Annotated in this window: 46 protein-coding genes, 1 tRNA gene, 1 pseudogene and 1 CRISPR repeat array (2 of these 49 cut by a window edge); of the genes and pseudogenes, 30 read left to right on the top strand and 18 right to left on the bottom strand. The window is 31.9% G+C overall.

Annotation, left to right across the window (positions count from 1 at the left end; translation table 11 throughout):
* The 7 genes in view from QI155_RS08260 to tadA are tightly spaced (at most 37 nt apart) and all read left to right on the top strand, a layout consistent with a single transcriptional unit that may run on beyond the window.
* Positions 1 to 226: the final stretch of an inositol-3-phosphate synthase gene (locus QI155_RS08260; RefSeq protein ID WP_068859336.1), read on the top strand. Its footprint begins 872 nt before the window's first position; only the last 226 of its 1,098 coding nucleotides appear in the window; the start codon falls outside the window, past its left edge; it ends in the stop codon at positions 224 to 226.
* Position 227: 1 nt separating this feature from the next.
* Positions 228 to 803, top strand: coding sequence for a CDP-alcohol phosphatidyltransferase family protein (locus tag QI155_RS08255; protein WP_068859334.1), 576 nt, complete (start codon positions 228 to 230; stop codon positions 801 to 803).
* Between the two features lie 37 nt (positions 804 to 840).
* Complete coding sequence (locus tag QI155_RS08250) at positions 841 to 1,248, top strand: DUF948 domain-containing protein (RefSeq protein WP_068859332.1); 408 nt, start codon at positions 841 to 843, stop codon at positions 1,246 to 1,248.
* 2 nt (positions 1,249 to 1,250) lie between these two features.
* Complete coding sequence (locus tag QI155_RS08245) at positions 1,251 to 1,568, top strand: YtxH domain-containing protein (protein WP_068859330.1); 318 nt, start codon at positions 1,251 to 1,253, stop codon at positions 1,566 to 1,568.
* Entirely contained in the window at positions 1,568 to 1,915 is a 348-nt protein-coding gene (gene hypA / locus QI155_RS08240) for a hydrogenase maturation nickel metallochaperone HypA (RefSeq protein WP_068859328.1), read from the top strand. The genes QI155_RS08245 and hypA overlap by 1 nt, the downstream gene beginning before the upstream one ends.
* Positions 1,915 to 2,559 (top strand): hydrogenase nickel incorporation protein HypB, encoded by a 645-nt coding sequence (hypB, locus tag QI155_RS08235; protein ID WP_068859323.1) that lies wholly within the window; start codon positions 1,915 to 1,917, stop codon positions 2,557 to 2,559. Before hypA ends, hypB begins: the two co-directional genes overlap by 1 nt.
* Positions 2,526 to 2,990, top strand: coding sequence for a tRNA adenosine(34) deaminase TadA (gene tadA / locus QI155_RS08230; RefSeq protein ID WP_083200035.1), 465 nt, complete (start codon positions 2,526 to 2,528; stop codon positions 2,988 to 2,990). The genes hypB and tadA overlap by 34 nt, the downstream gene beginning before the upstream one ends.
* Here tadA and glyA read toward each other — a convergent pair.
* Together glyA and rpiB are read right to left on the bottom strand one after the other, a co-directional pair.
* Positions 2,984 to 4,216 carry a serine hydroxymethyltransferase gene (gene glyA / locus QI155_RS08225; RefSeq protein WP_068859421.1) on the bottom strand — a complete coding sequence of 411 codons (1,233 nt, stop codon included), beginning with the start codon at positions 4,214 to 4,216 and terminating at the stop codon, positions 2,984 to 2,986. The two genes, tadA and glyA, sit on opposite strands and share 7 nt — an antisense overlap.
* A gap of 2 nt (positions 4,217 to 4,218) precedes the next feature.
* Positions 4,219 to 4,671 carry a ribose 5-phosphate isomerase B gene (rpiB, locus tag QI155_RS08220; RefSeq protein WP_068859317.1) on the bottom strand — a complete coding sequence of 151 codons (453 nt, stop codon included), beginning with the start codon at positions 4,669 to 4,671 and terminating at the stop codon, positions 4,219 to 4,221.
* 315 nt (positions 4,672 to 4,986) lie between these two features.
* Between rpiB and QI155_RS08215 the strand changes: the two genes are divergently transcribed.
* The 8 genes from QI155_RS08215 (at position 4,987) to QI155_RS08180 (ending at position 15,085) form a co-directional block, all read left to right on the top strand.
* Positions 4,987 to 5,547: a sigma-70 family RNA polymerase sigma factor gene (locus QI155_RS08215; RefSeq protein ID WP_068859313.1), complete on the top strand. Its 561-nt coding sequence runs from the start codon at positions 4,987 to 4,989 to the stop codon at positions 5,545 to 5,547.
* The gene (locus tag QI155_RS08210; RefSeq protein WP_068859311.1) at positions 5,534 to 6,142 is read left to right on the top strand and encodes a hypothetical protein; all 609 of its coding nucleotides are present in this window, start codon (positions 5,534 to 5,536) and stop codon (positions 6,140 to 6,142) included. Before QI155_RS08215 ends, QI155_RS08210 begins: the two co-directional genes overlap by 14 nt.
* Before the next feature lie 89 nt (positions 6,143 to 6,231).
* Positions 6,232 to 7,809, top strand: coding sequence for a hypothetical protein (locus tag QI155_RS08205; protein WP_281321420.1), 1,578 nt, complete (start codon positions 6,232 to 6,234; stop codon positions 7,807 to 7,809).
* 98 nt (positions 7,810 to 7,907) lie between these two features.
* Complete coding sequence (locus tag QI155_RS08200) at positions 7,908 to 9,833, top strand: hypothetical protein (protein ID WP_281321419.1); 1,926 nt, start codon at positions 7,908 to 7,910, stop codon at positions 9,831 to 9,833.
* A 13-nt stretch (positions 9,834 to 9,846) separates the two neighbouring features.
* The gene (locus tag QI155_RS08195) at positions 9,847 to 11,964 is read left to right on the top strand and encodes a S8 family serine peptidase (RefSeq protein ID WP_068861713.1); all 2,118 of its coding nucleotides are present in this window, start codon (positions 9,847 to 9,849) and stop codon (positions 11,962 to 11,964) included.
* Between the two features lie 60 nt (positions 11,965 to 12,024).
* On the top strand, positions 12,025 to 13,095 hold the full coding sequence (locus QI155_RS08190; protein ID WP_068861712.1) for a hypothetical protein: 1,071 nt from the start codon (positions 12,025 to 12,027) through the stop codon (positions 13,093 to 13,095).
* Between the two features lie 37 nt (positions 13,096 to 13,132).
* Positions 13,133 to 13,972, top strand: a complete 840-nt coding sequence (locus tag QI155_RS08185; RefSeq protein WP_068861711.1) for a CARDB domain-containing protein — start codon at positions 13,133 to 13,135, stop codon at positions 13,970 to 13,972.
* Positions 13,973 to 13,978: 6 nt separating this feature from the next.
* Complete coding sequence (locus QI155_RS08180; RefSeq protein ID WP_143600892.1) at positions 13,979 to 15,085, top strand: hypothetical protein; 1,107 nt, start codon at positions 13,979 to 13,981, stop codon at positions 15,083 to 15,085.
* A 115-nt stretch (positions 15,086 to 15,200) separates the two neighbouring features.
* Here the strand turns inward: QI155_RS08180 and QI155_RS08175 are convergent, their stop codons facing one another.
* The 3 genes from QI155_RS08175 to sbcD form a co-directional block, all read right to left on the bottom strand.
* Positions 15,201 to 15,545, bottom strand: coding sequence for a four helix bundle protein (locus QI155_RS08175; protein WP_068861709.1), 345 nt, complete (start codon positions 15,543 to 15,545; stop codon positions 15,201 to 15,203).
* A 57-nt stretch (positions 15,546 to 15,602) separates the two neighbouring features.
* Positions 15,603 to 18,953: direct repeats of the CRISPR family, unit length 36 nt; unit sequence GTCGCAATCCCTTTTAAATGAGGTCAAGTTTCCTAC.
* Between the two features lie 457 nt (positions 18,954 to 19,410).
* Positions 19,411 to 22,521, bottom strand: coding sequence for an AAA family ATPase (locus tag QI155_RS08170; RefSeq protein ID WP_281321418.1), 3,111 nt, complete (start codon positions 22,519 to 22,521; stop codon positions 19,411 to 19,413).
* Positions 22,508 to 23,668, bottom strand: coding sequence for an exonuclease subunit SbcD (gene sbcD / locus QI155_RS08165; RefSeq protein WP_281321417.1), 1,161 nt, complete (start codon positions 23,666 to 23,668; stop codon positions 22,508 to 22,510). The genes QI155_RS08170 and sbcD overlap by 14 nt, the downstream gene beginning before the upstream one ends.
* An 805-nt stretch (positions 23,669 to 24,473) precedes the next feature.
* Between sbcD and QI155_RS08160 the strand changes: the two genes are divergently transcribed.
* The 3 genes from QI155_RS08160 to yedF all read left to right on the top strand — a co-directional run bounded on the left by QI155_RS08160 (position 24,474) and on the right by yedF (position 26,974).
* Positions 24,474 to 25,454: an ABC transporter permease gene (locus QI155_RS08160; RefSeq protein ID WP_068861347.1), complete on the top strand. Its 981-nt coding sequence runs from the start codon at positions 24,474 to 24,476 to the stop codon at positions 25,452 to 25,454.
* A complete protein-coding gene (gene opp4C, locus QI155_RS08155) occupies positions 25,447 to 26,286 on the top strand; it encodes an oligopeptide ABC transporter permease (RefSeq protein WP_068861346.1) in 840 nt (279 codons plus the stop codon). The genes QI155_RS08160 and opp4C overlap by 8 nt, the downstream gene beginning before the upstream one ends.
* Positions 26,287 to 26,389: 103 nt before the next feature.
* A complete protein-coding gene (yedF, locus tag QI155_RS08150; RefSeq protein ID WP_068861345.1) occupies positions 26,390 to 26,974 on the top strand; it encodes a sulfurtransferase-like selenium metabolism protein YedF in 585 nt (194 codons plus the stop codon).
* Between the two features lie 3 nt (positions 26,975 to 26,977).
* Here yedF and QI155_RS08145 read toward each other — a convergent pair whose 3' ends face one another.
* The 4 genes from QI155_RS08145 to QI155_RS08130 all read right to left on the bottom strand — a co-directional run bounded on the left by QI155_RS08145 (position 26,978) and on the right by QI155_RS08130 (position 31,647).
* Complete coding sequence (locus QI155_RS08145; protein ID WP_173894062.1) at positions 26,978 to 27,538, bottom strand: ComF family protein; 561 nt, start codon at positions 27,536 to 27,538, stop codon at positions 26,978 to 26,980.
* A 67-nt stretch (positions 27,539 to 27,605) separates the two neighbouring features.
* Entirely contained in the window at positions 27,606 to 28,883 is a 1,278-nt protein-coding gene (locus QI155_RS08140) for an adenylosuccinate synthase (protein WP_281321416.1), read from the bottom strand.
* Positions 28,884 to 28,903: 20 nt separating this feature from the next.
* On the bottom strand, positions 28,904 to 30,493 hold the full coding sequence (gene serA, locus QI155_RS08135) for a phosphoglycerate dehydrogenase (RefSeq protein ID WP_068861343.1): 1,590 nt from the start codon (positions 30,491 to 30,493) through the stop codon (positions 28,904 to 28,906).
* Positions 30,490 to 31,647, bottom strand: a complete 1,158-nt coding sequence (locus QI155_RS08130) for an alanine--glyoxylate aminotransferase family protein (RefSeq protein WP_068861342.1) — start codon at positions 31,645 to 31,647, stop codon at positions 30,490 to 30,492. The genes serA and QI155_RS08130 overlap by 4 nt, the downstream gene beginning before the upstream one ends.
* A 116-nt stretch (positions 31,648 to 31,763) precedes the next feature.
* On the opposite strand from QI155_RS08130, the gene miaB reads away from it, so the two are divergent.
* The 7 genes from miaB to QI155_RS08095 all read left to right on the top strand — a co-directional run bounded on the left by miaB (position 31,764) and on the right by QI155_RS08095 (position 38,872).
* On the top strand, positions 31,764 to 33,059 hold the full coding sequence (gene miaB, locus QI155_RS08125; protein WP_068861341.1) for a tRNA (N6-isopentenyl adenosine(37)-C2)-methylthiotransferase MiaB: 1,296 nt from the start codon (positions 31,764 to 31,766) through the stop codon (positions 33,057 to 33,059).
* Positions 33,059 to 34,279, top strand: a complete 1,221-nt coding sequence (gene mtaB, locus QI155_RS08120) for a tRNA (N(6)-L-threonylcarbamoyladenosine(37)-C(2))-methylthiotransferase MtaB (RefSeq protein WP_281321415.1) — start codon at positions 33,059 to 33,061, stop codon at positions 34,277 to 34,279. The genes miaB and mtaB overlap by 1 nt, the downstream gene beginning before the upstream one ends.
* Before the next feature lie 252 nt (positions 34,280 to 34,531).
* Positions 34,532 to 36,244 (top strand): proline--tRNA ligase, encoded by a 1,713-nt coding sequence (locus QI155_RS08115; RefSeq protein ID WP_281321414.1) that lies wholly within the window; start codon positions 34,532 to 34,534, stop codon positions 36,242 to 36,244.
* Complete coding sequence (locus QI155_RS08110; protein WP_068861473.1) at positions 36,222 to 37,163, top strand: hypothetical protein; 942 nt, start codon at positions 36,222 to 36,224, stop codon at positions 37,161 to 37,163. The genes QI155_RS08115 and QI155_RS08110 overlap by 23 nt, the downstream gene beginning before the upstream one ends.
* Positions 37,160 to 37,906, top strand: a complete 747-nt coding sequence (locus tag QI155_RS08105) for a thiamine pyrophosphate-dependent enzyme (protein ID WP_068861474.1) — start codon at positions 37,160 to 37,162, stop codon at positions 37,904 to 37,906. Before QI155_RS08110 ends, QI155_RS08105 begins: the two co-directional genes overlap by 4 nt.
* Complete coding sequence (locus QI155_RS08100) at positions 37,891 to 38,424, top strand: 2-oxoacid:acceptor oxidoreductase family protein (protein ID WP_281321413.1); 534 nt, start codon at positions 37,891 to 37,893, stop codon at positions 38,422 to 38,424. Before QI155_RS08105 ends, QI155_RS08100 begins: the two co-directional genes overlap by 16 nt.
* Positions 38,414 to 38,872 carry an N-acetyltransferase gene (locus QI155_RS08095; RefSeq protein WP_068861476.1) on the top strand — a complete coding sequence of 153 codons (459 nt, stop codon included), beginning with the start codon at positions 38,414 to 38,416 and terminating at the stop codon, positions 38,870 to 38,872. The genes QI155_RS08100 and QI155_RS08095 overlap by 11 nt, the downstream gene beginning before the upstream one ends.
* On the opposite strand, the gene QI155_RS08090 is transcribed toward QI155_RS08095, so the two are convergent.
* The 5 genes from QI155_RS08090 to QI155_RS08070 form a co-directional block, all read right to left on the bottom strand.
* The gene (locus tag QI155_RS08090; RefSeq protein WP_281321412.1) at positions 38,862 to 39,347 is read right to left on the bottom strand and encodes a hypothetical protein; all 486 of its coding nucleotides are present in this window, start codon (positions 39,345 to 39,347) and stop codon (positions 38,862 to 38,864) included. The genes QI155_RS08095 and QI155_RS08090 overlap by 11 nt on opposite strands.
* Positions 39,313 to 41,955, bottom strand: coding sequence for a BamA/TamA family outer membrane protein (locus QI155_RS08085; RefSeq protein WP_281321411.1), 2,643 nt, complete (start codon positions 41,953 to 41,955; stop codon positions 39,313 to 39,315). The genes QI155_RS08090 and QI155_RS08085 overlap by 35 nt, the downstream gene beginning before the upstream one ends.
* Positions 41,924 to 45,742 carry a translocation/assembly module TamB domain-containing protein gene (locus QI155_RS08080; RefSeq protein WP_281321410.1) on the bottom strand — a complete coding sequence of 1,273 codons (3,819 nt, stop codon included), beginning with the start codon at positions 45,740 to 45,742 and terminating at the stop codon, positions 41,924 to 41,926. The genes QI155_RS08085 and QI155_RS08080 overlap by 32 nt, the downstream gene beginning before the upstream one ends.
* Before the next feature lie 203 nt (positions 45,743 to 45,945).
* Positions 45,946 to 49,023, bottom strand: a complete 3,078-nt coding sequence (locus QI155_RS08075; protein ID WP_068861202.1) for an efflux RND transporter permease subunit — start codon at positions 49,021 to 49,023, stop codon at positions 45,946 to 45,948.
* Positions 49,024 to 50,112 carry an efflux RND transporter periplasmic adaptor subunit gene (locus QI155_RS08070; protein WP_068861201.1) on the bottom strand — a complete coding sequence of 363 codons (1,089 nt, stop codon included), beginning with the start codon at positions 50,110 to 50,112 and terminating at the stop codon, positions 49,024 to 49,026.
* Positions 50,113 to 50,225: 113 nt separating this feature from the next.
* On the opposite strand from QI155_RS08070, the gene QI155_RS08065 reads away from it, so the two are divergent.
* Genes QI155_RS08065 through QI155_RS08055 form a run of 3 tightly spaced genes read left to right on the top strand, consistent with a single transcriptional unit; the run spans position 50,226 to position 52,918 of the window.
* Positions 50,226 to 51,257 carry a zinc-dependent dehydrogenase gene (locus tag QI155_RS08065; RefSeq protein ID WP_068861200.1) on the top strand — a complete coding sequence of 344 codons (1,032 nt, stop codon included), beginning with the start codon at positions 50,226 to 50,228 and terminating at the stop codon, positions 51,255 to 51,257.
* A gap of 18 nt (positions 51,258 to 51,275) precedes the next feature.
* Positions 51,276 to 52,085: a metal-dependent hydrolase gene (locus tag QI155_RS08060; protein WP_281321409.1), complete on the top strand. Its 810-nt coding sequence runs from the start codon at positions 51,276 to 51,278 to the stop codon at positions 52,083 to 52,085.
* Between the two features lie 23 nt (positions 52,086 to 52,108).
* The gene (locus QI155_RS08055) at positions 52,109 to 52,918 is read left to right on the top strand and encodes a DUF169 domain-containing protein (protein ID WP_281321408.1); all 810 of its coding nucleotides are present in this window, start codon (positions 52,109 to 52,111) and stop codon (positions 52,916 to 52,918) included.
* Between the two features lie 32 nt (positions 52,919 to 52,950).
* Here QI155_RS08055 and QI155_RS08050 read toward each other — a convergent pair.
* Both QI155_RS08050 and QI155_RS08045 read right to left on the bottom strand, forming a co-directional pair.
* A tRNA-Val gene (locus QI155_RS08050) sits at positions 52,951 to 53,022 on the bottom strand.
* A 187-nt stretch (positions 53,023 to 53,209) separates the two neighbouring features.
* Positions 53,210 to 53,473 carry an integrase core domain-containing protein gene (locus QI155_RS08045; RefSeq protein ID WP_281321407.1) on the bottom strand — a complete coding sequence of 88 codons (264 nt, stop codon included), beginning with the start codon at positions 53,471 to 53,473 and terminating at the stop codon, positions 53,210 to 53,212.
* Between the two features lie 125 nt (positions 53,474 to 53,598).
* Here QI155_RS08045 and QI155_RS08040 point away from each other — a divergent pair.
* Positions 53,599 to 54,777, top strand: a pseudogene (locus QI155_RS08040) (IS256 family transposase).
* Positions 54,778 to 54,947: 170 nt separating this feature from the next.
* On the opposite strand, the gene QI155_RS08035 reads toward QI155_RS08040, so the two are convergent.
* Positions 54,948 to 55,172 (bottom strand): hypothetical protein, encoded by a 225-nt coding sequence (locus QI155_RS08035; protein ID WP_281321406.1) that lies wholly within the window; start codon positions 55,170 to 55,172, stop codon positions 54,948 to 54,950.
* A 336-nt stretch (positions 55,173 to 55,508) separates the two neighbouring features.
* Here QI155_RS08035 and QI155_RS08030 point away from each other — a divergent pair, with 336 nt between their 5' ends.
* Positions 55,509 to 57,443 (top strand): hypothetical protein, encoded by a 1,935-nt coding sequence (locus QI155_RS08030; protein WP_068861197.1) that lies wholly within the window; start codon positions 55,509 to 55,511, stop codon positions 57,441 to 57,443.
* Positions 57,444 to 57,490: 47 nt separating this feature from the next.
* Here the strand turns inward: QI155_RS08030 and QI155_RS08025 are convergent, their stop codons facing one another.
* Positions 57,491 to 57,671, bottom strand: the 3' end of a protein-coding gene (locus tag QI155_RS08025; RefSeq protein WP_281321405.1) for a hypothetical protein. The gene runs 2,183 nt beyond the window's last position; 181 of the gene's 2,364 nt are visible here — the last part of the coding sequence; its start codon lies off the right edge, out of view; its stop codon occupies positions 57,491 to 57,493.

The following is a 57,671-nucleotide window of genomic DNA, read 5'->3' as shown; positions in this document are numbered from 1 at the left end:
TGTTCCAATTAACTTAGAATTAAGATTATCAGTAGAGGATTCCCCTAATAGTGCTGGTGTTGTAATTGATGCAATAAGATGTTGTAAATTAGCATTGGACAGAGGAATTGGAGGATTACTTATATCACCATCTGCTTATTTTATGAAACATCCTAGATTTCAATATCCCGATGAAGTGGCAAAAAATATGGTGGAGGAGTTTATAGAAGGTAAGAGGGAAAGATAACTTGCTCAGTGAGAAATTTAGTCACTTTTTAGATAAACCACTAACACCATTAGCAAAAGCCCTTCCAGTTAATCCAAATATTATAACTTTTATTGGAATGATTATCACATCATTATCAGGATTTATAATTCCTTTTAATCTTTTTTGGGGTGGTATTTTTATACTTGCTGGAGGAACCTTTGATCTTATTGATGGAGTAGTTGCCAGAGTTAATGGTAGAGTAACTAAATTCGGAGCACTTTTTGATTCAACTATGGACAGAATTGCCGATGGATTTATATTTCTTGGAATATCATGGTATTTTTTCAGAGTTAGTAGTGAAACAGGTTTGATTATAAATCTTTTATGCATGATAGCTTCCTTTTTAATTTCCTATGTAAGAGCAAGGGCAGAAGGAATTGGAGTATCATGCAATGTAGGTATAATAGAAAGACCTGAAAGACTTATTATTCTTGCCTTTGGATGTTTAACCAGTCTTATTAATCCTGTTTTGCTTATTCTTACTGTTCTCAGCTGGATAACAGTAATTCAAAGAATTATTTATGTCCGAAAACAGATTAAAAGTTTGCCTCAATGAGGTTTAAAATGTTATCCTTTTTTTAAAGGAGGCGAAAATGAGTGAGACATGGATAATTATCTTAAGTATTGGATATTTTCTTGCAACACTGAGTTTAATAGCTGCGTTAATATTTCTTATTGTAGTAGCCATTGAATTAAGAAGAGGAATTAATGCTTTCAAAGAATTTCTTAATGCAACAAAACTTAGATTAGACCCTGCCCTATTGGAGGCTGAAAAGGTTATTCAAGGTGTAAAATCCTCTGTCGATGATGTAAATGAAGTAACTGAAAGAGTTCGAGAGCTTTCTAAAACAGTAGAAAAATTAATCATTATAATTTCTGAACTTATTAATACGGTTGATAAAGTTAAAAATTCTATAACTCTGAGAAGTAGTGCATTAAAAACTGCAGTAACTGTAGCAGCTAATGTTTTTTTAGAAAACCTAAAGAAAGGAGGTAAATAAAAATGGATGAAGAGAGAGGATTTAGCGCAAAGTCAGTGTTTCTATCCTTTTTGCTTGGTGGAATTGTAGGAGCTGGATTAGCTTTATTGTTAGCTCCTCAGGCTGGTAGGGAAACAAGGGCTAAGATTAAAGAAACAGCAGAAGAGGTAAAAGAGAAAGCCGAAACTTATATCAAAGAAGCAAAGGAAAAAATAGCAACAACACTTGATAAAGCAAAGGAAACATTAGAAGAGAAAAAATCAGCCTTAACAAAGGCAGTTGAAGCAGGCAAGGAAGCCTATGAAAAAGAGGTTTCTAAGGAAAAGGAGCAGGAAGGCTAATGCATGAAGCCTCCATTGCCTATGAATTACTTAATATTGCAGTAAATGAGTGTTCTAAAAATGGATACAGCAAAATAGAGACAATAAAAGTTGTAATTGGCAGGGCAACGGGTGTTGTTCCCCAAGCCCTGCTTTTTGCTTTTAATGTTTTAAAAGAAGATACTATCGCAAAAAATGCGAATTTAATAATTGAAGAGGCTCCTGTTAAAGGTTTTTGTAAAGATTGCAAAAATGAATTTGAAAACGATGAAAATTATATTCTTTTTGAGTGTCCAAATTGTGGAAGTTTTTCAATTAATTTGATTTCTGGTAAAGAACTTAATATAAAAGAAATGGAGGTTAGCTAATGAAAGTGATGTTAACAACAAAGATTCTTGATGCAAATGAAAGAATAGCAGAAGAAAACAAAAAAATGTTTAAAGAATCAGGGGTTTATGTAGTAAATCTTATGAGTTCCCCTGGTGCTGGAAAAACATCTTTACTTGAAAAAACAATTGAAGCAATTAAGGATAAAGTAAGAGTTGGGGTTATTGAGGGAGATATCACAGGAACTAATGATGCTGAAAGAATAGATCGTCTTGGTGTTCCTGTTATTCAGATTAATACAGAGGGTGCTTGTCATCTTGATGCAAATATGATTGCTAATGCAGCTAAAGAACTTCCACTTAAAGATTTGGACCTTTTATTTATTGAAAATGTTGGGAATTTAGTATGCCCTGCTGAATTTAAAGTTGGTGAAGATGTTAAAGTAATGATTTTGAGTCTTACAGAAGGAGATGATAAACCTCTTAAATATCCGCTAATGTTTCAGGAATCCTCTGTTTTGATAATCAACAAGATTGATTTGAAAGATTATCTTGATGTCAGTATTGATAAAATCAAAAAAGATGCTCAGTTTTTAAATCCAAAGATAAAAATATTTGAAGTATCATGTAAAACAGGGCAGGGTATTGATGAGTGGACGAACTGGCTTCTGACATCTATTTCATGAAAGAAGCATTAAAAGAAGCTAAAAAGGCATACAAAAAAGGTGAAGTTCCTGTTGGTGCTGTCGTAGTTGTAGATGGCAAGATTATTTCAAAGGCTTATAACAAAAAAGAATCTATCAATGATCCGACAGCCCATGCTGAAATACTGGCAATAAGAAAAGCCTGCAAGGCTCTTGATAATTGGAGACTTACAGAAGCAACATTATACATAACAAAAGAACCTTGTATTATGTGTTGTGGTGCTATAATTAATGCAAGACTGAAGAGAGTTGTTTATGGATGTGATGATCCTAAGGGTGGTGGTGCTGTGAGTCTATATAGTATTCTTCAAGATGCACGATTAAATCATCAAGTTGAGATAAAAAACGGCATTCTTGAAAAAGAATGCCGTGAAATTTTACAGAAATTTTTTAAGGAATTAAGAAATCAATAAATTGGAAATCTTTTACAAAGTGATTGCACTTTCTTTTTCATATCTTTTATTACCGATTCATTTGATATATTTTTTATTACTCTTTCAATAATTTCAGCAATTTCCTCCATCTCTTGCTCACCCATGCCTCTTGTTGTGACAGAAGGAGTACCTATTCTTATTCCAGATGTAACTGTTGGTGGTTTTGTATCAAAGGGAATAGTGTTTTTATTTACGGTAATTCCTGCTTTATCAAGTGCTTCTTCAGCTTCTTTACCGGTTATATTAAAGTTTGTAAGGTCAACAAGCATAAGATGATTATCAGTACCATCAGAGACAAGTTTAAAGCCTTTTTTCTTTAATGCCTCTGCAAGGGTTTTTGCATTTTTTATTACTCTCTGTTGATATTCCTTAAAATCTTCTGATAGAGCTTCTTGAAAAGCAACAGCTTTAGCTGCGATTACATGAACAAGAGGTCCACCCTGAATTCCTGGAAAAACAGCTTTATCAATAGCTTTTGCGTAATTAGCCTTGCACATGACAATTCCGCCTCTTGGTCCCCTGAGAGTTTTATGGGTTGTAGTGGTTATAAAATCAGAATAAGGAACAGGAGAAGGGTGCAGTCCTGTCGCAATTAATCCAGCAATATGGGCAATGTCTGCCATTAAATAGGCACCTACTTCCTTTGCTATTTCAGCGAAGGCTTTAAAATCAATAATTCTTGGATAGGCACTTGCTCCCGTAATGATAATTTTAGGTTTATGTTCATGGGCAAGCCTTCTTACTTCTTCCATATCAATGTAACCTGTTTCTTTATTTACCCCATAAAATACTGTTTTATAAAGTTTACCTGTAAAATTAACAGGTGAGCCATGAGATAAGTGTCCTCCATGGGGAAGGCTCATCCCCATTATAGTATCTCCTGGCTGAAGCATAGCAAAGTAAACTGCCATATTTGCCTGTGTTCCTGAGTGAGGCTGAACATTTACATGTTCCACATTAAATAACTTTTTTGCTCTTTCTTGGGCAAGTCTTTCAACTTCATCAGCATATTCACATCCACCATAGTATCTTCTGCCCGGATATCCTTCAGCATATTTATTTGTAAATAAAGAGCCTTGAGCTTCCATAATTGCTTTACTTGCATAGTTTTCTGAAGCGATCATAAGAATTTTACTTGTTTCTCTCTTTTTTTCTTGAAGAATTAGTTCGTAGATATCAGGATCAACTTCTTTTAGGGATTTCATTTTCATGAATTAATAACCTTCCTTTCTATAAGATTTATCTTTTCAAGTCTTTTTTCATGCCTTCCGCCTTCAAAGGGTGTAGAAAACCAAATATACACAATTTCTTTTGCCAAGTCCTTTCCAATAATTCTTCCACCAAGACAAAGAATATTAGCATCATTGTGAAGTCTTGACATCTTTGCGGTAAAAAGGTCATTACAGAGTGCTGCTCTTACATTTTTGAATTTATTTGCAACAATTGACATTCCAATTCCTGTTCCACATATTAATATTCCTCTTTCAACTTTTCCTTTCGAAACAGCATCTGCAACAGCTTCTGCATAATCTGGATAATCAACTGAACAAGATGAACCTGTTCCCATATCAATAACTTCATTTCCCATCTCTTTAACTATATGGGAAATCATTTCTTTTAATTCAAATCCTGCATGATCAGAACCAATAGCCACCTTCATGTTGAGTATTATATATAATTTTATAGAATTAAGTGAAGCTCCCCGACCAAAGGTCGGAGCTTCACTTTCTCAAAGGGGCTTTAGACCATTTGAAACCCCAAAAGATATTTTTCCTCTTTGGGAGTTTGAGGGGGCTAAAGCTCCCTCAAAGTTTACGAAAAATGCCATCTTTCCATTCATCCCCTGCCAAAGGTTGTGGCATTCTGGCATTTTTCGTAAAATCGATTGCTATAAAAAATAATTGTTTGACTTTTTTGCAATCGTTTTTCAAAAATATTTCAATCAATGAACATTTTTAAATGGAAATAATACTTAATGAATAATGAAGAGATATTAATTAAAAAAATTGCAAAGCAAGATGAAGAGGCATTCAGAGTATTGTATGAAAATACATCGAATAAAGTTTTTAAATACATATATGGATTAGTTAATAATAAAGAAACAGCTGAGGATATAATGGTAGAGACATATATACAGGTCTGGAGGTCAGCAAAGAATTTTAAAGGAATGTCAAAAGTTATGACATGGATATTTGGAATAGCAAGAAATATCTCAATGAGTGAAATAAAAAAACAGAATTATTATAATTTTGATGATAATGAAAATTTAAATAATAAATTTACGGTAACACCTCAACAGTTTCAATTAACTGCTCAAGTGGAAATTGATGAGATTATGCAGATTGCATTAAATAAACTCTCTGTTAAACATAGAGAGGTTCTTGATTTAATATTTATTCATGAAATGAGTTACGAAGATATTGCAGAAATACTCTGTATTCCCATTAATACGGTAAAAACAAGAATTTTTTATGCGAAAGAAAAATTAAGAGAAATTTTAAATGAGATGGGAGTAAGTAAAGATGCGTTCTTCTAAGAATTTTGATGAATTACGTTCTTTGCTTCCATTATATTTAAAGGGTTCTCTTCCAGAAAAAAAATCTAAGAGTTTGGAAAAAGCTTTATCAGAAAATGAAGAATTAAAAGAGGATTTAAAGTTTTGGGAAGCTGTTAAAAAGGGATATCAAAAAATAGAAAGCCAACTACCAGAACATGATTATCGAATATATCATAGAATATCAAATAATATAAAAACTCAAAATAGCAGGAATGCTAAAATATGGAAATTTTTCAGTCTTCATCCCAAATTTTCCTTTGCGATAATAATAATTCAAACTTTAATTATAATATCTTCAGTTTTGTATTTTTTGAGTATCGAAAAGGAATTCAAAACTCTTTCAGTTTCCAACATTCAAGCAGAAGATGGAGTAAAAATAAATGTAGTTTTCCATGAAGATGCAAAGGAAAAAGAAATTAGAAAGCTTATTAATGAGATTAATGGAAGAATAATTGACGGTCCTAATAAAAAAGGACTGTATGTTGTTAGCATAAAAGATAAAGAGAAAATTAATTACACATTAGATATTTTAAGAAAAAATAAAATTGTTGTCTTTGCCGAGCTTGCCTATTAATTAACATCATATTTCTAATTTTTAAAAAATTTTTTGAACAAAATTTCTTCAATTATTAACTATTAAATAAAAAAATGTGGAGGCATAAAATGAGAGAAAAATTGTTATTTTTAACATTATTTGTTTTTTTGACGATAATTTTTTTTTCAAAAGCTTCATTTTGTGAAATTAAACCTTCGATTCCACCATCAAAAGTAACTCCAGCACCTAAGCAGCTAGATGAAAAATCCAAACAACAACAACCTTCACCTTCTCCATCACAAATGGTTCCATCTTCACCTCATTTTTTATCTATACAAAGTTTTACCGCTTCTTCATCTGTAATCAATTACGGAGATGATTTAAACCTAAGATGGGTGATCAAAGGGAAAAATTTAGGAAATTTAAGATTAGAGATAAAACCTGATATTGGACAAATTCCCTTAACAAGGACTGATTATTTTAATGAATCATTTACAATAGAAGGATCTAAAACTATAAAACCATTACAAGATACCAAATATACTCTTGAAATATCTGCTCCCGATCCTTTTCGGTTAGATATTGATCCAAGAACTGGAAGAGTATTACAGCGTTCTTTAATTGCAAGTAAAGAATTATTTATAACTGTAAAGAAACCTAAAATCGAAAATGTTAAACCGTCAGTTGATCAGAAAACCATGAAGATTAAATTTTTTGCAAAAAATACAGGGAATGGTGATTTTTTATCAAGTCCAATTGAAGTTAAATACTCTATAATTACAAGTCTAACAGGTCCTTCTTTGGCAGAAGGTAGTTTTACCACTTCTAATTTAACTATCAGAGTTAGTGAGCAAGTCGAATTAGGGAATATTACATTACCAGACAGAACCAAAGCATTAAATGCAGATAGTTTATTGATTAATGTGATTTTAAATCCAAAATATAGAGCACATCTTCCACAAGATGTTGATTATTATGAACATGCGTGGGAAAGAAATAGATTGATAATTAATAATCAATTGATATCTATATTTGGAAGTTTACTTACAGGGTCTATAAGATTAAATAATTTTGATGGCTCTACTGGTATTTTAAGCCATAATCCCTATAAAGCAAATGACTCTCATATTGAAATAATGGGAAATCGTACAACTTTTTCAATTCCGAGATTTGATTATTCTAAAGGAGAGATATATGATTACAGAGGCTTTGTTAATGATATAAATGCCTCATTTTCAGGACAAAGCGCCTTTGCTATAGAAGATGGAAAAATCAAGCTAAAAATAAATTTTGAAACTTCTGGCACAGAAATTAGAGGTTATGAATATACATGGGGAGTATGGCATGACGTTTCAGCCCCTGATTATAATTTTACACAAATGGATATTACCGTTTATTTCATTCCTGCATTTAAGAATGGAAAAATTACATACAAAGATATTCAGGTAATTCCTTACATTAGAGGCACTTTTGTTGAAGCTTGGGATGCTTTTCTTTCAGAAAGACTGGAAAGAGATATAGATAATAAGATTAAAAATGTTATAGCTTCTAAATTAAAAGAGATTTTAATGTCTGAATCAGTTAGAGTGAGAATAGAAAATAAAATTGAAGAAGCAATTACTAAAAATCCATTATTTAATATTTTTCGTATTACTAATGTTATAGGCGAGGGTGAAAACATTATTATTGAATATATCTCTAAATAAATGTATAATTTAAAAATTTATCATTTCGGGTTGCTTAATCTGCACAAGTTTAAACAATCCTGACATGATAAATAATAAAATTCAAGCTGGAGGATAATATGATACTACTTGGCATTATCGGTGTGAATTTCGTATTTTTATTTTTTTATTGTTTTTCCTATGCAGAGACTACAAATTCTTCTGTTAAAATTCTATCACCGTTAGATAATTCAACAGTCATTGATAAAAAACCTGAAGTGAAAGTTGAATTTGATGAAACAGTGATGCGAGATACAATTGTTGTAATTTTTGATGGACAAGACATAACTCAATTAATTACTTTCACAGATAAGGGTTTTGAGTTTAAACCTTTCATGGTTGTACCGCCTGGAACTCATAATCTATCAATCACAGCTAAGAATAAAGAGGGAATGCAAATAGAAAAATCAGTTACCTTTACAACAAAACATTCGGAAATCTTTGATGAAGCTTGGTCAAACAATAATGCAACAATAATATATCAAGGAATTTTAAAAAAACCAGAATCTTTCGGAAGCCAGCCAAATTCAAAAATTGAAGGGAACCTAACATCCGAGACAAAACTTAAAAATCAAACATGGGAGTTTAAATTCAATACAAATCTTAGATATTTTGACCAGAATGAACCCCTTATGCCACCCCAAAAAAAAGGATTTGATATAGTCAACTGGATATTGACTGGAGAATATACTAAAGATTTATTTAAAACAAAAGTAAGCATTGGAGATATACAAATTACAGAAACCCCTTATACATTATCAGGACTCAGCAGAAAAGGAGGTTTGATTAATATTGAATATGATATTTTTCAATTTAATGTCTTTACAGTAAAGAGTGAAGCTATTTATGGAGGAAGAGGCGGAACAGGTATTGAAACATCTTCAGAAGACCATATAATGGGAGTTTCTGCTGGATTAAAACTTTTTGATAAAAAAATGGAAATTAAAACTATTTATGTAACAGGAGGTGAACCATCTTCAGGATTTGGCATATCAGGTACAGATGGAATTAAAAAAGGAGATGTCCTTGGTTTTCTTGTAACATCTAATTTTTTTGAAAATAAATTAAACACTGATTTTGAAATTGATTTTTCAAAATATGATCCCGACACCTCAGATGAATTCGGTAAAAGCAGTGATAAAGCTTACAGGGCAAAAATTTATGGAAATATTGATAAATATAATTATGAGGCAATGTATGAGTATATTGGAAGAGACTATCAAGTGGTAGGTAACCATATTCAAAAAGACCGTCAGGGTTTAAGTTTAAGAGGAGGAGCTAACTGGGGAGAACATGTATTGAATCTGAATTTCTCAAGATACAATGACAATGTAAGAGGTGATGAACTTTTTCCAAGAGTTATTAACTATCAGAGTATGGTTGATTATTCCTTCAATAAATTTCAAAATTTTCCAATAGGACTGACATATCAAAAATCAATTCAAAAAAGTACAAAGGAACCCGAAGGTACACCTAAAATCCATATGGATAACGATATTTTATCAGGAAGAATTAATTTCATACAAGATAAATTAAATATAGGATTTATGACAACTTATTCGGTGATGAATGATAAATCCGAACATAATAATGATACAAAATCAATTACATATACACTCACTCCAGCATACAATGATGAGAAATATTCTTTAAGTACAAGTTTCTCTCTTAATCAATCTAAAGTTAAACTAACTGATGTAAGAACAGACACATATACTATAAATACTGATTTCAGAACAAAATTTTTTGATCAAAAAGCGTCTTTTGATGTAGCAGGTACTTATACAATAACAAAAACAAATGATGGCTCAGTCAACACAAGAAATCTTAATGGAACTGTTCAGCTTGCCTATGATCTTGCAAAAATAGTTAAAGATTATATGAAGCCAGTTATAGCACTTAAAGCAACCTATTCAAAAATAACTGATAAGATTAATCCATCTTATAATAATGATGAGTTTGTGCTTTATCTTGTATTCACAACAAATATACCATTTTCATTTTAAGGAGGAGAGAAAAATGAAAAGATTGATTTTATTATTTATATTGATTGCTGTGTTTTTCATCCATAACATAGCTTATTCTGCAATAACAGTAACTGCTTCTAAAAGCAATATTCCCAGAGGACAGGCTTCTGTAGTTATTCTTACATATCAGTTTTTTGGAGGAGCTATAAATGTTAATAATTGTTATATAGAATCTTCTAGTGGTTCCTTTAATGCTGGAAATAATATATTAGAAATTAATTCAAAACCTTTAAGAATCAATGTGTTAAATAATAGTGGAACTGCAATTGAGACTTTAAATATACCTATCAGAGTTTTGGAAAGAGCCATAAATAAAGGATATAATAGTTTTACTTATCAAAGAAGTTTTATGAATGGTAATTGTGGGATTTCTACCACAGATACTTATGCTACTTTTTACATAACCACTGAAGCTGCAGCTGATTTTGATATAAAAAGAATAGAGCTTTACTTTGAAAACAGAAGGGCAGAGATTACAGTACCAAAATACTATGAAGGACTCAAGGCTTTTGCAGATATAAAATTTTCAGGCTCTGGATTATTGCAAGGATACTGGGAAGTTGATGGAAGAATTATTTCCTATGTTAATCAGCACATTACCTATGGAAACACAGTTACTTTTCAGACTCCTCAAATTCCTTCTTTGCCAACCTTTGAACCAGGAGTTCATGTTATAAGATTTGTAATTACAAAACCATCTATTCAGATACCTATTCCATCAGCCTTATACTTTGTAACAACAGAAGAAGTTAAAAAAATTATTAAAATAAAATTACAGAACCCTGAAAACAATGCTAAACTCGAATATGCTCCTATAAAATTTGAATGGGAAAAGCTTGAAACGCCTTATGTTTATTTGATTCAATTTTTTGAAAAAGAAGATTCTGTCCCTATTTTTTCAGCCTATACAAAAAATGAATATTACATGCTCTCTGATGTAATACTCAATAAAATATTCCAGCCTAACAAAAAGTATTTCTGGAAAGTAATAGGATTTGATATGAACAATAGCAGAATTGCAGAAAGTGATATAAGAAACTTTTCTTTCTTTGAAAAATCCTTTGTTCCTGGACAGATTATTATATCAATTACAAAAGCTGATTATAATGATAACTTTTTAAATGAATTATCAAAAAAATATAAACTTCAAATGATAGAAAATTACTACTTGAAAAATCTTGAAAGCTTTATTGTTTTATTTCAATATGATGGAGATGTTTTGGGATTAATCGAGGAATTAAAAAAAGACAACAGAATTACAATAGCTCAACCAAACTTTATATTTCATACTTTTTCTGACCCTCTATGTAAAATGATTTATGCTTTTGATTTAATGAAAATAGATAAAATCCATCGTTACTATAAAGGAAACGGCATTAAGATTGCCTTGATTGATACAGGAGTTGACTATGAACATAAAGATTTAAAAAATCAGATAAAAGAAATTAAAAATTTTATTAAAAATGAAGAATATAAAAAAGAAATACACGGAACAGCAGTTGCTGGAGTAATTTCAGCAAAAGAAGATGCTTTTGGAATAAAAGGAGTTGCTCCTCTCTCAGAAATATATTCTTACAGAGCCTGTAGCCAAATTGGAAATAATCCAGAAGGCAGATGCATTTCTTCAAACATTGCAAAAGCCCTTGATGAAGCAATATCAAAAGGTATGAATGTTGTCAACATGAGTTTTGGAAGCATTCATTATGATAATTTAATTGCTTCTTTGATTAAAAAGGGCTATTCATCTGGTATATTATTTGTAGCTCCTTTAGGCAATTTAAAAAATCCATCACAACAAACATTCCCAGCCTCTTTATCAGAAGTTATTTCAGTAGGAGGTCTTGACGAAAATAATACACCATATCCAAACGAAGCTATAGCTAATAAGGCAAAAGTATTAGCACCTGCTGTTAATATTTTTACCACTTTTCCAAATAATAAATATAATTTTCTATCTGGTACATCTCTTTCCTCAGCTTACATAAGTGGGCTTATGGCTCTTTTCTCTGAAAAAAATAAATCCAGCCATAATAAGAATTTACCTGCCTATCAAGGCAATATCTGCAAATGGGAAGAAGAATTATTCAAAATAGAACTTTGTGAAAATTAATTTTGAACTTTTTTATTATTTAGTAATACTAATTATTTAAAACTTAAATAGGAGGAGAAAGTGAGAAGTTTAATATCCATCAAAGGTGTTGTAACATTTATTATTTTTGGTTTTGTTATTTTTTTAAATGTTTTAAATTTAAAGGCTGAGCAAACAAGAATTCAACCAATGATATCAGCGAATTTAATTAAAGTGAATCCAGAAATCTATGAAGGAGCTTGTCCAAAATTTATACACTTTGAAGGAGAAATTAATGTTGCTAATATACAAAATACACCTTTGCAGGTTCGCTATACTTTTGTGCGTAGCGATGGTAAATATACACCTGTTAAAACCCTTACATTCGTTAAAGATGGAAAACAAAAAGTTGAATATTTATGGGAAGTAGATAAGACTCAAGATAGCTTGGTTTCGCTTAAAATTTTAGAACCTCGAATTATTGAATCAAATAAACTGAATTTCAGGGCAAAATGTCATATTCCAGATTTATATGTTAGTACTATTGAATTATCAAAAGGATATTGTTATCTACGTGTTAGTATTTATAGTTTTTCAGAATTTAGCGTTCCTATACCTGAAAAAGCATATAGTTCTAATGAAGGGATTAGAATTAAAATTTTCAAAAATGGGCAATTATGGTATAACAAACATTTAGCCGAATTTGATCCTCAAAAACAGTTAATGCAGGCCAATCTTCGTAATGTTGCTGCGTGGAACAATGTTGAACCATTGGAAGATGGACAGTATACGATAAAAGTGGTAATTGATAATCCTAATATTTTGGAGTTAAATAAGGCTAATAATGAAAAAACAGTGACCCTAAAATGTGAAAGACATGCAGAAATAAAGAGCATTAATTCTTTAGATATTTGTGCTAAAAAGGGTGGAAAAATACATATAATTGGAAACAGATTTGGGACTCAGGAAGGGAAAAAAGTTATTATGTACTGGAATGAGCCAAAATTTGAATTACCAATAGTTTCATGGAGCGATACACATATAGTAGCAAGAATACCCAATGATGACCCGAGAATAAAAGATGATATGAACTATAACATAAAAATAGTAAGAGTTATAGATAATCAAAACATTAGCAATATGAAGAGTATTACAACCTGTAGAAAACAATAAATTAAAGAAAAAATGGAATGTGAAGGAGGAAATTAGGATGAAAAGGTTTTATTTACTCATTATTTTATTTATTTTGCTTATTTTATCAAATCCAATCTTCGCTCAATCTTTAGAGGAATGGAAAATATCTCGATTATGGACAGAGCCAACTTGCTACAATAAATTACCTGATAAAGATTCTACAATAACTGTTAAAGCTGAATTCCAGTGTGTTGTAGGTCCTAAAGTTTCAAAATGCCAAGACATCACAATAAAATCCTACTGGGATAGCAGTATAGAACGTGTGGAAAGGAAAATAAACTTAACCCAAGCAATAATTAACACCTGTGGACCATCTGCAACAGCCTGCACCATAATGATAGATGGTGAAAAGATGGATGTTAGAATACTTCCAGGAAATAAAATTTTAATAAGCAAGACTGGATTTATCAGTCCGAGGTTAATAGGTAATGTAAAACTTACCCTTGAGGCTTATACAGGAGTAAAGCTTACTGATAAAAAAACAATTACTGTCATGCCCTGTGAAAAAAAACCTGATCTTGCTGTGGAAAAATTTGAAATTCCTGAGATTATTAATTCATCAGTACATGACAAATGGGGTAATATAAATGGAGTTTTAGTTATTAAAAACATTGGCACAGCTCCTTCTGCAAACTTTTATGTAGATGTTCGATTTCGTAAACAAGGTCTAACTTCAAGTATTCAATATAATGTCCCCAGTATTAATTCTGGTGGAACCTATACTATTAACATATTTATCAGACAACCTGAAGGAGATTATAGCGCATGCGCTATTTTGGATAATTATAATCAAGTGTCAGAATCCAATGAAGAAAATAATTCAGCTTGCCGTAATTTTAGAATAGTAGGAAAGTAAATAATGATGATGAAAATAAAAATTTTAATAATATTATTAACCAGTTTTTTTATATTTTCTTTGATTTATGCCCAGCCACAAATAAAAAGGGAAGAAATTCAAAGAGGAGTACCCCAACAACAGAGAGAACACCAAATTTCTGATGACCCTGTAATTCGGGAATTTTCAGCAAATCCCACAGGTGTTGTGCAAGGCGGGCAGGTAACTTTTAGTTGGAGAGTTGAACCAACACCTGGAGGTTCACCTATTACAGATATAAGGATTACTGTAGGTGCTATAGAACTTCACCGTTCATCTTCTGCGGTCGGAGAAAAGAGAATAGTTTTACCTTCGACTTTAGCTCCCCAGCTTGCTTGCCAGATTGTCTTAACCGCTACTAATTCTGCAGGAAGGTCTAAACAAAGAACACTTAATTTAGAGATATTTGCAGATACGCCTGTTATTAGAGAATTTTCTGTTGAGCCAGATGTGGTTATGGCAGGAGGAGAATTTAAAATGAGATGGAGAGTTGAACCAAGACCAGGAGGAAGCAGAATTACAAATGTTAGAATAGGACCTGATACCGTACTTTCTTCTGGTGAGCGGACTATCAGAATAGATAGGAATAATTTTGATGAAAGAAGGCGATATACTCTTGTTGCTACCAGTGAAAGAGCACAGTCAGTAAGTCAGACTAGGGAAGTAGAAATAAAGTCTATACTTTCCGTTAAAACAAGTATCCAAAATTTTCATATGACTATGGAGCCAAGAGAAATTCCAGAAGACATAAGAGGTAGCTTTATCATTACATTTGAAAATTTAAGCGGTATAACTATTGAAGGAGTAAGTATTACTTTAGTTTCCAAACCAGAAGAGGTGAGTCGAGGAGCTTTACGGGGTAAAATTGTAGGAGGACTGTCCAATCAAACAATTCGCCCCGGTATGAATGAGTTTAGGATCAGCGGGGTGATTTCTTCTCGCGGATTTACTCCTAAACCAAGGTTTATGGGTATAATTTTAGACCTTTCCCCTCAACCAGAGGATCGCATGGAAGCTACTACCCCTATTGAAGTTAGAACAATAGAAAGTTACCACCTGCGTAACAGAGGCGATTTTAGAACTATTTTTCATTGAGGATTAAAAATCAGAACTTGAAAGAAGGAGCAAAATGAAGGAAAAAGAAGTCGCAATCCCTTTTAAATGAGGTCAAGGTAGAGAGCAGTAGAGCAACAGAGCAGTAGCGCAGTAGTTAAAGACCTTTTTGAAAATTCCAAAGAAGTTTTCCTGCTTCTTCAATAAGAGATTGAATTTCAGAAATGTCTGTTTTTATATAGCCCAACTCTTTAGAAAACTCCAGTAAGTATTCTGTCTCCGCAAGACTAACCCTTGCCATATCAAGAAATCTGGAAAGTTCAACCTTTGTTTTCCTTCCATAATCTTCAACAATGTTAGTAGGCACTGATAGTGCTGCACATCTAATCTGAGAAGTTATGCCAAAGGTCTCCTTTTTAGGAAATTCTTCTGTGAGTTTATAAATCTTCAATGCAAGTTCATTGGCTTTCTGCCACACAATAAGATTTTTATATTTAGCCATAAATGATTATATCAAAACTGCTGTTCTACTGGTCTACTGCTCTGCTGGACTAATCCAATCGCAATCCCTTTTAAATGAGGTCAAGTTTCCTACTAAACAATTTAAAAAACATCAAGAGCCCTGTTTTACGTCGCAATCCCTTTTAAATGAGGTCAAGTTTCCTACGAAGCAGAAGAAGGTGATAGCGATGAGTTGAGTGAGTCGCAATCCCTTTTAAATGAGGTCAAGTTTCCTACACTCCCTCACTTCGACGACTTCGTCGAGTTCAACGTCGCAATCCCTTTTAAATGAGGTCAAGTTTCCTACGTCCTTCTTCAGGCTGCAAAGGCAAGCCTGAAGAAGCGTCGCAATCCCTTTTAAATGAGGTCAAGTTTCCTACCCCCGTGTCAAGGTAGTGAAATATTCTACAACGGAAATGTCGCAATCCCTTTTAAATGAGGTCAAGTTTCCTACCGCTGTCGGAAGATGGTTACTACGATGATATTAATGTCGCAATCCCTTTTAAATGAGGTCAAGTTTCCTACATGTAGAAAACGGCAGATTGAAGGCGGCTATAAAAGTCGCAATCCCTTTTAAATGAGGTCAAGTTTCCTACGAAGAAGCAGGGTTGTAAACGATAAATGGGCTATTAGTCGCAATCCCTTTTAAATGAGGTCAAGTTTCCTACTTAGGGATTTTCTGACCCGTAGCAGAACAGGCGGGCACAGGGACGTCGCAATCCCTTTTAAATGAGGTCAAGTTTCCTACAGGTCAGGGAATTTTAACTTTATTTTCAGGCAAAAGTCGCAATCCCTTTTAAATGAGGTCAAGTTTCCTACAGAAAATGCAAGTAGGACAAAGATTCAATCCTTTGTCGCAATCCCTTTTAAATGAGGTCAAGTTTCCTACTACACATTTTAATACAGCAAAGCGTAGGTTATTCTTTGCGTCGCAATCCCTTTTAAATGAGGTCAAGTTTCCTACAAAGGTGCTTCACAAAACATCAAAATATTACTTTTTATGTCGCAATCCCTTTTAAATGAGGTCAAGTTTCCTACTTAAAGAGCTTCCACCAGATACAGAGGTTCCTGAATATGTCGCAATCCCTTTTAAATGAGGTCAAGTTTCCTACCAAAAAATGATTTACATCAAAAAAGAAGATTTGACAAGATTGTTGGTCGCAATCCCTTTTAAATGAGGTCAAGTTTCCTACCGGAGAATATAAGATATATGAGTATGGAGGCCGCAGTCGCAATCCCTTTTAAATGAGGTCAAGTTTCCTACTTACTTAGAAATTACAGAGTGGAGAGGTCCAATTCCGTCGCAATCCCTTTTAAATGAGGTCAAGTTTCCTACAGAGTGCTTTTGAAACTATCAGATTATCCAGAGGTCGCAATCCCTTTTAAATGAGGTCAAGTTTCCTACGAGAAACAGAAAATGGGTCGTAAATGTATATGCTATGTCGCAATCCCTTTTAAATGAGGTCAAGTTTCCTACCGAGAGACACTATACGAAATTTGGGACTTAAAGCAGAAGTCGCAATCCCTTTTAAATGAGGTCAAGTTTCCTACTCTTGAAAACAGGCTAAGGGACATTATCCATTAGCATGGTCGCAATCCCTTTTAAATGAGGTCAAGTTTCCTACTGAGGTCATAGATGAAAAGGAAGGGGGTGATTAAAAGTCGCAATCCCTTTTAAATGAGGTCAAGTTTCCTACTTAGAATTAGCATTACTTCAACAATTTGCGATTTAGATGAGTCGCAATCCCTTTTAAATGAGGTCAAGTTTCCTACAGTGGAAACAGAAAACGGATTAGTGGCAATTGGAGAATGTCGCAATCCCTTTTAAATGAGGTCAAGTTTCCTACTCAAGGGGATTACGCTCCATTTGTTAATTGGGACAATAGTCGCAATCCCTTTTAAATGAGGTCAAGTTTCCTACGATGCAATTAGCCCGTAACATGAAGGGGGAAGTGGCAGAGGGGTCGCAATCCCTTTTAAATGAGGTCAAGTTTCCTACCTCATGATAAAAAAAAATAAATTAGGAGGTGGAGATATGGTCGCAATCCCTTTTAAATGAGGTCAAGTTTCCTACGATATAATCATGATAAAAAAAAATAAATTAGGAGGTGGAGTCGCAATCCCTTTTAAATGAGGTCAAGTTTCCTACTTTAAAGGGTGAGGTTTTAAACAAGTTGACAAGCAAAAAGTCGCAATCCCTTTTAAATGAGGTCAAGTTTCCTACGAAAAATAGGAGGAAAACATGAAGGAGAGAAAAGAAAAAAGTCGCAATCCCTTTTAAATGAGGTCAAGTTTCCTACGAAGAAACCTTCTGCAGAGAAGGTTTAACAGGGATTAAGTCGCAATCCCTTTTAAATGAGGTCAAGTTTCCTACGAGAGGGGGTGAAAGAATGAGGAAGGCATATATAATTTCGTCGCAATCCCTTTTAAATGAGGTCAAGTTTCCTACGAGAGGGGGTGAAAGAATGAGGAAGGCATATATAATTTCGTCGCAATCCCTTTTAAATGAGGTCAAGTTTCCTACGAAGGACAATTTTCCATATCCCAACACATAAAAGTTGTCGCAATCCCTTTTAAATGAGGTCAAGTTTCCTACAAGCAAAAAAACGGTGGAGGATATCCTCCACCGTCAAGTCGCAATCCCTTTTAAATGAGGTCAAGTTTCCTACATCAAGAAGTGGAAGGGAATATATAAAACACATGTCGCAATCCCTTTTAAATGAGGTCAAGTTTCCTACGGATAATACGCCTGAAATTATTGGAAAGGTAAGTCGCAATCCCTTTTAAATGAGGTCAAGTTTCCTACCAGATTGGTAGGGGGAGAGGTTGAAATAGCATGTAGGGATTATGTCGCAATCCCTTTTAAATGAGGTCAAGTTTCCTACTAAATAGAAAGATTACTGAAAATGAGATTGACGATGTAAGGCGTAGTCGCAATCCCTTTTAAATGAGGTCAAGTTTCCTACAAAATATGAAAGCGCAGTAAGAAATCTTAATAGAATGTAGTCGCAATCCCTTTTAAATGAGGTCAAGTTTCCTACCCAGCAGGAAGGGATTAAAACAATGCACATTTGTCTATGTTAAGTCGCAATCCCTTTTAAATGAGGTCAAGTTTCCTACATATTGTTTAAAAACAGCATTAAAATCATGAAAGATTAGTCGCAATCCCTTTTAAATGAGGTCAAGTTTCCTACTTATTGGAAAAGTAGTTGAAAAGAGATTTTCTGAAACGTCGCAATCCCTTTTAAATGAGGTCAAGTTTCCTACAGGACTTAACGCAATTTGTACTTGATTTATAAAGGGGTCGCAATCCCTTTTAAATGAGGTCAAGTTTCCTACATATAAAGCAACGATAACAAGAGGCAGTATTGCAGTCGCAATCCCTTTTAAATGAGGTCAAGTTTCCTACAGACCCCCTCTTTTTTTCTCTTATTTTTCAATATGTTATAAGGAGGGTTTTGCAAATTTTTCAGGAATTTTTCACTTACGGTTATTCTGTAAACCATTGATATTGCTTGATTTTCTGACATAAGAAAATCAGCTATTTTCAATGGATTATGAAACATCAATATTTAAAACTTGATAAAATGAGATCCTGCTAAGGAGAAGATTCTTCGCCTTCGGCTCAGAATGACAATTCACTTAGTCTGTCCTTCCATTTCCCTCTCATTATTAGATTATACCCCATATTCATAATATACGATGACAAAAAAGAAGCTCAGACGCTTTCTTTAGGCTTCGCTCTCTAAATAATACTTCAGCTTTTATTTTTTCGGGCTTTGCCCTCTAAAAAAGACTTCGTCTTGTCAAAGAACAATTTTTTATATAATTAAATCAAAATATTATTTCGTATGTCAACTGAAATTTTATGCTAACAGGTTATTGTAACTAAAATATTTTATTTTGCTTGAACCTGTTTTTTCTCGGTATACATAAATATGTTCTGGAATAATCTGTTTTAATTCTTCAAGATGAGATATTAATCCTACCAATCTATCCTGTGAGCGAAGTTCATTTAATATGGAACAAAGAGAATCAAGAAGGTCTTTATCAAGGGAACTAAAACCTTCATCAATAAAAAAGAACTGTACCGGTCTTCTTCTTCGGTGCTGTATGTAATATGACAAAGCCAGTGCAAGAGCAAAGGAGACTATAAAGGTTTCTCCACCTGAAAGTGTTGCCACTGAACGAGTTGAATTATAAAAAAGGTCTTTTATTGTAAATTCAAGATTTTGTGAAACAGTTAAATAAAATCTTCTTCCAATAAGCTCTTCAAGAAGTTTGTTTGAGAGAGAAACGATATCTTTTATCAGATACCATGAGAAAAATTTTACCATTTCTTTTCCTCTTATAATGTTTTCAAGAGTTTTTATGTTTTTAAAGTTTTTTTCAAGACTTGTAAGTGTTTCAATTAGCTGTGCTTTTTCTTTTAGTAATTCTTTTTCTCTTTCTATGTTTTCATGTAAAGCACCGAGTTTTTTATTTAGCTCTGCAATATTTTTCCGCACTGTCTCTAAAGCTATCTTTGTTTTATCAGGTTCACCTGTAGGAAGTTCTTTTATCTGAAGTTCTTCTATTTGTTTTATTATTTGCAGTAAGGCTCCTGATTTTGAGTTTCTTTCTTTTTCATAATTTTCAACTTCTTTCTTTATTTTTTCTTTCAATTTTTCATCAAGGAAGAAATTTTTTAATTGATTAATAGATACTCCTTTTTCATTAGCTTTTTCTGTAAGACGCTTATTAATGTCATTGTATCTTGTTTGCTCATTTTCAAGCTCAGTTTTGATTTTTTGTAGTTGAAGTTCTCTTTCCTGTTTATCTTTTTCTTTACTTTTAAGGAATTTTTCGAGATTTTCCTTAGTATTTTTAAGGTTATTTAACTCTGTTTCTGCTTCCTTTTTCAAATCTTCAGGATTTTTTCCTTTAGTTTTTTGGTTCAGTATATCAAGGTTCTGTCCTATTTCTTTATTTAATCTCTCAAGTTGGGGTTTAAGTTGTTCTAATGTAACAGACATTTGGGTTTTCATGTTAAGTTTTTCATTTAAAAGATTGTTTTTTTCATTAAACTGATTATTTAGCTTGTTTAAATCAGTCATTAATTTTTCGCAGTTTCTTTTTCTTTCTTTTAATTGATTGAAAATTTCTAATGCATGGGGAAAATGCTCATTGGGAAAAATATTAAAAAGTTTTTCTTTTAATTTGCTTAATGTTTCTGTTTTTTCCTTTATATCATTCTCTGTTTGACTGATCTTAACATTTGTTTCAATAATTTCATTAAGATGTGGCTTTATGTCTTTTTTGAAAGTTTCAATATCTTTAATTTGATTTTCAATGACTATTATTTCATTTTCCATATTTTTAATTTTTTCTTCAATTTCACCTGAGGCTGGTTGAGGATGAAGAGTACTTCCACATACAGGACAGGGTTTACCTTCTGTAAGTTGTCTGCTTAATGTAATTGCCATATTTTTGAGTTCAAGTTCCTTGAGTGTTTTTCTCTTTTCATCAAGGAGGTTTTCAAGTTGTTGTTTTCTTATTTCAATAGTAGAGAGTATTTCTTCAGAATCTGTTATAGTTATCTGAAGCTTATGCAAAAGCATCTTTGCGATTTCTCTAAAAAGTGATTCTTTATTTTTCTTTGCTTCAGTAAGGGTGGTTTTAAGTTTATCAATTTCTACCTCAAGATTTTTAATCTCGTTTACTTTTGGTAAAACTTCTGGTAAAAGATTGTAGAGTTGCTCTTCTTTTTCATTCAGTGATATTTCTTTAAATTTATTCTGATTATCTGAAATAAGAGCTTTTAATTTTTCAACTTCATTAGTAATCTTCTGAATTTCTTTTTCAATTTTCTTTTGATTCTCTTTAGTAAGTGAAATATTTCTTTCAATTTCCTGTTGCTCAGCCTTCAATTGTTCAATCTTCTTACTTATTCTTATTGCTTCTTCAGCATCAGCAATGGTTCTTATTAAGTCCTCATGTTTTTTGACAAAAGAGGCTTCAAAATCTTCTTTTTGTTTCGAGATTTTGTTGAGTTTCTCTGAAATTTTTTCTAAACTTTCCTGTATTTCTTGTTTTATCTTGAGATTTGCCTCAATTGAACTTTTAAGATTAATCCATTCATTATAAAAAATTTTATATTGCGCCATTTCTTCGTCAATTTTTATCTTTTCTTTCAGTTTTTCTATTTCTGTAGATTTTTTCTTTAGTTCAGCTAATGCGTGTTCTAATTCTATTTTTTGGTTATTAAGTTCATGAAATCTATTAATAAGCTCAAGTTTTTCTGATAATTGTTTTTGCTGATTTTCAAGTTCTTTCAGATTTATGGTGGCTTTTTCTATCTCCTCTTCTTTAATTTTGATAGATTTTTCTGATATTTCTTCGAGCTCTTTTAGTCTATTCTCAACAGAGGATTTCTCAAGTTGTGTCTTATTTGCAAGATTTTTTACAACTTCAGAAAGAGGTTCTCCGAATACATTGAGGTCAAAAAGATTACCAAGTAATTGAGCTCTATCTGCTGGTTTAATTTTTAGAATTTCTGCAAACTGGTTTTGGGGTAATATGACAACTTTACAGAATTCTTCATGTTCTAATCCAATGATCTGTCTAATGGCATCTTCAAATTCTTTGCTTTTTTCTGCTTTTGGGATTTTTACATTGTCTTTTACTTCATATAGTTTGCATTTAGAATCTTTTCCAATTGACCTTTCAATAAGATATTGTCTACCTGATATTTTAAAGATAAAATTTATTTTTATTCTGTCCTTTGTTGGATTAATTGCTTCATGTAAGTTCTTACCGCCAAGTCTTGGTGTTTTTCCATATATGGCAAGAATAATTGCATCAAGAATTGTAGATTTTCCTGCTCCAGTGTCTCCAAAAATTCCAAAAAGTCTGTTTTTATGAAATTTTTCAAAATCTATCTCCACTTTTTCGGAATAACTCTGAAGTCCTTCTATAGAAAGCTTAACTGGAAGCATTTCTTGCCTCCTCAAGACACTGAAGAAAGAGTTTTAAGAGTTCTTCATCGGGTTCATCATTGTACTTTGACTTGTAAAACTCTTTAAAAAGTTGTTCATCTCTTAATGTTGAAATATCAATTGTTTGTTCTGTTTCTTTAATTTCTGTTGTCTCGAACCTCCAGCTTATAAGTTTATCCTTATATGCTTTTATTAAATTTTCTATTTGATAGGGGCTATACTGTTTTTCTGATTTGATTAAAATATAGTAAAAACTATCATCATCTGGTACTTTTTCTATTGCAGATTCCACTGTTTCAAACACTAATTTTTTTATCTTAGGAATGGTAGAAAATTCAATAAACTGAAGATTATTTTCCTGCCACAGACAAACTCCTTTTTTATGTTCTACTTCTCCGATATCAAAGGGATATATAGAGCCTGAGTATATGAATTTTCCAATATTTTGATATCTATGAAGATGTCCAAGAGCAATGTATTGAGCCTTTTCTGGTAAAAAATCAATAGGAATACTCTCAACTCCGCCGATTTGAAGTATTCGCTCTGAACCCGATTTTTGAGCACCATTTATAAAAAGATGGGAAACAAAAATAAAGTAATCGCATGTAAATTGAGGTTCCTTAGATGCAATCTCCCTTAATTTTGTTAAAAAATCTTCACCACTAACTGCCATTCTGACTTCTGATGGATAGGGTAGGGCCTTTATCGCTAATGTTTTGGCAAATTCCTTTAATTGAACTTTTATAAAATAGTCTTCAATGCTAATTTTGAAATTACTATTTTCAAAAATATTATTATATTTCTTAATTAAATTGCTAATAATTAAGATTGAGTGCTTTCCAGTTATTAATGGTTGAGAAATCTGAAGTTTTTCTGGAGAATCATGGTTTCCAGCAATTGCGACAATAAGAGAATTTCTCTCTGCCATTGAGGTTATTGTTTCATAAAAAAGCTTTTCTGCTTCAAAAGATGGATTGTAAGTGTCGAAAATATCTCCTGCAAGGAGGATAATTTGAGGGTTTTGTTCTTCTACGATTTTATGGATTTCCTTTAAAATCAATTTTTGAATGGGGAGAAGGTCAAAGGTGGTTTCTTTAAAGGTTTTCCCAAGATGCCAGTCAGAACTATGAAGTATTTTCAAGGACATGATTATATTATAAAATGAAATTTTGCAAAATTATTTAAAACAATATTGCAGTAATATTGCTAATGTCAGAATAAAGGTTAAAATATTTTAAACCCAAATTATGCAAAGTTGTCCTCAAAAAAATAAACTTTTACCTTTTTGAAACTCAAAAATGCCTTCATCGGCATAATGAAAATTGCCATCAACATATATCCAGACAAGGTAACCCAATTTTTTATGAAAAAATCATGTTAAAAACCCTTATACTGAACCCCTCAGTTAAGTCTGCTTTATATGAATTAAAGCAAATGTTTCTGAAAATCTTCTAGTATCCTGAGTTTTTCCTCTATCTGTTTTTGAACTTCTGTCTTCGGTTTGAAAAGTTTTCCATCAAAAAAATTGCTTCCCATACTCTGCTATATGGGTTGAATCCACTTTATCTGTCCCTTCGACTTCACTCAGGACAATCTTTACCCTGCTTATCTTGACTTCAATAAAATTTTTCATTGAATAGAGATGGATAATCTCTCTAAGCTAAATACTCTGCCAGTGTTAAATGATATACTCCTGTTTATTCCATAAGTATTAATACCTCTGATTTTTCTAAATCCCTATCATCGTGGGTTTTATACAGGGTTTTAACCCTAATGTTTCAGTCCAGGTTCAGGAAGTGGAAGGACAGACTAAAACATTCTGAACGATCTCTAAGGACCAATGACGGTGAACTTAGTCTGTCCTTCCAGTATCTTCTCATAATCAAATTATATCCCATAATCATAATATAGGTTGAGGGTAGAGGATGTAATTTGTGTTATAATCACAATTAATGGTCTCATATCTCATTAAAAGAGCTTTTCTAATGATTCCAATTCTTTTTGGTATTACCCTTATTTGTTTTGTTGTGATAAATCTCGCACCAGGCTCTCCTGCAAGTTTCACTGAAGAACTATCTCCAAAGGCTTCTCCAGAGGCAATGGAGGCTCTTAAAAAGCTTTACGGACTTGACAAACCCATTCATGAAAGATACCTTAACTGGCTTCGGATGGTTGTCACTTTGGACTTAGGAAAAAGTTTTGTCGATGGAAGAGCTGTAAAGGAAAAAATTAAAGAAAGACTTCCAATTACTGTGACTTTGAATCTTCTTTCTCTTCTTTTAATTCTTATTATTTCAATTCCTATTGGAGTTTACTCAGCCCTGAAACCAGGAAGTATATTTGACAGAGCTCTTACAGTTTTTGTTTTCACAGGTTTTTCTATCCCAACATTCTGGCTTGCTTTGCTTGCAATGATTATTTTTGGAGTAAATCTTGGATGGCTTCCTATATCAGGAATTCAAAGCATTGGCAATGAAAATATGCCTTTTTTACAAAGACTCCTTGACTGGATAAAACATCTTATTTTACCAGTTACTATAATGTCTTTTGCAGGACTTGCAGGTATGTCAAGATATACTCGTTCAAGTATGCTTGAGGTATTAAGACAGGATTTTATTCGAACTGCAAGAGCAAAGGGCTTACCTGAAAAAGTTGTCATTGTAAGACATGCACTAAGAAATGCCCTTTTGCCTGTTGTTACACTTTTAGGACTTGCCATTCCAGGACTTATTGGTGGAAGTGTTATTTTTGAAAGTATTTTCTCAATTCCCGGAATGGGTCAGCTTTTTTATGCCTCAGCTATGGCAAGGGATTATCCTACAATAATGGGGATTCTTATTATCGGTGCATTTTTGACATTAATAGGCAATCTTCTTGCAGACATTGCATATTTCATCATAGACCCAAGAATTAGAGTTAAAAGGGATGTTTAAATTAATCATAAAAAGAGTATTGAAAAATAAGTTTGCAGTTGCAGGGTTAATATTTATTTTTATTGTTTTCTTTATAGCAATTTTTGCAAATAATATAGCTCCCTATGATCCCTATAAGATCAATGTTTATAAGGTTCTTGAACCACCATCTAAAGAACATATTTTAGGTACCGATGAACTTGGAAGAGATGTTTTATCAAGAATCATCTATGGAGCAAGGGTCTCTCTTAAAGTGGGTTTTATTGCAATGGGAATAGCAATTCTAACAGGAACCATACTTGGTTTAATAGCAGGATACTACGGAGGATTCATTGATACAATTATAATGAGATTTGTAGATGTTATGCTTGCTTTCCCAACACTTTTTTTAATTCTTGCTGTTGTTGCTGTTTTAGAGCCAAGCATTTATATAATTATGGTAGTTATAGGACTAACTGGCTGGATGGATGTTGCAAGACTTGTTAGAGCAGAGGTGCTTTCCCTTAAAGAAAGAGAGTTTGTTCTTGCAGCAAGAGCAATTGGTGCAAGTTCTGGAAGGATTATTTTTAAACATATACTTCCAAATGCAATCTATCCAGTTATTGTTGCTGCAACTTTCTCCGTAGGAGGAGCAATACTCATTGAAAGTGGATTAAGTTTTCTTGGATTAGGAATTCAACCACCAGAACCAAGCTGGGGAGGAATCTTAAGCGTTGGTAAAGACTATATTACAGTTGCATGGTGGATGAGTTTGTTCCCTGGAATCGCAATATTTTTAACTGTCCTTTCCTTTAATCTTCTTGGAGAAGCCTTAAGAGATGCCCTCGATCCAAAACAATGGGCAGAAGATTAATTATTCATTTCTATAGATTTAATCAATTTAATAGAAAAAAACTATTTTTATTATATACCTAATAAATGTTAAATTTTATGAAAAACATCAGAGGGGGTAGGTTATGGAAATTGTTGATGCACGAGGATTAGGCTGCCCAAAGCCAATAATTCTTGCAGAAGAGGTTTTATCAAAAATAAATGAGGGAATTATTACTGTTTTGGTTGACAGTGAAGTATCACGTGATAACCTGAAAAGATATGCAGAAAGATTTGGTTATTACTATGAAATAGACCAGGAGGACTCATTCTGGAAAGTAAAAATAGTTAAAGGATATACGTGTTCAATCCCGACTACAGAAAATAAACCCTCGAAAAAATTACTTCTTATAATATCATCTGATATCATTGGTAGAGATGAGAAACTTGGAAGAATTCTTATGAAAGCTTTTTTAGAAACTATGATAGCTATAAAACAACTCCCAGATGTGATTTTTCTTATGAATACTGCAGTAAAACTTACAACCATAGATGAAGAGTTCGTCGAATTATTTAAAAAAATCGAATCTATGGGTACAGAAATTTTTACTTGTGGTACCTGTTTAAAATATTACAATCTTGAAGAACAATTAAAAGTTGGATACAGAGGAACTACCAATCACTTTGTAGAAGGTATGTTCGATTTTAATAAAACAGTATGGGTAGGATGATTTTCACAATGCTCTGGCTAAAGTAAAGGCATGAATACTTTTTGCACCACCTCTTTTTAAAACCTTTGCACATTCAAGAAGGGTGCTACCAGTGGTAACAACATCATCAATTAATCCTATGTTCAAATCTTTAACCTCTTTCTTCAAGTAATATGCATTTTTTACATTATTTTTTCTTTGATTAACATCAAGGGATGCTTGATCAGCCGTATCTTTTATTTTTATAAGAACTTCAAGTTCTAATTTAATTTTCCATGACTTTGATAACTCCTTTGCTAAAATTGCTGTCTGATTGAATTCCCTTGTTTTAATCTTTTTATTATGTAATGGAACAGGGATTAAAATATCCAAGACAGGAGGTGAAATTGTACTTAAAAGTTTTCCAAGTTCTCTACCAAGTCTTATTATTTTACAATATTTAAAATAATGTATAACCTCCTTTATAGTTCCTTCATAAGGAGCAAAAGTATAAAGAGAATCAATATATTTCCAGAATTCTTGATGAAATTTGCCAGTTGTAATTTTGAAATTTGGTAAAGGCTTTATTTCATTCCAGCAATCCAAACAAAAAGGAGAATACTTCCAATATGATTTCTTATTACAAATTGGACATTTATCTTGAAAAATTAAATCATAAAGGAAACTCCTTAATGATAATTTCATCTCTTTTTTGTCCTGTTGAAATAATCTGGATTTTAACCTTTAATGAATCTTCAATAAATTGTAGATATTTTTTTGCATTATCTGGAAGATTATCATAATCTTTTATGCCTTTAGTGCTTTCATTCCAGCCAGGTAACTCTTCATAAATAGGAGTACATTTTTCAAGAATTTCAAGTTCCTTTGGAAATTCTTCTAAAACAGTATTTCCATATTTATAACCAACACATACTTTTAATTTATCAATTCCATCAAGAATATCAAGTTTTGTTATTGCAATGCCTGTAAATCCATTTACTCTTGCAGAATGTTTTAATCCTACAAGATCAAGCCATCCACATCGACGAGGTCTTCCTGTAGTTGCACCAAATTCTCCACCCTTTTGCCTTATTTGCTCACCGAGTTCATCCTTTATTTCAGTAGGGAAAGGTCCTTCGCCGACTCTTGTGGTGTATGCTTTTACAATACCTATTATTTTATTAATTTTTTTTGGACTGACTCCTGCTCCTGTACAGGCACCGCCAGCTACAGTATTTGATGAAGTTACATAGGGATATGTTCCATGGTCAATATCAAGAAGAGTTCCCTGAGCACCTTCAAATAAAACATTTTTACCATTGTCTATTGCATTATTTATCATAATATCTACATCATCAATATATTTTTTAAGCTTCTCTGCATAATCCATATATTGACTGAATATTTTTTGTTCATCAAGAGTTTCTGCATTGTATAAATTTTTTAGTAAGAAATTGATAATTTCAAGGTTTGCCTGAATTTTATTTTTAAGTACCTCAGGATAAAGAAGATCAATCATTCTTACACCATTACGGGCAATTTTATCGGTATAACATGGACCTATACCTTTTTTGGTTGTTCCGATTTTTTTCTTCTTTTCTGATTGCTCTTCTATGGCAATGTGATAGGGCATTATTAGATGGCAGTGCTTTGCGATGTATAGATTATTATCAATTTCGACGCCTTTTTTTATAAGAGTATCTATTTCTTTTAATAAACTTTCAGGATCAAGAACTACACCATTACCTATTATGCATTTCTTATTTTTGTGAAGGATGCCTGAGGGAATTAGATGAAGTATATATTTTTCATCGTCTACAACTACTGTATGACCAGCATTACAACCACCCTGAAATCTTACTACATAATCACATTTTTCCGTTAAAAAATCTACGATTTTACCTTTCCCTTCATCTCCCCATTGAGCACCTATAATAACAACTGTTGGCATTTTTTCTTCTCCTTATCGATTTAATGGGCAGAGATATAAACTGATTTTACTTCCAAAACATTTGGAAGTTTCTTTATTTTTTCAATTATTTCTTCTGTTAAAGAAGCATCAATACTTATTACAGATAAGGCTATGCCCCCAGGTTCTTTTCTTCCAAAATGCATGTGACCAATATTTATATTGTTCTGCCCAAGCAGTGTTCCAATATTACCAATAACTCCTGGACGATCCCAGTTTCTCATAAATATCATGTTACCTTCAGGAATAATTTCCATTGAAATATCATTAATTTGAACAATTCTTGGATCCTTTCTACTTAAAAGTGTACCAGCAATAACTGCCTTATCATCTTTGCCAATAAGAATTATTTTAACAAGGCTTTGATAATCACCTGCTTCTTTTCCTTTTATCTCTCTAACTTCTATGCCTCTTTCTTTTGCAATGAATGAGGCATTAACATAATTGACAGGTTCACCAAGAATTGGGTCTAAAATTCCTTTCAATGCCGCAGCTGTTAGTGCCTGAGTGTTTAATCCCGAAATTTCACCAAGATATTCAATTTGAATCTGTTTAATGCCTTTTGTAAAAATCTGAGATACGAAACTTCCCATTCTTTCAAGTAACACAAGATATGGTCTAATAAGAGGTACCTGGTCAAAGGGAATGGAAGGAAAATTAACGGCATTACGAATTGTTCCGTTTATCAGATAATCTACTACTTGTTCTGCGATAGCAACTGCGACATTTTCTTGAGCTTCAACAGTGGATGCACCAAGATGGGGAGTACAAATTACTCTTTCATCAGCTATTAAAGGGTATCCTTCTTCTGGAGGTTCTTTTTCAAAAACATCAAAGGCAGCGCCAGCAACTTTTCCAGACTGAATTGCTTCATACAGGTCTTTTTCATTTACTATACCACCTCGGGCACAGTTAATTATGTAAACTCCATTTTTCATTTTTGCGATTGTATCTTTATTGATTAGATACTTTGTTTCAGCGGTCAATGGAGTATGAATTGTTATAAAGTCTGCTTGAGCAAAGATGTTTTCAAGGTCAGTTTTTGTAATTCCGAGTTCTTCAGCTCTTTCATCACTTAAAAAAGGATCATAGGCTAAAACATTCATTCCCATGCATTGCATTCTCTTTGCTACTTCTGAACCAATTCTTCCAAGTCCTATTATACCGAGTGTTTTATTATAAAGTTCTACTCCCATGAATTTTTTCTTTTCCCATTTGCCAGCCTTCATTGAAGCAGTAGCTTGTGGAATTCTTCTTGCAAGAGAAAAAAGCATTGCAATAGCATGTTCTGCAGTAGTTATTGTATTTCCACCAGGGGTATTCATTACAACAATTCCTTTTTTTGTTGCAGCTATTTTATCAACATTATCTACCCCGGTTCCTGCTCTACCTATTACTTTTAGTTTATCTGCTGCTTCAATAATTTCAGCAGTTACCTTTGTAGCACTTCTTATGATCAAAGCATCATATTGGCCTATTATTTCCTTTAATTCCTCAGGTTTAAGTCCTGTTTTTACATCAACCTCAAACCCTGCTTTTTTTAAAATGTCAATTCCCTTTGAAGAAATGTTATCACTTACAAGAACCTTCACTTTTGATTTTCCTCCTTTGAAAAGATTTCCTCTGCCTTTGCAACACCTTTACCAAAAGTTACTGGATAACCAAGTTCCTTAAGGGTCATTTCAAGAGCTGAAATACCAACAATCACATCAAATTTATCAGCATATCCAAGATGAGCAAAACGGAAAATCTTACCTTTAAGTTTATCTTGTCCTCCAGCTGCTGTAATACCATGTTTTTCCCTAAGAGTTTTATAAATTACCTGTCCATCAATACCCTGAGGTGCCTCTATAGCAGTAACAGCATTACTTGGTGTGCCTTTAGGGAATAAATTAAGTCCTATTTCTTTCACTGCCTCTCTTGTAGCATGAGCTAATAGAGCATGTCTACGAAATATATTATCAAGTCCTTCTTTTTGCATTAATTTGAAAGCCTCATTAAGTCCTATAATAAGAGATACAGCTGATGTAAAATTTGTTTGATTTTTGGCAAGATTTTCTCTTTCTTTTTTAAGATTAAAATAAAATCTTGGCATTTTTGATTTTTCATTTCTTTTCCATGCCTTTTCACTCACACTTATAAAAGCTAATCCCGGAGGAAGCATAAATCCTTTTTGAGAACCACTTACCATTACATCAATTCCCCATTCGTCTGTTTTTATATCATGGGCAACAAGAGCAGAGATTGAATCTACAATAAATAATGTATCCTCATAATTTTTTACTATCTTTCCTACTGTTTCAATATCATGGTATACCCCTGTAGAGGTTTCACTTGCTTGAATAAAAACTCCTTTTATCTCCGGATTTTTTTTCAATTCTTCTTCAACTCTATTTACATCAACAGAATAACCCCATTCAACAGGAATTTCTATAACATTTAAACCATAAGCTTGAGCAATTTTTACCCATCTTTCCCCAAATTTACCTCCATTTATGACAAGAACTTTTTCGCCTTGTGAAAAGAAGTTATTAACAGCTGCTACCATTCCACCTGTTCCAGTTGAACATAGAATTAAAACATCATTCTTAGTTTGATAAATCCATTGAAGACCTTTTTTAGCAGAGTCAAGGATTGGTAAAAAATCAGGGCTACGATGGTGAATTATAGGCATTGCCATGCTTACAAGGACTTCAGGTGGGACAGGAGTTGGTCCTGGTGCAAGCAAGTATTTTTTCAAAACCATTTCATTTTCCTCCTAAATAATATTTTAGTAGTTTAGACTATATATATTACCATAAGTGATTTAATTGTGAAAAACCAATTTTTATTTACAAATATTATTGTTGGTATAATAAAAATATGAAGGGTAGGGGAGTTTATATTAAAACATTTGGTTGCCAGATGAATGAACATGATACAGAAAGAATGCTCGGGATTCTTGCATCTCGAGGATTTTTAGAAGTTGAGGAGCCAAAGAAAGCTGATATTATCATATTTAATACCTGTGCTATCAGAGAAAAGGCAGAACAGAAATTTTTTAGCAGTCTTGGAAGGCTTAAACACATAAAAAATAAAAAACCAGACCTCAAAATAATAGTAGCAGGATGTTCAGCTCAGATACAGGGAATAAATCTTTTAAAAAAAATGCCCTTTATTGATTATGTCATTGGACCAGACAATATTGATAAACTTGAAAATATAGTTGAAAGTAAAAATGAAAAACCTAAATTGTTTCTTAGTGAAAATCCTGATATAGCAATTAAAGAATTACCTGTTTTACGAAGAGATTCTGTAAAAGCATGGATAAATATAATTTATGGATGCAATAATTACTGCGCCTATTGTGTTGTTCCATATACCCGGGGTAGGGAAAGAAGTAGACCTGCAGAAAACATACTTAATGAAGTTAAATTTCTTGCACAACAAGGATATAAAGAAATCACCCTATTAGGACAGAATGTGAATTCTTATAGAGATGGAGATATTGATTTTCCTTTATTGCTTGAGAAATTGAATGAAATTGAAGGAATCGAAAGGATTCGTTTTGTAACATCGCATCCAAAAGATTTATCAAAAAAACTTGTTAATACTATGAAAGACTGTGAAAAAGTATGTGAACACATTCATCTTCCTCTTCAAGCAGGTTCAAATAAAATTCTTAAACTTATGAATAGAAAATATACCTATGAGGAATATATTGAGAAAATATCCTGGTTGCGTGAAGCTATTCCAAATATCTCAATTACATCAGATATTATTGTTGGATTTCCTCAAGAATCAGATGAAGATTTTGAAAAAACTATCTTAGCTTTAAAGGAAATTAAATTTGATGGAATTTTTGCATTCAAATTTTCTGCAAGACCAGGAACTGTTGCATCTAAGATTGAAGGTAAAATTCCAGAAAGCATTAAATCAAAAAGGCTTACAGAAGTTTTAAATCTACAGGATGAAATAACCGAAAGAAAAAACAAAATTTATGAAAATACAATTCATGATGTTCTTATTGAGGATAAAAATGAAGAAGGTGTGACCATTGGACGAACAAGAACAAATAAAATAGTAAAAATTAATTGTGATTTACTTAAAGGACAGACTGTAAAAGTTAAAATTGTAAAATCTAATCGGCATTCCTTAGAAGGAGAGTTAATTCAATAATGAAAATATGCCTAATTACTTACGGCTGTAAAGTAAATCAAGCAGAATCTCAAAAGTGGGAACGAATTTTAAATGCCTATGGATATGAAATTACAGATGAAAAGGATAAAGCTGATTTTTGGATTATTAACACCTGCGCTGTTACCCATAAAGCTGAAATTCAATCCAGACAAATCATTAATAAAGCAAAAAAACTTGGAATAAAGACTTTTGTTACTGGTTGTTATGTAAATCTTACGGAAAATTTAGATGGAGGAAATATAAAATTTATTCCAAATTGCAATAAAGATTTAATAATTAATAACTTTAGTCGGATAAATGAAAGTAAAAATTTAAAAATTTCAAGACATCGAGCTATTATTAAAATTCAAGATGGATGTAATAATTATTGTTCTTATTGCATAGTCCCTTATTTAAGAGGAAAACCAAAAAGCATTCCTCCAGAAGAAATTTTAGAAGAAATAAATTTATATGAATCAATGGGAATAAAAGAGATAATTTTAAGTGGTATAAATTTAGGACTTTATGGAATAGATTTTTCAGAAAAAAGAATAAATTTAAAACAGCTCCTTAAACAAATACTTAAAAAAACTTCTATATATAGAATAAGACTAAGCTCAATAGAGATAAATCATATAGACGAGGAATTTTTAGATATTATAGATAATAAAAGAATATGTAAACATCTCCATATACCATTACAACATGGAAGCGATAGAATATTAAAACTAATGAATAGACCTTATAATACAGAACTATACTTAAGAAAATTTGAAGAGATAATTAAAAGATTTCCTAACATCTCAATTGGAACAGATGTCATAATTGGATTTCCATCTGAAAAAGATTACGATTTTATAGAAACATTAAAAATTATTGAAGACTTAAGTTTTTCCTATCTCCATGTATTTCCATATTCAAGAAGACCATTTACAAAAGCTTCTAAAATGAGCGAACAGGTTCATGAGCAAATAAAAAAAGAAAGGGTAAGCATTTTAAATGAACTTGCAAGCCGAAAAAGGAATAAATATTTGAAAAATTTTATTGGAAAAATTGTTGAAGTAATTGTTGAAAGTAGAAAAAATAATTTATTTTCAGGAACTTCTGATAATTATATTAAATGTTTCTTTAAAGATTCAAAATTGCAGAAGGGAGATTTAGCAAAAATTATTATAAATAACATTGATAAAAACCAAGCCTTTGGAAAATTAGTTAATTAGACTGTATCTTTTTAAAATACTTAGGAATATAAACTGCCTATTTATAATTCAATTTAACAATTTACCATAAAAATTAAATAGTTAGCATTATTACAAACACCTTTTTAAACAACTTTTTAACGGTTTTTGATTGTATTTAAAATGTCTGATAATGTATATTATGTTAAATTTATTCAAGATGAGATAAGGAAAAGTATAACGGTATTATGATATACTTTATAAATTATTAAACCTACTTATGGAGGGGTAAAAATGAGATACACTAATCTTTTTATACCAACAATGAGGGAAACGCCTGCTGGTATTAATGCTTTGTCACATATACTAATGTTAAAGGCAGGATATGTTAGACAACTTGCTGCTGGTCTTTTTATATTTCTACCCCTTGGTTGGAGAGTTCTGAATAAAATCAATTCTATATTGAAAGAAGAAATGGAAAGAATCGGCGCCCAAGAAATTTCAATGCCCATACTTCATCCAGCGGAAATATGGCAACAAACAGGTAGATGGTACACAATAAAGGAGGAAATGTTTCGACTTAAAGATAGAACTGGTAGAGATATGTGTCTTGGAATGACCCATGAGGAAATAATGGCATGGATTGCTGCTAAAGAAATTAAATCTTATAGACAGCTTCCTCAAGTATGGTATCAAATTCAAACAAAATTAAGAGATGAAGCAAGACCTCGAGGTGGTATTTTAAGGACTCGGGAATTTATAATGAAAGACAGTTATAGCTTTGATGCTGATGAAGAAGGACTTGATAGAAACTATAAATTACATGCTGAAGCATATCATCGTATATTTACAAGGTGCGGGTTAAAATATTATCAAGTTGAATCAGACCCTGGTATTATGGGAGATATGGAATCCCATGAATTCATGGCACCTACTTCAGCAGGTGAAGATGATATTGTGTTATGTGATAAATGTGGTTATTCTGCAAATATCGAGGTAGCAAAAAGCAATATAGGTTTCCCTCCTCCAATTAATATGGAATTTAAAGAAGTTTATACACCAAATAAAAAGACTGTAAAAGAAGTTTCAGATTTTTTAGGATTCGATGAGAGATATTTTATCAAAAGTCTCCTTGTTATAACAGAAAAAGAACCAGTATTAGTTTTGATAAGAGGTGATCAAGAATTAAATGAAAAAAAATTAGCAAGAATAATAGGAGAATTTTCCTTTGCTTCTCCAGATGAAGCAATTAAAATTATTGGTACTGAAATAGGATTTATTGGACCTGTTAATCAGAAAATTAAAATTTTAGCAGATCTATCAATTGATAAAAATCTTTATTACATTTCAGGAGCGAATAAAAAAGATTATCATATTCAAGGCATTAATCCAACTAAACATTTTGATGCTGAATGGGTAGATATAAGAAAAGTTAAAGAAGGAGATACTTGTATAAAATGTGGAGGTTCTTTAAGAATAGAAAAAGCTATTGAAATTGGAAATATATTTAAACTCGGAGTTAAATATACTGTACCTCTAAATGCTTTCTTTTTAGACAAAGACGGAAAAGAAAAACCAATTATTATGGGTAGCTACGGGATTGGTCCTGCAAGAGTTGCTGCAGCAGCAATTGAGCAAAATCATGATAAAGATGGCATTATATGGCCTAAAAGTATCGCGCCCTTTGATATTGAGATAATCCCTCTTAATATGTCAGATAAAAAAACTGTAAGTATTGCTGAAGAATTATATGAAAAAGTATCTGAAATATATAATAGTTTTGCTGATAGACATATGGAGGTTTTACTTGATGATAGAGATGAACGTCCTGGCGTTAAATTTAAAGATGCAGATCTTATTGGTATACCAATACAGGTAATAATTGGAGAAAAAGGACTAAAGGATAACAAGATTGAAATCAAGAAAAGAAGAACAAAAGAAAGTAAAATGGTATCCATAAATAAGGCTGTTGTAGAGATTGTTAATGCCTATTACGAAACCTATTGAAAATATTGCAGTTATTGATATTGGAAGTAATACTATAAGACTTTTAATTGGAAAATTCGAGGATGGTTTAATAAAAAGAATTTATACTGACAGAACAGTTACCCGTTTGGGACAAGATTTAGCCTTTACAAAGAAACTGAATCAAAATTCAATAGAAAAATCAATAGAAACTATAAGTAAATTTAAAGTAATAGCTGAAAATTTTAAATCAAATTTAATCATTGCCATAGGAACAAGTGCACTAAGGGAAGCCGAAGATGGAATTCTGTTTTGTGGCAAAGTACAGAAAAATACAGGATTAAGGGTATATATTCTATCAGGAGAAGAAGAAGCATTTTTTACTTTTGAAGGTATACTTATAAACTTACCCTACTCTACTCATCCTATCTTTGCTATTGATATTGGTGGTGGAAGTACAGAATGGATATATTCTTTGAATAATAATATCTTTAAAGGTAGTTTAAATATAGGAGCATTAAAAGCCTATTCCAACTTTTTTAAGGATAATAATGAAAAAAAAGCTATAATAAATTTTCTGAATTTTCTTAAAGATATTATATCTAAAACGATTCCAAATTTAAAAACTAAAACAATCATTGCTACAGGAGGTACATCTATTACACTTGCGATGATTGATTTACAAATCTCAAGTTATCTCCCAGAAATCCTACATGGGCAAAAAATATCATCAAAAAAACTTAGAAAAATTGTAGAAAAAATTTCTTCAACACCATATGAAATAAGAAAAAATATAATGGGTATTTTGCCAGACAGAGTGGATATTATATTACCCGGATTATTAATCTTAGAATCAATAGTGAATTATGTTGAAGCAGAAACAATCATAGTAAGTGATCATGGATTAATGGAAGGAGTAATGAAAAATTATATGAAATTCTGTTATAATCAAAAATTATGAAAAAGGTATTTTCTAAACCAAAATCATTAAAGGATGTTCCTTTTAGATATTGTCCAGGCTGTGGTCATAGCATTGCCCATAGACTTATTGGAGAGGTTATAGATCAACTTGGTATAAGAGAAATAACAATAGGGATAGCACCAGTAGGATGTGCAGTTTTTGCCTATGATTATTTTGATATTGACATGCTTGAAATTCCTCACGGACGCCCTCCTGCAGCTGCAACAGGAATGAAAAGAGCATGTCCTGATAAAATAATATTTACCTATCAAGGAGATGGTGACCTTGCTGCAATTGGAACTGCTGAAATAATTCATTCTGCAAATAGAGGAGAAAATATAACTATATTTTTTATAAACAACGCTAATTACGGTATGACAGGCGGACAAATGGCTCCTACAACTCTAATAGGACAGAGAACAACTACTTCACCATCTGGTAGAAGACCAGATTTAGCTGGATATCCAATTCATGTTTCAGAGCTTTTATCTGTCCTTGAAGGAACTTCTTTTATTGCAAGGGGTTCTCTTGATAGTTACAAAAATATTATTTTGACTAAAAAATATATAGAAAAAGCTTTTATATATCAATTAGAAAATAAAGGTTTCAGTTTCGTTGAAATGTTATCTCCTTGCCCTACTGACTGGGGAATGACTCCAGAAGAATCTTTAAAGTGGCTTAGAGAGAATATGATGAAAGAATTCAAATTAGGAGTTATAAAAGACAAATGGAAAAACGCATAATTATTGCAGGTTCTGGTGGGCAGGGAATACTTTTTTTAGGTAAAGTAATTGCCCATGCAGCAATGAAGCAAAATAAGGAGGTAACCTGGTTTCCTTCTTATGGAGCAGAGATAAGAGGGGGAACAGCAAATTGTATGGTTGTTGTATCTGATGAATTAATTGGTTCTCCAATTGTAACTGATTATTTAATTGTTTTAAATCAGGCTTCCTATAATAAATTTATGAGCAGAGTAACTCCAAATGGATATCTTATTTATGATGCTTCCCTTATCAAGAATTCTCATGGTAGAACAGATATAAATATATATCCTGTTGAAGCTTCTAAAGAAGCTTCATTAATTGCTAACCCCAAACTTGCTAACATGATTCTTTTGGGTTCTTTTATCAAGTTATCGAAACTGATTGAAATTGATAAAGTTATTGAAACAATAGAAGAAATTATTCCTGCCAAAAGAAAAGAAATGATTGAAATAAATAAAAAACTTATATTAAGAGGTTTCTCTCTTTTTGAAAATTAGAAAAGCAAAAATATCCGATATTAAAACAATTCACAAACTAATAAATGATTTTTCAAAAAAAGGTCAAATGCTTCCTCGATCTTTAAATGAATTATACGAAAATATTAGAGACTTTTTTGTTGCTGAAGAAGACAGAAAAATTCTTGGAGTATGCGCTTTACATATCCTATGGGAAGACCTTGCAGAAATTAGATCTCTTATTGTACAAAAAGAGTACAGAAAAAAAGGCATTGGAACTCTTCTCGTAAAAAAATGTCTCAATGAAGCTAAACAATTTGGAGTAAAAAAAGTTTTTGTTCTGACCTATATTCCTGAATTTTTTAAAAAAGTTGGATTTAAAGAAATAGAGAAATCTAAGCTTCCACAAAAAATTTGGGGTGACTGTATTAGATGTCCCAAATTTCCAGAATGCGATGAAATGGCTCTTATTTATAATTTTAAGGAATAAAAACTATTTTAATTTCTGAAGTTTCACGTAATTCTTTAATATATTCTTTAAGTTTGATATTTAATTCTTTTTCAAACAAATATTTTTCAATTTCGTCTCTAACTGAATAATAGGCTTTGTCTTTAAAAATATTTTTGTGTTCTTCGTAATAATCTCTGATTTTACTGTCAGGAACAATTATTTTTGACTTTATTTTTAAATCTATATAATTGTTTATAAGTTCTTCATCTTTACCTTCAAAAAATATCTCTTTAGCTTTTCTTAAAAGCAGTGTTCTATTAATAAGTAATTCAACAATTTCATCATTTTTAATATCTGGTATTCTTTTTTTAATATCAGTACTAAATAACTCAAAATCTCTAAGAGTAATAGCTTGGTTTTCAACATAGGCTACTATTCTGTCAATTATTTCACAATAACAGGTGCTTGCCAGTATTATATTAAAAAGCGTGACCAATACTAAAATGAATTTCACCACGGGATTCACCTTTTTCTCTATTTAATTTATATCCATAATCTATTCTAACAGGACCAACTGGAGTTTTATATCTAAGACCTAATCCAGCTGTATACTTAAAATTTGGAATATCAATATCACCTACTCTACTCCAGACATTACCAAAATCAAGAAAATTTACAATGAAAAAATTTTTTCCGAGATAGGTTCTAAATTCAATATTCCCCATTAGAAAGGCATTTCCACCAGTTGGTTGATTGTTTTGCTTTGGTCCAAGGGTATTTTGAGCATAACCTCTCACAGTGTCTCTACCTCCAAGAAAATATCTTTCAGATATAGGTAAATTCTCTGTTTTTCCGTAAAGCCATGACCAACCTCCTCTTAAAGAAGTTGCCAAAACTATATCTTTTATTAATTCTGTATATTTATTTATATAAAATGAAGTTTTCATGAAATTAATCTCAGAACCAAACAATTTGTTACTTAATTTTGAGGTAAAACCGGCAAGCCATCCTTTTTTGGGATCAAAAGGGTTGTCTCTACTGTCATAAATAAGTGAAGCTTTTATTCCACTTATAAATATTTCTCCTATATCTATATCAGAAATAATAACATCTGGTATCACATCCCATATTTTTGAATAAGTTGCTTCATAAAGAATTTCACCTTTAAAGTAATCTAAAAACTTTTTTTCAAAACCTACTGATAATCCATATCTTTTTAATTTATATAAAATATCTTTGGTATCAATATTTTTAAACTCTGTATTTTCATAGGTTAAAGAAGATTTAAATATTAAATCTTTCCAAAACCATGGATCAATATAAGTTATATAGCTTCTCTGTTCAAGCTGGCTAAGTTCAACTCTTGAAAAAATTTGCTTATTCATACCAAATAAATTTATATAAGAAAATTCTGCGAATCCTTTAAATCGTTCATATTCTCCATATCCGAAACCAAATTCAAAAGCTCCTGCAGGAGCTTCTTCAATGTTGTATATTATATCAATCGAATCGTCTATATTTTTATGATTGATGTCTAAACGTGAAAAAAGCCCTGTACGATAAAGTATTTGTCTTTCTTCCTCTAATACAAAAGGATTATAGGGCATGCTATCTTTAGGATGTAGTCTGTCATAAATAAATTTTGTTTTTGTTTTTTTATTTCCTAAGATAATCGATTTACCAAAATATCTTTTACTTTGAGGATTAACAGAGATATCAATATGGGCTTCATTATCCTTTATCTCATAATAAACATCCATTTTAGTATCAAAATATCCTTCTTTAACATATATTTCTCTTATTTTTCGTTTAATTTCAAGAAGAATTGATTCATTGAATATTTTTTGTTTAAATTCTTCTAGTAATTTTATTGAGTTTTCCTTTAATATGTCATCAATTACTTTAAAGTTTAAAAATTTTATTTTTATTTGCTGACCTCTATTGATTTTAAATAAAATTGTTATTTTTTCATCCTCTTCTTGAATTTCTGCAGGATAAACTTTGACATAATAATAACCTTTGGTTCTTAAATATTCTTCTATTCTTTGTCTGTCTGTTTCGATTTCATCGGGATTAAAGTACGAATCAGGACGATTGATAATAATATCTGTTACTTCATCATCCTTTATTGTTTCATTTGTATCTAAATACTTTATTTCTACCTTTGATATTATTCTTCTTTTTCCTTCGTTAACAATATATGAAATCTTTAATATATCTTCTGATTTTTCTATTAAAGGATATACTTTTACATCAATAAAACCATTAATTCGATAGAATGAGATAATGCTATTAACACTATCTTTGATTATATCATCATCGATTTTATCTTTAAAGAAAGATTTTATAATTTTAAATAAATCACCTTTGTTTAAAGAATTGGCTCCTAAAATTTCGATTTCAATAGCCTTTCCTTTCTTTAAGTTAATTATCAACTCATTATTCACAAAAGTATAAGAAATCTCAGTCCCTACTATATTTTGTTTTTCGTAATAATTTTGGGCTTTTTCTATAAATTCTTCTAATATGTTTTGGTCAAAGGGTTCATTTGGATTTAATTTTAAGAAACTTTGGATATATTCATCTTTATCCCCTGTCCATTTGATATTTTTTATTATTAAGGGAGACCCTTCAAATATTAAAAAAGTAATATTACAGAAACTGTTTATACATTCTTTTTTAACATCTACTTTACATTGAATAAACCCGTGTTTTTTTAATGTTTCTTCGATTTTTGTTTTTGAATTTTTTAATGCTATATTTTTGAGTTTTTCTCCTTTTTTGAAAGTAATCAACTTCTTTAAAAAGTTTTGAGAAAAGTACTTGTTGCCTTCAAAATTTATTGATTTAATATAGGGCTTTTCTTTTGCTTTTATATATATATTGTTGTCTTTCTTTTCAATCACTATATCATCAAAAATATCTTTTAAAAAAACTCTCTTTATACCCTCTGTTATTACATCTTTATCAATATATTCTCCCTTATCCAATCCTAAGAGATAAAGAAATTCCTTTTCTTCCATAGAATGAAGTCCTTCTATGTTGATTTTGATTCCTTGAGCATAGGAAAAATTGAAATATAGAAAAATACTAATGAAACTCAAAACGAAACTTAATAGCACCAGAAAGTCCTCCTATTTCATCTCTTAATCCGACAAGATAAATTCCTTTTTTTGCTGAATACTCAACTTTTATTATCTGTTCTGCGGTTGTACCAGTAGCAGTAGAATAAGTAACTGTTAATTTTCCATCCATAAGTTTTTTCCCAACTGTAACTCTTGGCGAAATTGAACCCGTTGTTTTTGAGATGGATGGTTCAACTGTTAATACATCAAGTCCTGTTATTCCTCTTACTCTTTCTTCAATTACGCCATGTATCTGCCCTGTAATAAATGATGTTGCTTCAGAACTTCCGGGTACACTACCCTTCCCGCCATTCTGTCCAATTACTAAGAGATTTAGTAAATCATTTTCTGAAAGAGGAGGATTTGAACTTAGAATAAGGTTAAATTGGTCAATATATCCATTCAAGTTTAAATTTACATTATACTGGGAGATATTGGTTCTTGCAGAAATATTAAGATAGGGTCTTATTGTGTTGGGATCATTGAATTGGATAAGAAATCTAAGTATTTCAAATTTATTATTTCTAAAGTATATCCAACCATCTTTTGCAGTTACCCATCCAAGTATCAAAGGAGTATTGAGAGTACCTTTTAAAATCATATCTCCTTTCAATGTCATTTCCGCAATATTATTATTGATATAAAAAGAATGGGGTTGTATTCTTAAGTTTAAGAATAAATTACTAAACCAACTATTCTTTATAACAGATTTTTTTGCAATATTTGACTTAAGAGCTAATTCAACAAGATCAATTCGTTCCAGATAACTTCCTTTATTAATATTTATATTGCCAGATAGTTGAGGGTTTAATTTAGTTCCACTTAAAAATAGCTCTCCATCTAAGTAAGCCCATGAACGAGGTGAAAAAATCCATCGCACTTTTGAGAAGCTTCCTGTTAATGAGATTCTGTCAATTTCAAAATTTTTTAGATATAAACTACCACCTAATTGAATATCTCCTTCAGAAAATTTTCCATTAGCCTTTTCAATAATGGCTCTATCTTCATTGAAAGAAATTATACCATTTAGATTACTTATGGTCGGAATATCTTTTCTTATGGTTAGAAAGCTGTCTTTTATTTCTATCTCTCCTGCTATTTCTGGATGTTTTCTATTTTCATATATGTATACAAGCATTGATGCCCTTCCCTTTATATCATCTACATTAATAAAACTCTTAAAGGGTCTTAAATCTGTAGAGCCTTCGACAAGAATATCAAAGTAATCAACTACTTTACCTTTTATTTTTATCTCTGTAGATTGTCCTATAAAAGTGATTGGCTCAAAATAAATATTTCCATCTTTTATTATTACAGCTACAGGTGATTTATTATTAAGCCCTACTCCATACAATCGCGTAAAAATACGATTAAAGTTTAATTGACCACTAATTTTTTCGTTTTCATCAATTAAACTATTAATTTTCCCATCAACTAAAATTACTAAATCTTCTGGTAAGTTATTGATAAAAAATCCAACAATTGGATCAATTCTTGATGATTTCAACTCACCCTGAATATTCCATTGTTTTTTATTTAAAAAGCCTGTGATTTTAAAATTTGTATTTTTAAGCAAATTAAAATTTATATGGATTTTTTCTTTTTCAAGGTTTGCCTTTATGTTTCCATCTATTATTCGTCCTGATTTATTTTTAATATTAACTTCACTTTGCATAGATATATCAGGTTCTTTATAGGAATTTATAATATTAAACTTTAAATTTTGTAGTGCGAAAGATTGTAGATATTTTGCACCAATTTTTTCGGCATTTTCTTTTATTAACTTTGTAATATCAAAATTCTTTGAATATCCTGTAATATTAATATTGCCATCGAAATTTATATATCCATTCAAGTTAATATTATCTAATCCAGAATAAAAAACTGACTTATTGATAAAAATGGAATTTTTTTCATATTTTACTGAAGCTATTATACTATCAAATATTTTTTCCTTTCCCATAAAAATATTAGATAAATAAAGGTTTCCTTCAATATCCCCTTTACCTTTTATAGATCCAGTTATATCAATATTTGTATGTAATGACTTATTAAGTGGTTCAAGGTATAAATTCTTAATCGATTGATTATGTATCATAAAGGAAAGATTATAATAGGGCTCTTGCAAATCAAATAAAATTTTAGCTCTTGGAAAATTAATTTTTCCTGTTACTGAAATAATGTCTAAACTTGATAATTTGTTTATGATAAGCTCATTTTTGCGATATTTAAAATCCCCTGATAAGTTATTTATAATTAAAGGTTCGCCATCTAAAGATTTAATAAATTCTTTCAGAAAAATTTTTATCATTTTCGATGAAAATTGAAGATTTATTTGAGGATCCTCTGTTGTTCCAACAATAGAGCCTTGTAATAAAGCATCACCATGAAAGGCTGTTTGATAGGGAGATAAGAGTTCATTAACATCCTCTGTATTGCCTTCAAAATAGAAATTAAGATTCATATTTTTTAGATTCAGAGCCCCATGAGCAAAAGCATTAGTCTTTGAAAGGCTAATCTTTAATGATTTAAAATTATATAATTCTCCATCAGATTCAAAAACACCTTTAATTGATTCGATTTTACCTCTTACGTCATTAGGTAATTTACCCTTTTTTAAATAGACAAATTCTCCTTTCGGTGAAAATTTATTTCCCTCTGATATTAACCAGCCTTCTACTTCGCCTTCAGCAATATGAGGATTCCAGTTTATTAAATCAAAGATTCCTGAACTTGAGACTTTCTTCAATTCAACATGGACATAGTGTTTCGTTACCACTGGAAGATTTATCCAAACATTAGCATTTGCTGTTCCTCCATAAAGATTAACTTTTCCATTTTTAAACTCCAAAATACCATTCTTATAATATATATCTGTATTTATTCTTTTTACTTTGACACCAAGTATATTTCCATCTTCATGTTGTGCCTTTGCAAATACTTGAAAATTCGACAAAGAACCTTCAACTTTCCCTTGAATTATTGTAGTATAACCTTCTAATTTTTCAGTTACTTTTAGTATTCTCATAAGTTCCTGAAGAAGAAAATGTCCATCGAAGTTTATATCTAAATTGACTTTATCTAGTAATTCTGTTGCATTTTGAAATGAAATTGTTCCATCAAGATTAATCTGTCCATTTGACTTATCTTTTATTCCTAAAAAGTTCATTAATGAATTAAAAAATATTTTTCCTGTAATAAAAAATTCACCAAAAAAGCTATCATAAGATAAAACACCAGAGGTTTTGACAAGAGAATGAATATCGAATATTTTAATTTCCTGTAACAGAATTTTATTGTCTTTAACATAAAAAGAAGTTTTAATATTTGTATCAATGTTTGGATATTCAGGCGTTGATATTTTTAAATTAGTAATAAAATTAAATTTTAGTTCATTTTTTAAAATTGCTCTTCCGTGAAGATTATTTATATTCAAATTTAAATTATTTTTATCTAACATAGCCGATAGATTTTCTATTTCAAAGGAGCTAATTATAATTTTAAAGGGTATTTTTGTTGGTTCTTTTAGATAAACTTTTATGTTTTCAATTAAGCTATTTAAAAAAACTTCATCAGATGAATAAGAAAAATTAAATAAAACTAATCTTCTTATATCTATCTCCTTATTAATTATTCTGCTAAGAGATATATATATTTTGGCTTTTGAAAGAATAAAAAAATTTTTTTCATTTTCAGGAGAAACAAAAGATATATCCTTCATTTCAATATAAAGAGGAATTAAATTAAGATAAACTTTTCCAATTGATACTTCTAACCTGGTCATATTCTGTATCTCTTTTTTTAGAGGTGTAATTGTCAAAGAAGAGACATTAAATTTAAAAAAAACAGATGAGATAATAAGTAAGATTATTATTAATATTAATAATTTTTTTTTCAAAGGTAAACCTCAAAAATATTTTATTAACAATTCTAATTTTATTTGCCACTGTTGGTCAACAAATGATATAGAAAAATATCTAAAATTATTTAATTTTTCTTAGAAAACCATGTCTGAAGCTTATCCATATAAAGATAAAATACAGGGGTTACAAAAAGGGTGAGCATCTGCGAGAAAAGTAATCCACCAACAACTGCAAGTCCAAGGGGCTGACGAACTTCTCCACCTGCACCAATTCCAAGAGCAATTGGTAGTGCCCCAAAAAGTGCTGCAGCAGTTGTCATCATAATGGGACGAAATCTTATAAGACAAGCGCTGTAAATAGCTTCCTGTGGCTTCATACCTTCGTTTCTCTGAGCATGAAGGGCAAAGTCTATCATCATAATTCCATTTTTCTTCACAAGTCCAATTAACATGATAATTCCAACAAAGGAATAAATGTTTAATTCGACTCCAAAAATTAGCAATGTCACCAAAGCTCCAAATCCTGCAAAAGGAAGAGCAGAAAGAATTGTAAGAGGATGAATAAAGCTCTCATAAAGAATTCCTAATACTAAATAGACAACAAAAACTGCTACAATAAGCAAAAACCACAATCCCTGAAAAGACTCTTTAAATGCCTGTGCAGCACCCTGAAATCCTGTCATTATAGTATCTGGCAAAGTTGACTTTGTAATTTTCTGAATCTCTGTTACAGCTTCACCAAGAGATACTCCTGGTTTAAGATTGAACGAAATTGTTACAGATGGAAGTTGACCTGTATGATTAACTGTAAGGGGACCCAAACTCTGAGTTATCGTTGCAACAGTATTAAGGGGAACAAGTTCTCCTCTTGAAGATCGAATATAAAGCATTGAAAGTGCTGAAGGGTCCTTTTGATACTCAGGTTTTAACTCAAGTATGACCTGATACTGATTATTTGGAGCATAAATTGTGGAAATCCATTTACTTCCAAAGGCTCCCCAGAGGGCGTTTTCTATCTGCTCAGCTGTAACACCAAGAGATTCAGCTTTCAATCGGTCAATTTCTACATTTAGCTGGGGTGTTTTTATCTGCAAATTTGATGAAACATCTTGAATAAATGGAAGCTGTTTCATTTTTTCTTCCATGATTTGAGCATAATAATAAAGCTCCTTTAAATCGCTCCCTGATAGAGTGAACTGATATAAAGCCTTTGTCAAAGTTCCACCGATTCGGATTGTTGGCGGGTTTTGTGGATAAACTTTAAGTCCCGGAATTGAATTAAGCTTTGGTCTTAGTTGTTCAATTAATTGATCCACATGAGGTCTTTCAGAACGAGATTGTAAATGTATAAACATTCTTGCATTATTTGGAGCAGGGCTGGCTGGACCTGGTCCAACAGATGTCATAAAACTCTTAACTGAAGGCTCTTTTAAAACAAGTTCTGCTAATTGAAGCTGATGCCTTACCATTTCATCAAAGGATATGTCTTCTGAGGCTTCTGTTATTATAAAAATCTGATTTTTATCTTCACTTGGCAGAAAACCTGTGGGTATTTTAATAAAAATATAGATTGTAATAATCAAAACAGCTAAAGAACCAATTATGATTAATCTGTGATGCTTTAAAGACCAGCTTAAACTTACTTTATATACATTAATCATCCATTCAAAGCCCTTCTCTAAGGCAAGATAGAGTCTACCATGTTTTTTCTCTTCAACCTTTAAAAACCTACTGCACATCATTGGTGTGAGCGTCAAAGAAACCAATCCTGAAATTAATATAGCAACTGAGATTGTTACAGCAAACTCTTTAAAAAGTCTTCCAACAATTCCACCCATAAAAAGAACAGGAATGAAAACAGCAACAAGAGAAAGAGTCATGGAAAGAATAGTAAACCATATCTCCTTTGAACCATTTAAAGCTGCCTCAAAGGGTTTTTCTCCTCTTTCAATGTGCCTTACGATGTTTTCAAGCATAACTATCGCATCATCAACTAAAAATCCAATTGAAAGAGTAAGTGCCATAAGAGAGAGATTATCAAGGCTATATCCAAGAAGATACATAACAGCAAAAGTTCCAATTATTGAAATTGGAAGGGCAGCAGAGGGAATTACAGTTGCTGAAAGCCTCCTTAAAAATAAAAAAATTACAAGTACTACCAGAAAAACAGTAAAAAGAAGGGTAAACTGAACATCTCTAACAGATTCTCTTATTGATTGAGAACGGTCATAGAGTAGATGAAGAGAAACACTTGCTGGCATCTGTTTTTTCAGTTCATCCACCTTCTTTTTTACATCATCCGCTACCTGAACTGTATTTGTTCCCGGTTGACGATAAACTGCTACAACCATTGCTCTTTGAAGTTTTTCCCCGCTTCCATACCACGCAGCCAATTTATCATTCTCAACGTTGTCAATAGCTTCACCGATGTCTTTGATTTTTACTGGAGAGCCTTCTTTACTTTTTACAATCAATTCATTATAATGGGAGGCATTTAAAAGTTGACCCGTTGCTTCAATTGTAAAGGCTTGATAATTTCCATAAAGAGTTCCTGTTGGAAGCTCAACATTACCCTTTTTAATTGCCTGTTCAACCTCATCAATTCCTATTCCCTTGCTTGCTATTGCCTGAGGGTCAATTCTTACTCTTACTGCATACTTTTGTGCACCAAATATCTGAACCTGTGCCACTCCGTTTACCATTGAGATATTCTGAGCTAAAAGAGTGTCTGCATACTCATGAAGTTTGTAAAGGGGCATTGCAAGAGAAGTTATAGCAAAATAAACAATGGGCATATCAGCAGGGTTTACTTTATTATATGTTGGAGGAGTTGGCATATTTGAAGGTAGTTGTCTTGCCGCTCTTGCTATTGCTGTCTGAACATCTTGAGCTGCTGCATCTATATCTCTGTTTAAGTCAAATTCAAGAGTTATCTGAGTTACACCTTTAGCATTAACAGAATTCATTGATTTTAATCCAGAGATTGTTGAAAACTCTCTTTCAAGGGGGGTTGCCACTGCTGATGCCATTGTTTCAGGAGATGCTCCTGGAAGGTTTGCAGTAACAAGTATTGTAGGAAAGTCAACATTTGGTAGCTCAGCTATTGGAAGAAAACGATATCCGACTAACCCGAAAACAACAATGGCAATCATTAAAAGAGTTGTCATTACAGGTCGCTGGATGAAAATTTGAGAGAAGTTCATTTACTTTTTAATCTCCACTTTGGCATTAGGTGTAAGCTTTAGTTGTCCATCAACAACTACAATTTCTCCCTGAGAAAGCCCCTTTTCAATTGTTACTTCATCGCCAAATCTTAATCCTGGGGTAACCTCTCTCATTTGAGCAGTTTTGTCTTCTTTTATAACCCATACATATTGACCCTTTTGCCCTGTTTGAAGTGCCCTATATGGAATTATCACAGCATTTTTCTTAACTCCAAGAGTTAAAACTACATTAACAAACTGTCCTGGCCAAAGCATTTTATCTTTATTAGGGAACTCAGCCTTAAGCTTTACTGTTCCTGTTGCTACATCAACGGCATTATCAATAAATACAACCCTACCCTCTGCAGTATAGTTTGAATCAATACCTTTAACAACAACTTCTGTTTTTAGGGACCCCTGAGACATAGCCTTTTTAATTCTAAAAAGTTCCTGTTCTGGAACTGAAAAACGAGCAAGTATTGGAACAATTTGATTTATCACGGCAATCTGTGTATCATTTGCCTTTATCATATTTCCTGGATGAACAAGAAGGGAGCCAATTTTACCATCAATGGGAGAATAAATATAACAATAACTGAGTTGTAACCTTGCATTATCCAGGATTGCCTGATCCGCTTTTACTGTTGCTTTAAGAGATTCATAGGTAGTTCTTATTTTTTCATACTGTTGCCTTGATACAAGTTCTTCCTTTAGGAGTTCATCATATCTTTCAAGATCAGCCCTTGCAAAATCAAGCTGAGCTTTATCTCTCAATAAATTTGCTTCAGCCTGTCTCACAGCCTCTTCAAAGGGTCTTGGATCAATAACAAAAAGAAGCTGTCCCTTTTTTACTTCATCTCCCTCTTTAAAATTTGCTTTAATAAGCTGACCTTCAACTCTTGATTTGATTGTAACTGAGGAGTAAGCCTCTACATTTCCAATGGCTGTTATCTGAACTGGAACATCCTTTAAAACCGTTTCTGCTACAACAACAGGAACTGGAGGCATTTGCTTTTGCTTGGGAGATTTTGAACAGGAAAAAATAAAAAATAAACAAAAAACCAATGAAATTATTTTATATATATTCATTTTACCCCCTTACTATATCAGCATGTAAGCACTTACTAAAATAAAAGAAAAATGTTTTTTTTGTCAATTAACTCTTGATTTTATTATTGACCATATTATATAAAATTATACCAATGAAAGTAGCCAAACTATATAAATTCAATAACATTAGAATCGAAGAAATTCCAGTCCCTCAAATAGGTAAAAGAGATGCCCTTGTAAAAGTCAAAGTTTGTGGCATATGCTCTGGAGATGTTATGCCATGGTATATAGAGAAAAAAGCTCCCCTTGTATTAGGGCATGAAATTTCGGGTGAAATAATTAAAATTGGCGATGAAATAAAAGAAAAAATTAATCTTAAAGAAGGTGACAGAGTATCAGTTCATCACCATGCACCATGTATGGAGTGTTTTTATTGTCAAAGAGGAGACCATGTTCAATGTCAAACATGGAAGGAGTCAAAAATATTTCCAGGTGGAATAGCTGAGTACATTTTACTACCTGAAGTTATTCTTAAAAATGACACCCTCAAGCTTCCTGACAATGTATCTTTTGAAGAAGGAGCAATGGTAGAACCAGTTGCTTGTGTCGTAAAATCTCTTAAAAGAGCAAACATAAAAAAAGGTGATACCATTCTTGTAATTGGACTCGGTGTTATGGGGCAAATACATGTAATGCTTGCAAAGGAATTTGGTGCAGGAAAAGTAATTGGTGCTGATATGGTTGATTTTCGATTAAAAAAAGCACTTGAATCTGGAGCTGATTTTGTTATTGATGTAAGCAAAGAAAATATTCTTGAAAAATTAAAGGAATATACCAAAGGAGTAATGGCACATTCAGTTATCGTAGGACCAGGAGATGTTAAAATTATTGAAAAATCTTTAAGTCTGCTTTCAAAGGGAGGTACTTTATTGATATTTACACCTACCCCACCTGAGCAAATTTTATCTCTTTCGGTTAATGAAATATATTTTAATGATATTACCATTACTACAAGTTATTCCTGCGGTCCTGATGATACTAAGAAAGCACTTGAATTTATATCCAATGGAAAAATAAATTTCAATATTCTCATTACTCATCGATTTAAAATAGAAGAAACAGCAAAAGCCTATGAGATTACAGCTAAAGCTCAAAATTCTTTAAAATGCATTATAAATTTTTAAATTAAGGAGGTCAGTCACATGAAAAAAATGGTCTTGTTACTATTTTTTATTATCTGTTTTATACCTGTTTTAGTTTTCGGTTCAACTGAAATTGTATGGTATGGCCATTCAGCCTTCAAAATTAAAACTCCTAATGAAAAAATTCTTTTGATTGACCCTTGGATAACAAATCCACTTAATAAGGAAAGCAAAAAACACATTGATGAACTTACAAAGGTAGATTTAATTTTTTTAACCCATGCTCATGGTGATCATATTGGTAATTCAGTTGATATAGCTAAAAAAACAGGAGCAAAACTTGTAGCAACCTATGATTTAGGAAAAGCTATGGTCATATATGGAGGATATCCAGAAGCGCAGTTCGGATATGAAACTACTGGAAATTTTGGTGGAGAGATTGTATTACTTGATGGTGAATTAAAAGTTCTATTTGTTCCCGCAGTTCATAGTTCTGGATTTGAAATTCAAAATACTCCTAAAGGATTATCCTACGGTGGAAATCCCGGAGGATTTATTATTTCTATTAAAAATGGACCCATTATTTATCATACTGGAGATACGGATTTATTTGAAGACATGAAAATAATAGCTTCTCTTTATAAGGTTGATATAATGATGGTATGCATAGGAGATAAATTTACAATGGGACCCAAAAGAGCAGCAATTGCCACAAAATGGATTAATCCAAAAATAGTGATTCCCATGCATTTTGGAACTTTTCCTATTTTGACAGGTACCTTTGAAGATTTTCAAAAGGAAATTCTGAATCAAAATGTTAAAAGCAAAATATTGAAGATGAATATTGGTGAAGTATATAAATTCAAATAAATCTATTTTAATGGAGATTTTAAATGGAAAGTAAAATAGCTAAAGCTTTAGGAATGGAATTTCATCCAGTTGCCATAATATGGTCAAATGAAAAACCGACCAATGCGTTGCAATTTAAAGAAGGCAAATGGGGCTGTGTGATGTGGATGTTTGCTAATACGGCAAAAGGTAAAACATCAGTTTTTGATAGAAGCACTTACGGATGTTGGGGAGGGGGAGTAGGGTTAGGATTTGGGAATGCTTATTTAAATTTCCCAGGTAGTATCGAATGTTTTTACTATTTTCTTTCTAATGGCAATAAAAATTGGGAACAGGGAAGAAAAATAACCGAACAGATAAAACCTTTCGCAACAAAAGAATTTGTTGATGATTTTTATGAAGGCGAAAGATATCTACGGACACCAAAACAGGTTAAAAAGTTTGTTGAACAAATGCCGATCATCGATGTTTCTTTTGAGTATGTAATTTTAAAACCTCTTAAAGAGGTTGATATCAATAAAGATCACCCAGAAATTATAGTATTTCCTGTAAACCCTCACCAACTCTCAGCATTGATAATACTTGCTAATTATGGGCGAGAAACTTTTGACAATGTGATAATTCCGTGGGCAGCAGGATGTCAAACAATAGGAATTTTTGCATATAAAGAAGCAAGGTCTAATCCACCAAGGGCTGTTATTGGGCTTACTGATATATCAGCCAGAAAAAATATAAGAAAGCAATTAGGAGATAATTTATTTACCTTTACTGTGTCATTTAATATGTTTATGGAAATGGAAAACTATGTTGAAGAAAGCTTTTTACAAAGACCAACATGGAAAACTCTTCTATAATTTTGCCATGTTTATAACCCTTGATTTTAAAATAGGCGCGGAGGGGATCGAACCCACGACCTCTTCCGCGTCAAGGAAGCGCTCTCCCACTGAGCTACGCGCCTGAAGTTATTGAATTATAAACATTCTCAATCTCCTCTGTCAACCCTTCGACAGTACTACGTGGTTAAAATATAGAAATGTCACACATAATTACTAAATTAAAAACTTCCAACATCAAATTGATATGGCTATTCTCTGTACTGCACCCCAATTTTGTGGACACTTTTTAGTGTTTCAATTTGTAGAGGTCTATGCAACATTTCTTTCCCTCTCAATGTAGTATTTTAACTCAAATTCCTCAGGAGATAGATACCCCAAACTACTGTGAACATAAAACCTATTGTAATCATTCATTATCCACTTCCTTATACATTCTCTGGCTTCTTCAAAACTCCCAAACTCATTAAGCCATATCAGTTCTTCTTTGATTGTCCGCATTACCCTTTCTGTATCTGCATTTCCTTTGGGATTATCATAGGAGGTAAATATCTGTTCAATTCCAAGCAATGCCATCTCCCTCATGAAGGATGTTGAAGTTGGCTGACTGCCCCATTGTGGGAGTATAATAAGAATTGTGTCTATTAATGGCTTGTTTGGGTAGTGGATAAAGTAAGGCTCAAATAGGATAACATAGGAAGATGAAAAAAAGAAAATTAAAAAAGGAGGAAATGGAAAAAATGGGAGATTTGAATTTAGAAAAGGTTTTAGATGAAATTTCAAAGATTGACTCAAGAGAAGGTATAAAAACAATAGCAGCATTACTTTTAAATGAACTCATGAAAAAAGAAAGGGAAATCTATTTAAGGGAAAGTATAGACAATAAAGCAAATGGCTATTATGAAAGACAACTTGCCAGTTTTTTAGGGAATTTAGGTATTTCAGTTCCCGGAGACAGGAAATCAGAATTTCGTCCTGCAATACTACCTTCCGACTGAAAGAAAGCTGATGAAAGTTTTCAGGAATTTATTCTGAATTTAGTGCTTCAAAGCTATTCACCGAATAAAATAAAGGCATTGCTACAGTCAATGAATCTTCCCTATTCAGCAGAGCAGATAGAAGAGATAAAAGAGGATTTATATAACAAAGCAAAGGAATTAAAGACAAAAGAATTACCATCTGATATGTTTGCCCTGTTTATAGATGCCTATCATACTCAGATAAAAGATGAAGAGACAAACAGGATAAAAAAGGCAGTTGTATACAACATAGTGGGAATAGATATGGAGGGGAGAAAAAGTCTGGTTTCCTATTATATTTATTTTGGCTCAGAAAGTAAAGAAGACTGGTTACAGATACTGAATGATTTAATAAAGAGGGGACTTAAAAGAGTAATGGTTATAGTATCAGATGATTTTCCTGGGTTAAGTCATGCAATAAAAAATCTTTTTCCTCAGACAGACCATCAACTTTGTTTTCTTCATATGCAGAGGAACATTAAGAAAAATATGTCTAAACAGGATGCAAAGCAGTTTTATGAAGAATTAACCTTAATAAAAAGGATTGAAGATTATGAAAAAGCAGTAATGAAATTTGAAGAACTATGTAAAGGCTATGAAAAGAAATATCCAGAGGCAGTGAGGAAATACATTTACACAACGAATGTAGTAGAAAACATAAACAGCAGGATAGAGCTCATAAGGGCGAACACAGGTGGATATTTTCAATCAATAAAGACAGCGGAGGTGGCAATATATGTAACAGTAAACAGGATAGAGAAGAATAAATGGAAAGAACCGCTTCCTTTGGTTAAATCTGCTTTATATGAATTGAAACAAATGTTTGTGAAAAAATTTTATGGACAGACACAATTCTCTTGACAAGTGTCGTCTTAGGGTTGAAAAGTTTCCCCTCAAAAAATTGCTTCCCATACTCTGCTATATGGGTTGAATCTACTTTATCTGTCCCTTCGACTTCACTCAGGACAATCTTTACCCTGCTTATCTTGGCTTCAATAAAATTTTTCATTGAATAGAGATGGATAATCTCTCTAAGCTAAATACTCTGCCAATGGTAAATGATATACCCCTGTGTGTTCCATTAGTATTAATACCTCTGACTTTTCTAAATTCCTAATGTAAGATTTAATCTTTTTTTCAAATTCCTCAGGTTTAGAGGCAATCTTAAAGGTTTCTCTCTTGTCATGAAAAATTACTGTAGTTGTGAAATAATCTTTGGATACATCAACTCCAAAATAAATTTTGTAATTATTCATATGCCCTCCAGAGATATTGATTTTTTGAGAGGACTTCCTTTAACCTATCATCGTGGGTTTTATACAGGGTTTTAACCCTAATGTTCCCGTCCAGGTTCATTAGATCGGAAGGACAGACAAAAACATTCCGAACGGTCTCTAAGGACCAATGACAATTCACTTAGTCTGTCCTTCCATTTCTCTCTCATTATTAGATTATACCCCATATCCATAATATACGATGACATAATCAGGTTTTTTCTATCGGCAATTTTTGGGTAAAAATATATGGTTGCAGTTTTTAAATTTTTCAGGTATACTTGAAAAATCAAAAAAATAAGATAAATAAACTCGAACATGAAAATTAAAAAATTTTTAATAATTCTTTCAATATCCTTTTTTTCTTTATTTTTTATAACCTTTGCCCAATCTCAATCTGATATTGAGCAGAAATTGAGACAAATAGAACAGCAAATGCAGGATAATACAAACCTTAATGACATTATGCAGAAATACAAAGAGGTTATTGATATTATTGACAAAGTAAATATAGAAGAAAGCTGGGTTACAGGTATGCAGAATATATCTGCAAAACCAGCAGATACTCCTGAAAAAGAAATAAAGAGACGCAGGGAAATAATAAACAACCAATACAAAAATGCAAAATATTTACTTGATAAGCATTCTCCACAAGAGAATCAAAATCCACAAATTGCTGAAGCTATAGCAGTTGAAGGATATATATTAGTAAACGGTGGTGAAAGAGAAATTTGGTATAACAATCAGTTAAAGACTGATATCTTGTATAACATCAAAGAAACTTTTACAGGAAATCTTATTGTATTTCATACTTATAACATTAAAAAAGGAAAATTTGAAAATGAAAAAGATTATGAGATTGATTCGATATCAACAGATATAAAATTACAGACTCTTGCTGGAAGAACATGCACCAAATGGAGTCCTGGTACACCTACAGTATGTTTAAGTTATGCTAATTTTATAAATTATGAGATTGACAGAGGTGAATATTTCCCTAATTTTTACGCAGGCGTTGTAAATATTACATCTGACGAGATTGGACATCTGAAAATAGAAGCAAATACTCCCAAAATCACTTTCTACGCCATAGATGGTATTAATAAAATAGGAGCACAGACAGGATGTTTTGGGGCTGAATGGACAATTAGCAAAAAAGAATTTGAAAATTTGATAAAAAATGGAACTCTAATTCTTAAAAAAGATATTGGAAAAAAATCTCAGGCTACACCAGGATGTATGATAGGTTCAACAATGATGCTTTATATTAAAATCAAAAGGGAGGAACCCGAAGAATGCAAAAATATTAAAAATATAAAAATTGAAATTATAAAACCTGCTAATAAAAACAAATATTTATATTCTGATGATGGAGATACAGGAAGACTAATTTTAGAACTTGAAGCAAAAGTAACACCGACTAAATACGAAAACCTTATAGAGTGGGAAATTCCAGAAATGGAAGGTTCATACAGGATTATTCAGCCTTCTTCTGGTTCATTTAATCCAAAAGGGCCAAGAGCAGAGGTAATGTATAAAGGATTACCACCTAATGTTGAAGCCTTTGGCAGACAGAAAGTTAAAGCCCGCATTAAAATTGATGGTTGCACATTAGAGGATACAAAAGAGGTTATGATTTTTTATCCTCGTGATGCAAAAAACAATCCAGAAGGTAAATATCCTAACTGGTTTTATTACTGGAAACAAACTCCATCTGCCATTCCTTTTGGACAGAATGTTAACATCGAGTTTGGAGGAACAGAATTTGATTTATGCACAGGTGAACATGTAATGGCAATTTTTAAGCCTGATTATCTATTCAAAACAATACATGTATGTAATCTCACAGAAAAAGCAGATAAAGATTTTAAAATTACAATTCCTCTTGTAAACAGAAATGTTCCCTCAACTCTTACAGAGAAAAAACTCGTTACATATACTCACATTGATACTTTTGCAGTTATAATCATGCATGAATTTACTCATTTTAACCATTACCATACATGGTGGAGAGGAAAAACTCCACAGAAGATATCACAGGAAGACAAAGATGGTGATGGTGTACCAGATAGATTAGAATCTGCTATGGGTTTTGATCCTGCGAAGTTTCAAACTTACTGGGGTGATGATGAAGATTTTAAAAATATTAATGGTGATGAAGAATTTCTTGCCTATGAATCAACCTACGATTATCCAATAGGTAAATATGATAATTATGACTGGGGAAAACCTGGTAAAAACTGGAATGATTAACGTAAATATACTAAAAAATCATATAGTTTTCTATTTTTGTTTTTTCTCTATTTTGCTTTACTTGGAGCGGGTTTAAAATAAGATTGATTTAGTTTAAATTTAATTCCATGATTTCGCTCACCCCAATAGCTTGTATCTCCTATAGATGTGATTTCTTCATCTTCACTTCCTGATTTAGTTCCAATAAAAGTTCTTGTTGCAGGATCATAACATAATTCAACCTTTTCC

Source organism: Thermodesulfovibrio sp. 1176 (genome assembly GCF_029946585.1).
Taxonomy (GTDB): Bacteria; Nitrospirota; Thermodesulfovibrionia; order Thermodesulfovibrionales; family Thermodesulfovibrionaceae; genus Thermodesulfovibrio.
Note: the sequence above shows the minus strand (reverse complement) of the source record. Positions and strands in the feature narration are given on the sequence as shown.

Excerpts from the sequence above, each read along its gene's own strand:
- QI155_RS08250 (WP_068859332.1), top strand. The coding sequence starts at position 841 with ATGAGTGAGACATGGATAATTATCTTAAGTATTGGATATTTTCTTGCA.
- QI155_RS08245 (WP_068859330.1), top strand. The coding sequence starts at position 1,251 with ATGGATGAAGAGAGAGGATTTAGCGCAAAGTCAGTGTTTCTATCCTTT.
- hypA (WP_068859328.1), top strand. The coding sequence starts at position 1,568 with ATGCATGAAGCCTCCATTGCCTATGAATTACTTAATATTGCAGTAAAT.
- hypB (WP_068859323.1), top strand. The coding sequence starts at position 1,915 with ATGAAAGTGATGTTAACAACAAAGATTCTTGATGCAAATGAAAGAATA.
- glyA (WP_068859421.1), bottom strand. The coding sequence starts at position 4,216 with ATGAAATCCCTAAAAGAAGTTGATCCTGATATCTACGAACTAATTCTT.
- rpiB (WP_068859317.1), bottom strand. The coding sequence starts at position 4,671 with ATGAAGGTGGCTATTGGTTCTGATCATGCAGGATTTGAATTAAAAGAA.
- QI155_RS08215 (WP_068859313.1), top strand. The coding sequence starts at position 4,987 with ATGAATAATGAAGAGATATTAATTAAAAAAATTGCAAAGCAAGATGAA.
- QI155_RS08210 (WP_068859311.1), top strand. The coding sequence starts at position 5,534 with ATGCGTTCTTCTAAGAATTTTGATGAATTACGTTCTTTGCTTCCATTA.
- QI155_RS08205 (WP_281321420.1), top strand. The coding sequence starts at position 6,232 with ATGAGAGAAAAATTGTTATTTTTAACATTATTTGTTTTTTTGACGATA.
- QI155_RS08200 (WP_281321419.1), top strand. The coding sequence starts at position 7,908 with ATGATACTACTTGGCATTATCGGTGTGAATTTCGTATTTTTATTTTTT.
- QI155_RS08195 (WP_068861713.1), top strand. The coding sequence starts at position 9,847 with ATGAAAAGATTGATTTTATTATTTATATTGATTGCTGTGTTTTTCATC.
- QI155_RS08185 (WP_068861711.1), top strand. The coding sequence starts at position 13,133 with ATGAAAAGGTTTTATTTACTCATTATTTTATTTATTTTGCTTATTTTA.
- QI155_RS08180 (WP_143600892.1), top strand. The coding sequence starts at position 13,979 with ATGATGAAAATAAAAATTTTAATAATATTATTAACCAGTTTTTTTATA.
- QI155_RS08175 (WP_068861709.1), bottom strand. The coding sequence starts at position 15,545 with ATGGCTAAATATAAAAATCTTATTGTGTGGCAGAAAGCCAATGAACTT.
- QI155_RS08170 (WP_281321418.1), bottom strand. The coding sequence starts at position 22,521 with ATGCTTCCAGTTAAGCTTTCTATAGAAGGACTTCAGAGTTATTCCGAA.
- sbcD (WP_281321417.1), bottom strand. The coding sequence starts at position 23,668 with ATGTCCTTGAAAATACTTCATAGTTCTGACTGGCATCTTGGGAAAACC.
- QI155_RS08160 (WP_068861347.1), top strand. The coding sequence starts at position 24,474 with ATGGTCTCATATCTCATTAAAAGAGCTTTTCTAATGATTCCAATTCTT.
- opp4C (WP_068861346.1), top strand. The coding sequence starts at position 25,447 with ATGTTTAAATTAATCATAAAAAGAGTATTGAAAAATAAGTTTGCAGTT.
- yedF (WP_068861345.1), top strand. The coding sequence starts at position 26,390 with ATGGAAATTGTTGATGCACGAGGATTAGGCTGCCCAAAGCCAATAATT.
- QI155_RS08140 (WP_281321416.1), bottom strand. The coding sequence starts at position 28,883 with ATGCCAACAGTTGTTATTATAGGTGCTCAATGGGGAGATGAAGGGAAA.
- QI155_RS08130 (WP_068861342.1), bottom strand. The coding sequence starts at position 31,647 with ATGGTTTTGAAAAAATACTTGCTTGCACCAGGACCAACTCCTGTCCCA.
- miaB (WP_068861341.1), top strand. The coding sequence starts at position 31,764 with ATGAAGGGTAGGGGAGTTTATATTAAAACATTTGGTTGCCAGATGAAT.
- mtaB (WP_281321415.1), top strand. The coding sequence starts at position 33,059 with ATGAAAATATGCCTAATTACTTACGGCTGTAAAGTAAATCAAGCAGAA.
- QI155_RS08115 (WP_281321414.1), top strand. The coding sequence starts at position 34,532 with ATGAGATACACTAATCTTTTTATACCAACAATGAGGGAAACGCCTGCT.
- QI155_RS08110 (WP_068861473.1), top strand. The coding sequence starts at position 36,222 with ATGCCTATTACGAAACCTATTGAAAATATTGCAGTTATTGATATTGGA.
- QI155_RS08105 (WP_068861474.1), top strand. The coding sequence starts at position 37,160 with ATGAAAAAGGTATTTTCTAAACCAAAATCATTAAAGGATGTTCCTTTT.
- QI155_RS08100 (WP_281321413.1), top strand. The coding sequence starts at position 37,891 with ATGGAAAAACGCATAATTATTGCAGGTTCTGGTGGGCAGGGAATACTT.
- QI155_RS08080 (WP_281321410.1), bottom strand. The coding sequence starts at position 45,742 with ATGACCAGGTTAGAAGTATCAATTGGAAAAGTTTATCTTAATTTAATT.
- QI155_RS08075 (WP_068861202.1), bottom strand. The coding sequence starts at position 49,023 with ATGAACTTCTCTCAAATTTTCATCCAGCGACCTGTAATGACAACTCTT.
- QI155_RS08070 (WP_068861201.1), bottom strand. The coding sequence starts at position 50,112 with ATGAATATATATAAAATAATTTCATTGGTTTTTTGTTTATTTTTTATT.
- QI155_RS08065 (WP_068861200.1), top strand. The coding sequence starts at position 50,226 with ATGAAAGTAGCCAAACTATATAAATTCAATAACATTAGAATCGAAGAA.
- QI155_RS08060 (WP_281321409.1), top strand. The coding sequence starts at position 51,276 with ATGAAAAAAATGGTCTTGTTACTATTTTTTATTATCTGTTTTATACCT.
- QI155_RS08055 (WP_281321408.1), top strand. The coding sequence starts at position 52,109 with ATGGAAAGTAAAATAGCTAAAGCTTTAGGAATGGAATTTCATCCAGTT.
- QI155_RS08045 (WP_281321407.1), bottom strand. The coding sequence starts at position 53,473 with ATGGCATTGCTTGGAATTGAACAGATATTTACCTCCTATGATAATCCC.
- QI155_RS08035 (WP_281321406.1), bottom strand. The coding sequence starts at position 55,172 with ATGAATAATTACAAAATTTATTTTGGAGTTGATGTATCCAAAGATTAT.
- QI155_RS08030 (WP_068861197.1), top strand. The coding sequence starts at position 55,509 with ATGAAAATTAAAAAATTTTTAATAATTCTTTCAATATCCTTTTTTTCT.